Genomic DNA, 56,493 nt, shown 5'->3' with positions numbered 1-56,493 from the left:
GGCGTGCCGTCGGCCTTGAGCGGGGTGAGCGTGGTCAGGAAGTCACCGACGTCGATCGTGGTGCGGCCCGGGTTGGGCAGCGCGAAGGACGGGGCCTTGCCCTTGGCGATGACGTCGAAGGGACCCGAATCCGGGATCGGGGTCTTCGGGAAGGTCATCGGCACCTTGAGGTCCAGGGCGAGTCCGGCGTTGTCCAGCTTGGTGTCCGCGGTCGCCTTGCCCTCGATGGTGGCCGCCGAGACCAGTTTCAGTCCGGCGGTGGCATCGGCCGGCACGGTGGCCACCGCGGTCACGTCCACCTCGGGGGTGGGCTGACCGGCCACCGGCTTCTCCGGCAGACCGGTCACGGTGATCTTGACCGACATGTCCTTCACGCCGATCAACGGGAACGGGCAGCTGTACACCAGGGTCAGCTCGGCCGGGGGTGCGGCGATGCCGGTGCCCGCGCCCGCCAGCACGCCGGCCGTGGTCAGCATCGCCCCGACGGTCACCGTGGCCAGTGCCCCGGCAAGCCTGCTGCGATTGTTCATCTTCATTGACTCCTCATCGCACGGGATTGGCTCACCCCACCCAACGCCATTCCCGGAAGCAAGGTTACGCGGCAATTTCTGGAATTCGTTTTCTTGTCAGCGCCCGCTAAACCTTGATCATCACGTTTGTCATCGGATGCGCATCACAGAAAGGCCCGACGTTCGGGTGTTGACCAGGTTCATTATGCGGCAATAACGTCCGGCGGGCCCTGAGCCGATTCGAAAGGCCATTTCCCATGCCCGAACTAGCGATACCGGCGGCGGTCGACGCCGACGAGGTGCTGGCCGAGGTCACCGTGATGATCCGGACCCTGCTGGAGCACTACGGACTCGACGATGTGGCCATCGGCCGCTGGTGCCGGTTCCACGACGACCTGGACCTGGAGAGCATCGACCTGGTCAAGCTGGCCACCGCGCTGCGGGCCCGCTACGGCGAACCGGTCAACCTGGCCGCCTTCCTGGCCGGGCTGGACCTGGACGCGCTGATCGGGCTGACCGTCGGGCACCTGGTCGACTACATCGTCGCCGCGCTGCGGGCGGCCGGGACGGAGCGGCGCCGGTGACCCTGTTGACGGTCTGCGGACTCGACGTGCACGTGCAGCGCCTGCTCCCCCGCGGCGACGGCCGGGAGGCGCCCATGGTGGTGTGCGTGCACGGCATCCTCACCGACAGCCTGGCCAGCTACTACTTCACCCTCGGCCCGGCGCTGGCCGCGGCCGGGTACGAGGTGCTCATGTACGACCTGCGCGGACACGGCCGCAGTCACCGACCCGCCAGCGGCTACCAGCTGGAACGTTTCGTCGGCGATCTGCGGCACCTGCTGGACCGGTTGAACGTGCGCCGCCCGGTGCACCTGATCGGCAACTCCTTCGGCGGCACAGTCGCCTTCGGCCTGGCCGCGGCCAACCCGGAACTGGTGGCCAGCCTGGCCTTCATCGAATCCGAACCCGCACTGGCGCCCTGGCAGCCGAAGATGGCGAGCAACCTGGCGCGGGCCAAGCGGGAACTGGTACGCGAGGAATCCCTGGCCTGGATCGCCGCCGAGTACAACCCGCACACCGCGCGGCTGGCCAAGGGCGCGGCGAAGTTGTTGCACAGCACCACGATCGCCGAGGACATCCCGGCCAGCCAGGTGCTGACCGAGGACGAGGTGGCCGCGATCGAGGCGCCGGTGTTCGGCATCTACGGCGACCGGTCCGACCTGGCCGCGCAGGCCCCCTGGCTGGAGAAGCTGCTGCCGCGCTGCCGGACCGTGGTCATCCCGGACCAGGAACATTCGGTGCTGATCGAACGCACCCCGCTGACCAGGGCGTTGCTACTGGAATGGCTGGGCGAGCACGCGCTCAGCGCACCGGAAGATCGCGTTCGGCCCATTCGGCCATCGCGGTGAAGACGGTCTGCAACCGGTAGCCCGCCTCGGTCAGTTCGTACTCGACCCGGGGCGGGACCTCGGCGTACGGGGTGCGGGTGAGCAGCCCGGCCCGCTCCAGTCCCTTCAACCGCGCGGACAGGGTCTTCGGGCTGATCCCGGGCAGCGCGGCCCGCAGTTCGGTGAACCTGCGCGGCCCCATGAGCAGCTCCCGGACGACCAGGGTGGCCCACGGGCCTTCCAGCACGGTCAGGAACCGGGCGATCGGACACTCCGGCAAAGTGTGCTCCGGCTCACTCATCCAAACTCCATTAGTTCATTTGAGGAAACTGATTCCCCATCGGAACTATAGCCGCATGACCTACCTCGTGCACGGCGCCACCGGCGCCCAGGGCGGCCCCGTCGCGGCGCTGCTGACGGCCAACGGCCACGACGTCCGCCCGCTCACCCGCGCGGTCGCGGAACTCGACGACGTTTCCGCGCTCACCAGCGCCTATGCCGGGGTGGAAGCCGCGTTCATCCACTTCCCGATCACCCCGGATCCGGCCGCGCCCGGCCGCTGGGCCAAGGCACTGGCCACCGCCGTGCTGGCCGCCAAGCCGCGCCAGGTGGTCATCTCCACCAGCGGCGGCGTCGGCGACGACCGCCTCGCCGCGATCTCCGGGCTGGCCGCCGGCCTACGCGCGGGCGGAGTCCCCGCCACCCTGCTCGCGCCCCGGCTGTTCCGGGAGAACCTGCTGCTGCCGCCCATTCAGGACCGGCTGCGCGCCGAGGACACCCTGAGCTACCCGGTGCGCGCGGACCAGCCGATCGCCTGGGTCAGCCACCTGGACGTGGCCGAGGCCGCCGTGACCGCGCTGACCCGGGCGAACGCGCCGGAAGAGGTGCACCTGGGCGAGACCCTCACCGGCCCGGAGCTGGCCGCCGGGTTCGCCGCGCACCACGGCCGCCCGGTGCGCTACCAGCAGCTCACTCCCGCCGAGTTCCAGGTGCTGCTCGCCCCGCTGCTCGGTGCGGCCGCCGCCGCGGGCATCGCCGCCTCCTACCGCGACATCGCCGCCCTGCCGCACCTGAGCTTCCCGGCCGAACAGGGCGGGCAGGCGCTGCTGGGCGCCGAGCCGCGTGGCACCGCGGCCTGGCTGGCCGAGCTGGGCATCCCGGCCTGAGCCACCCCGGCCCCGGGCGCCACGAACACGAAGTGCAACAGCTCACCCGGCCCCGGCCCCTCCTCTGGCGGGTCTGCTAGGCCGACCGTGCGTAGGGTGTTGCGGGTGAGTACACATTTCGATGTCGTGGTGCTCGGCGCCGGACCCGGCGGGTACGTCGCGGCGATCCGAGCCGCGCAACTCGGCCTGCGGACCGCGGTGATCGAGGAGCGCTACTGGGGCGGGGTCTGTCTCAACGTGGGCTGCATCCCGTCGAAGGCGCTGCTGCGCAACGCCGAGCTGGCGCACATCTTCCAGCACGAGGCGCAGGAGTACGGCTTCTCCGTCGAGGGCGGGAAGGTCAGCGTCGACTACGGCGCCGCCTACCGCCGCAGCCGCCAGGTCGCCGACGGCCGGGTCAAGGGCGTGCACTTCCTGATGCGCAAGAACGGCATCACCGAGTTCACCGGCCGCGGCGCGTTCCTGGACGCCAAGCGGATCCAGGTCGCCCTGGCCGACGGCGGCACCGAGACGATCAGCTTCGAGCACTGCATCATCGCGGCGGGGGCCTCGCCGCGGCTGCTGCCCGGGACCACGCTGTCCGACCGCGTGGTCACCTACGAGGAGCAGATCCTGGCCGAGGAGCTGCCCGGCAGCGTGGTGATCGCCGGGGCAGGCGCGATCGGCGTCGAGTTCGCCTACGTGCTGGTCAACTACGGGGTCGAGGTCACCATCGTCGAGTACCTGGACCGCCTGGTCCCCCTTGAGGACGAGGAGGTGTCCAAGGAGCTGGCCAAGCACTACCGCAAACTGGGCATCACGGTGCGCACCAGCACCAGGGTGGACCGGATCGACGACTCCGGCGAGCAGGTGCGGATCGAGGTCACCGGGCCGAAGGGCGCGGAGACACTGCACGCGGACAAGGTGTTGCAGGCCATCGGTTTCGCCCCCAACACCACCGGCTACGGCCTGGAGAACACCGGGGTGGCGCTCACCGAACGCGGCGCGATCCAGATCGACGGCCGCGGCCGCACGAACGTGCCCGGCATCTACGCCATCGGCGATGTCACCGCGAAGCTGATGCTCGCGCACGCCGCCGAGGCCATGGGCGTGATCGCGGCCGAGACCATCGCGAACGTGGAGACCATGGAGCTGGACTTCACCATGATCCCGCGCGCGACCTACTGCCAGCCGCAGATCGCCAGCTTCGGCCTGACCGAGGCGCAGGCGCGGGAGGCCGGGTACGAGGTCAAGGTGGCCAAGTTCCCGTTCACCGCCAACGGCAAGGCGCCGGGACTCAACGACACCCGCGGCTTCGTCAAGCTGATCTCCGACGCCAAGTACGGCGAGTTCCTCGGCGGTCACCTGATCGGCCCGGAGGTCACCGAACTGCTGCCGGAGCTGACCCTGGCCCAGCAGTGGGACCTGACCGTGCACGAGGTGGCGCGCAACGTGCACGCGCACCCGACGCTGGGCGAGGCGGTCAAGGAGGCCATCCACGGCCTCGCCGGACACATGATCAATATGTAGCGACACTCAGCCGAACATCCCCTTGGCGGCAGGCCTCGCGGCGCGGGAAGATCTGGTTCCGCACTTCACCGCCTTGGGGGTGTCTCGGTGCCTGATCCGGGCTGGCACGGAATCCATCGTGACGACCGGACCGGCCACGGGCCGCGGGTGCTGGTCATCGACGACGAGGACCCGGTGCTGCGGGAGCTGCTGCACCAGTTGCGCCAGGACTCCCGGCTCGGGCCGGTGGACGGGGCCACCCAGAGCCTGACCGCGTTGCGCTATCTGGCCCAGGCCACCGAGGCGGGCACGCCGCCGGACGCGGTGTTCCTGGATGTGCGGATGCCCGGACTCAGCGGGCCGGACCTGGCCCGGCTGATGTCCCGGTTCGCCACTCCCCCGGTGATCGTCTTCGTCACCGGGCACGGGGACTTCGCGGTGGACGCCTTCGAGCTGAAGGCAGTGGACTACCTGCTCAAACCGGTGCGGACGGAACGGCTGGCCGAGGCGGTGCACCGGGTGCTGCTCGCGCTGGAGCAGCGCGCCGTGCCGGACTCGCCGTTGCCGCCGCCGCCCCGGCCCGCCGCGGACGAGCTGATCCCGGTGGAGCTGGGCGGGATCACCCGGACCGTGCCGCTGTCGGCGGTGCGCTGGGCCGAGGCGCAGGGCGACTACGTCCGGCTGCACACCGCCCAGGGCAGCCACCTGGTGCGGGCGGCGCTGGCCACCCTGGAGAAGCGGTGGGCGGATGCGGGGTTCGTGCGGATCCACCGGAGCAGGCTGGTCGCGGTGCAGGCGATCACCGCGTTGCGGATGGAGGGCGGGGCGATGACGGTGTGCCTGGGCGAGGTGGTGCTCGCGGTCAGCAGGCGGCATGCCGGCCAGGTGCGGGACCTGCTGGTGCGGCAGGCCGGGATCAGTTCGCGGCGACGCTGAGCGGGGTGCTTTCCCGGCGCCACAACGGGATCGGCTACCGGCGGTGGACGGGTTACCACCCACAGTGCTGGTTTACTTCCGGCCACGGCGGTTACCGGCACCCGGGACCACCGCGGGTGCGGCGACGGACTGGATCGGCGCGTTTGGACAGTCGGCGCCGAGGTATCCGCTCGGCGTGAACCTGCTCGGAATGCTCGGTGTGTACGCGCCCCAGCGCGATACGACACTGCTGCTCGACGCCATGCTCGCCGCGCCGTTTCCCACCGGCGCGCGGGTACTGGACATCGGCACCGGTTCCGGCGCGATCGCGGCGGCCGCGGCCATCGCGGGCGCGGCCGAGGTGACCGCGCTCGACGTGTCCCGGCGCGCGGTGCTCGCCGCCCGGCTGCGGACCCTGCGGCACTGGCCGCGGGTGCGGGTGCGCCGAGGTGACCTGCGCACCTGGTTGCGCGGCAGGCGGTTCGACCTCGTGCTGGCCAACCCGCCGTACGTGCCCGCCGCCGGAGACGGCCCGCCCGCGCGTGGCCCGGCCCGCGCCTGGGACGCGGGGCGGGACGGCCGCGCGCTGCTCGACCCGCTGTGCGCGCGGGCGCCGGAACTGTTGACCCGCAAGGGAACCATGCTGATCGTCCAGTCGGCCTTCGCGGGCACCGGCGACACCCTGGGCCGGTTGCGCGCGGGCGGACTCAAGGCCGCCGTCGTGGCCAGGGACCGGATTCCCTACGGCCCGGTGCTGCGCTCCCGCGCGGAATGGCTGGTGCGTCAAGGATTCGCCGAGCCCGGCGAGACCGAGGAGGAGCTGGTGGTGATCCGTGCCGACCGGACCCGCTGACCGGCCCCGCCGACTGCGGCTGGTGACCGGCGGGCCGCTGCTGGTCGACGGCCCCGTCGAGCTGGAGCTGCCTGATGGCGAGACACTGCACTGCACCCGGTTCCAGGTGGCGCTCTGCCTGTGCCGCCGGAGCAAGCGGTATCCGTTGTGCGACACCAGCCATCGCCGCCGGGCGAAGTCCACTCAGGACGACTGACCACCCAGCGCGGGCGCGAACTGGGCCAGCGACACCCGCACCGCCGCCGCCAGTTCCTCCTCGGTCGCGGTGCCGGAGGCCCGCACCGTCTCCGCCCAGGCGTGCACCGACCCCTGGGAGAAGGTCTGTCCCTCAATGGAATTCGCCGCGGCCGCCGGATCGTCGGCGACCTCCCCGGCCAGGTACAGCGCCAGGCCGAGGAACGCGCCATCCCAGCCAGGGCCGACATAGAGCGCGCCCGCGCCACTGCCGGCCATCTCCACCGGCACCGTGTGGTCCAGCTCCAGCACGGTGGTCCCTGGCGCTTCGCCCTCGGTCAGGGTGAGGGTGACCAGGCTGACCGGGCCGCCGAAGGTGACCTTCAACAGCCGCGGCGCCTGACAGGTCAGGATGTCCCCGCCCGCGTTGCCCTCCAACTGGAACGTGCCGCCCTCGCGCAGTTCGCCGGACAGGGGCAGGAACCAGCGCCGCACCCGGTCCGGATCGGTGATGGCCTCCCACACATCGGCGATCTCGGCGTCGTAGTCGCGGCGGAGGGTGACCGCGACGACCTCGTGCTCGGCGAGCGTGCGATGGCCCACCGCACGGTGGATCGCGGCGAGCTGCTGGGCGATGTCGATCATGATTCGTCCTTTGGTCCGGCGAGGCGGCGGGCACGTTTACCCCTGGCCAGTTCGGTGGCCAGGGCGTCCAGGTGCTGGTTCCAGAACCCGCGGAACTGCTCCAGCCAGCCGTCGACCTCGCGCAGCGGGGCCGGGTCGACCGCGTACAGCCTGCGGGCGCCTTCGGCGCGCACGGTGGTGAAGCCGTTGTCCCGCAACACCCGCAGGTGCTGGGAGACCCCGGGCTGGGAGATCCCGAACTCGGCGCGGATGATCGCGGTCAGTTCCCCGGAACTCTGCTCACCGGCGGCGAGCAACTCCAGGATCCGCCTGCGGACCGGGTCACCGAGTACGTCGAACGCGTGCACGCCGTCATCATCACCGTACCGGCTTATATAAGTCAAGGCTTAGACGAGTGCGCTGTGCCCGGCCCGCCAGCGGCCGAGCAGGTGCTCGCCGAGCCGCTGTTCGAGGAACTCGGTGGCCTGCACACCGAGCACGACGTCGGCGGCCAGTCCCGGTTCGCGCGCCAGCAGGTCGCCGAGCACCTCGTGCCGCAGCACCTGTTCGTGCACCGCGTCGGCCTCGATGTGCTCGGTGTAGAAGAACACGCAGGCCGGGTCGGCGCCGAGTCGTTCCAGCGCCAGCGCCATCCGGGCGGCACTGGGCGCGGTGGTGATCTCGGCGGCGGCGAAGTGCCCGACCAGCGCGCCACGCAGGGCGCGGTGCAGGCCGAACAGGGACATCATGTTGACCGTCGCGAGTGCCACGGCCGGTGTCTGGTCCAGGTAGGCGAGGTAGCCGGGATCGAGCCCCGCCCCGGCGAGCAGGTCGGCGTAGAGCTGGGAGTGCATCCGCTCGGCGCTGCCGCCGCCGAACTCGTCGAACTCCACCGCGACCAGCGCAGCCTTGGCCCGCCCGCGCAGCCGGGGCAGCACCCAGGCGTGCGGATCGGCCTCCTTGAGGTGGTAAAGCGAGCGGAGCATCAGGTACTCGCGCAGCTGCCACCACTCCGCCTCATCGCGCAGGAAGTGGGTGACCCCGCGAGCGTCGGCCGGTTCCACCAGTAGTTCGTCCACTGTGGACCCGACATCGTCGCCGCCGGGGATCCCGGCGCGCAGCGCGGCCAGGAAGGTCCGCTCCAGCACCGTGCGGAAGGCGATCAGCGCCGGATCCCACTCCCATTCCGGATCGGCCTCGGTGAAACCCTGGTAGTGCAGCTCGTAGAGGGTGTAGAGGGCGAGGTGCAGATCCTCACCGAAGGGCTCCGGCTCGCCGGGCAGGGGGAAGCTCGCCCGGCCCGGCTCCTCCCGCAGAATGCGCACGACCGCCGCGGACAGCGGACCGCGCGGGCGTGGGAGCACCGGGCCGGGGTGAACGGCAGTCATCGACACGTCCCGCGAATACCCGGTTCGGGCCTGCTCAAGCACGGGTCACCTCGGCGGCGAGCAAGTCCACCACCGCGGCCGGTCCCCCGGCGGCGGCCGCCCGCTGCCGCTGGGCGCCGATTCCCCGGTCGACCAGCGTGTTCAGCAGGTCCGTCACCGTCGCCAGGTCACCGGCGGCACTCAGCGCCGGGCGTAGCCAATCCAGGAGTTCGGCCACCAGTCCGCTCGCGGGCAACCGCTTCTCGTGCACCGGGTGCACGCCGGGCCCGGCCAGGCCGTAGCGGGCGGCCGACCACACCGCGGCCGCGCCGACCTGTTCCCGCAGCACCGGTGCAGGCCGTCCCGACTCCACTTCGGACAGTCCGGTGCGCACCAGTGCGCGGGCCAGCCCGGCCTGCAGCAGCGCCTCGGCCGCGGTGGGCACCGCGTCGGCGACCCGGAACTCCAGGGTCGGGAACCGCGGTGAGGGGCGCAGCAACCAGAAGCTCTGCGTCTCATCGACCAGCGCCCCGCAGTCGACCAGGCGGGCCACCTCGGCGTCGTACTCCTGCGCCGAACCGAAGCCGGGCGGCAGTCCGGAGCCGGGGAAGCGGGACTGGCAGACCATCCGCCAGCTCGCGTAGCCGGTGTCCCGCCCGGCCCAGAACACCGAGTTGCCCGCCAGCGCGAGCAGGGTCGGCAGCCAGGGCCGGATGTGGTTCATCACCGCGACCGCGGTCTCCCGGTCCGGCACGCCGACGTGCACGTGGCAGCCGGAGACCTGGTAGTCCTGGACGATCCCGGCGTAGCGCCGCCCGATCTCGGCGAACCGCTCCCCCTCGGCCAGCTCCGGCGCCGCGCCGTCGAGCACCGGGGTGCCGGTGGAGAGCAGCAGCAACCCCTCGGCGCGCGCGGCCGCGACCAGCCGCCGCCGGGCCGCGAGCAGCTGCGCGCCGAGTCCGGCCAGTTCGGCGCAGACGCCGGTGGCGGCCTCGACCTGGGTGGTCATCAGCTCGGCGTGCAGATTTCCGGTATCCAGGGGGCCTGCGCGGCGCAGCACCGCCGCGGCCGCGCGGATCGGCCGCCCGGTGGCCGGATCCACCAGCAGGAACTCCTCCTCGACCCCCACTGTCAGCGTCATGTCCGGCAGGTACCCCGTTGGGATGATCGCCAAGACCGGGGTTGGGCCACGGCGGTCCGGGTATGCCGGTGGGCGGGCAGCACGAGGCCGAGGAGGACGCGCGATGCGGTGGGGCTACACACTGATGACCGAACAGGCCGGACCGGCCCAGCTGGTCCGCGACGCCGCGGCCGCCGAGCAGGCCGGATTCGACTTCGAGGTGATCAGCGACCACTACTCGCCCTGGCTGGACAGTCAGGGCCACTCGCCGTATGCCTGGAGTGTGCTGGGCGCGGTCACCCAGCGCACCGAGCGGGTCGGGCTGATGACCTACGTGACCTGCCCGCTGATCCGCTACCACCCGGCCGTGGTCGCCCAGAAGGCGGCCACCGTGCAGCTGCTGTCGGACAACCGGTTCACCCTGGGACTGGGCTCTGGCGAGAACCTCAACGAGCACATCACCGCCGCGGGCTGGCCGCCGGCGAACATCCGGCACGAGATGCTCGACGAGGCGGTCCAGATCATCAGCGGGCTCTTCGACGGCGGCTACCTCAACCATTCCGGCAGCCACTACCGGGTGGACTCGGCGAAGCTGTGGGACCTGCCCGAGGTGCGCGTGCCCATCGCGGTCGCGGTCTCCGGCGCGCAGTCCGTGGCCCGCTTCGCCCTGGCCGCCGACGCGATGATCGCGGTGGAACCGGAACCGGGACTGTGCGAGTCCTGGGACGCCAGCCGCGGCAACCACTCGCCGACCCGCAAGATCGGTCAGCTGCCGGTGTGCTGGGACCAGGACCGGGACGCCGCGGTGGCCAGGGCGCATGAGCAGTTCCGCTGGTTCGGCGGTGGCTGGAAGGTCAACGCCGAACTGCCTGGCCCCGCTGGGTTCGCCGGAGCTACCCAGTTCGTGACTCCGGAGGATGTGGCCGCCTCGATCCCGTGCGGGCCGGAGGTCGAGCCGATCCTGAAGAGCGTGCGCGAGTTCGTCGACGCCGGGTTCACCGATGTCGCGCTGGTGCAGATCGGTGGCGGGCATCAGGAGGAGTTCCTGGGCTTCGCCGCCTCGACGCTGTTGCCCGCGTTGCGCGAGCTGGGCTGATCCGACTGGGGGGCTGATCAGGCAAGGCGTCGACGGCCGGCACGCCGAGGGGTGACCGGGTGGCCCCGGCCGGCGTGCCGGTCGTCTGGGACGCGGGGCCCGGGAGATCGTCCCGGGCCCCGCTGGTCACTGCCGTGTGGTCAGTTCGGGCTGTGCCGTCAGACCACGAAGGACCGCTCGAACGAGCAGGTCAGCACCCGGGTGTACAGACCGGTGCACTGACGAGGGGCCTGCCGCCACACCTGGCCCTGCGGGGCGATCAGCGTGGTGGTGTAGCCCAGGATCTGCTCGGCGCCACGGGAAACCGGGGTGTGGCTGCCCGCGCTGAGACCCTGGTACAGGTAGGCGAACCCGAACCGCGGGCCGACCTGCTCGATCTGGCGGGTCTCGTTGTAGAGGGTCGACTGGCCGGTCATGATCATCGGGGCGCCGCAGTTCGTGCGGCCCTGGAAGGCGATCCGCACGTTCGCGGTGTCCGAGGGCCACTGCGCCCGCAGTTGGATGGAACAGATGGTGGCGACCGTGCCGCTCTGGGCGCGGACCTGGAACTGGTCGGTGATCACCGTGTCCGGGATCGGGGCGGCGTTGGCGGACACGCCGGTGACCAGGGTGGTCAGGCCGACGAACGCGGCGACTACCAGTGCGCGCAACCGCATGACTTTCTACCTCCGAAAATGGCGGCGAACTTACGAACGTTCCCTATTAGGCAGGACATCCGGGCCGTGGTCCAGGATTTCCGGTTGCGATCAATCGGGGATACCGCGCGTCTGTGTGCAAACAATTAACTGGGCTGGAGGTCGAAAACCGGCCCGGTGGCCGCTTCGAGTACGCACTGATTGGCGTAAGTGTGCACGAATCGGACCGGGTGGCCCTGCCAGTGGCCGCGGGCGGTGACCGTCACCGGCCGGTAGTCCCGCGGACAGCCCGGGTTCCGCGGATCACCAGGAAGACGGTTGAAGTCACCGTTCGCCCTGGTCAGATCGGCGCAGGCGAGGATGGCGCGGGGATGGTCGCCGCCGGGCGGCTGGCAGGTCAGGGTGCGGCGGTACGCGACCGGGGACGGGTCCTCGCCCTGGGCGATGGTCAGTGCCAGGCGGCTGGCCTGGACTGGTTCCGCATTCGAGGCGCCGGCGGTCAGGCCGGTCACGCAGAACAGCGCGGCGAATGCGGCGGTCGCGAACAAGCGTTGGCGCATAGTGGTGCCTCCACACAGAAAACCGACGGGAGCGGTTCTCGCTCCCGTCGGTATACGCGTGGCGGATCGGAAAGCTCGCGGGTGAATTCGCGGAACCCACTGAAAGCAGGAACTCAGACGGTGCGCGCGTGTTCCCGGTAGCGGGCCAGCCCCCGCGCCAGATCCGCGCGCGAGAGGTGACGCGGCCGCGGCGGCACGGGCTGACCGAGCCGGTGCTCACCCGCGCGGACGTCCTCGACGAAGTGGCGGACCTCGTCCGGCCCTGGCAGCACGGACCTGCCGAGGTAGGCCAGGATGATCAGTTCCTCGCCGGTGCGGGACTCCAGGGCGGCGTGCCAGCCGAGGCGTTCCTCCCACAACAGCGCCAGATCCAGGCCGGGGAAACGATCGAGCCGCCAGTCCAGCGCCAGGTAGGCCGAGGCCGGGGGCTCGGGGTCGATCGTGCAAGATTCCAGGCCGACGCCGAGCAGCCGCGCGACCTCGGCGATGTAGCCCTGCAAGCCGCGGCCGAAGGCATGGTCCGTATCCATCACCGCACCAGTCATGGCCCCCTCTTTCGAGCTGTGTTCCGACGTTCGTGTCGGAGGGGTTGACCGGATGCCCGTACCGCAAACCCTTGCTGCCCGACAACTTCCGGGTCGTCGATCACCGTCCGGGCCGGCGAGCGGCGCGGCCGCCGGCACGAGCGGATCAGGCAGTGTCGTGATCAGTACACGTAGACGCTATTGGCCTTGATCGGGATGCTCGGGTGGCCACTGCCCGCGTCGATCGGGTACGGCCTGCCGGTACAGTTCCGGCTGGTGAACAGCGACGCGGTGCGCGCGCCGTTGTTGAAGCCGGACTTGGCCCGGCCCTCACCCCACTTGTGGTCGAACAGGTCGACACAGGTGCCGACCGCGGGGTCGAGCGCCCGGACGTTGAACGGGTTGCCCTGGTAGTTCTCCTGGTCCCACAGGCACAACGCGCCCGAATGCGGACAGGGGGAACTGGGTGCCGCGGCGGCGGTACCAGCCAGTGTTGATCCAGCCAGGGCGGTCACCGCGAACACGGTGACGGCGAGCCGGGTGGTGCGGGATACGGACTTGCGCACAACGACCTCCAGACACGGCCCCGTCCCTGGGAACCTCGGCGGCCGTTCCCTGGGACGAGGAGTGGATTTCCTCGGTGCTGAACTGTTTCCTCGGTGCTGAACTGTGGGCGAGGCAGGAGGAATCACGCCGCTGCCGCATCAGGCAATGGTTTGCAGTCCCCCAGGACCTCACCTCCGAGACTGGCACGAACCGGACCTCGCGTCCATGCCCGGAGAGTTAAGCACCGAAGTGGACGAATGGTCCCCAGACCGCGATGGACAGGCCGCGCCGGTGCCCGGCGCCGACCACCTCGGCGAGTGAGCACGCGCCGGGGACGCCGATCAGCGCGCGATGCAGGTGGCCGAGCAGTTCGGCGGCGCCGTCCGGGCCGGGCAGTGGCCAGAGCGCTCCCACCACCGGCAACGAGTCGAACTGGAGGGAATCGAAGCTGCTCAGGCGTCCCCCGGACACGACAACCAGGGATGCGGACCGGTCCGGCGCGGCGGATCGGTCAGGTGACAGGGACCGGTCAGGTGCGGGCGGCCGGTGGCCGAGCAGGACCGAGCTGCGCCAGGGCTCGTCCGAGTCCAGGATCCCGTGGCAGGTCCGGCGTTCCGCCACTGGATCACGCAGGTCGCGCGGGTTCCCAGGGACCGCGTCCCGTTCCGGCGCCGGGTGGCCGACCGGGACCGGCACCGTGGCCGGGGCGTGCAGCGGCACCCGGACCGCCAGGTCCAGCACCGTGCACGCGGGGGCGTCCTCGATCAGCGCCGTGTGCAGGGGCAGGTACAGCAGGTCGCCGACCGGGGCCAGTTCGACCCGGTCGGTGCGCAGGTCCGGCCATTCCGCCAGCACCGGCGCCCAGATCCGGCGGCCGGTCTCGGCCAGGGCGTGGGTGAGCAGGGCCATCCGGACCGCGGGGTCCAGGCCGGGGCCGGGGGCGGTGGCGGCGGTGAGGGCGTGCACGGCCTCGGTGACCGCGGCGGTGCTCAGGCCGGGCAGGTCGACGGTGCCCGCGATGGCGCCGGTGTCGCCGCCCACCGCCTGGCGCACCGCGACCCCGGCGCTGGGCCCGGCCATCAGGTACAGCAGCGTGCGCCGGGCCGGTTCGGCGATCTTGGCCCGCCCCGGCCGGAACCACGACACACCGGTCCTCCTCCACCTCGACTGTCCACTGTGGACAGATACTCGATCTGGCCAGCGTTGCGCCGCCAGCATCGGCGAGGGTGGCCGGGATCCGCGACGGCCGGACACCGCATCGGTATGTGACACGGGGTTTCCTGCCCTCATCGCCGCCCCATCGGGCAGGTGGTTCACCTGTCCGGTCCCGGCCATTAGCTTTGATTACCCCGATCCGGCTCCGGTAGCTGTTCAGGACATGTCCCGCGGAAGCGTCCTCGCCCTGCTGCTCAGCGCCGCACTCGCGGCCAGTCCGGTCACGCCCGTGCTCGCCGCCCCGGCGACCGATCTCTCCCGCGCCGTGGTGGATTCCACGCTGCGCCGCCACTCCCCCGCCACCCTGGGTGGCTGGGCCTACACCCAGGGCCTCTACCTGCACGGGCAGTACCTGGTCTACAAACGCACCGGCGACCGCCGTTACCTGGACTACCTGCGCGCCTGGACCGACCGGTTCGTCGACGCCGAGGGTGGGATGAGCATCCGGTTCGACAACCTGGACGCCATCCGCGCGGGCACCCTGCTGATCGTGTTGCACGCCGAGACCGGGGACCCGCGCTACAAACGTGCCGCGGACCGGATCCGGGGAGCCATCACCGGCTATCCCAGGACCAGCGACGGTGGCATGTGGCACAACAACGGCTTCGCAGGCCAGCTCTGGGCCGATGGGGTGTACATGGCGCAACCCTTCCTCGCCATGTACGGCAAGGCTTACGGCGACGAGAGGCCCACTCATGAGAACTGGGCCTACACCGAGGCCCTGGACAACCTGGCCGTCTACTTCCGGCACCTCAACGCGCCCAACGGCCTGCTCTTCCACGCCTACGACGAGCAGGGCGACACCTCGTGGTCGCAGAACCCGGCCAAGCGTTCCGGCGAGCACTGGGCGCGAGCCATCGGCTGGTTCGGCATGGCCGCGGTGGACCTCCTGGACATCCTGCCCGGCACCCATCCCCGCCGCGGTGAGCTGATCGGCTACGTGCGCCACCTCGCCCAGGGCTTCGCCCGCTACCAGGACCGGGACACCGGCCGCTGGTTCCAGGTGGTGGACAAGGCCGCGGATCCCCGGAACTGGACCGAGACCTCGGCCTCAGCCATGTACACCTACCTGCTGTCCAAGGGAGTCCAGCAGGGCTACCTGGATCGCCGTTACCTGGTCAACGCGCAGCGCGGTTACCGAGGGGTGCTGGCCAAGGTGGTGCTCGACTCGCGCGGGGTGGCCGATGTGCAGGACATCGTGGAGGGCACCGGTGTGGGCGATGCCGGGTACTACTACCAGCGCAAGCGGATCACCAACGATCCGCACGGCCTCGGCGCGTTCCTGATCATGAACGAACAACTCGCGCCCGGTCGATGATCGCCTTGACGTCCAGTCCGGCGGGCAGGGTGCCGAAGGCGTGGCCCCAGTCCCCGCCCAGCCTGCTCGCGCAGAACGCCTCGGCCACCGCCGGGCTGCCGTGCCGGAGCAGCTGAACTCCCTGTAGCAGCAACGCCATCCGCTCCACCACGCGCCGGGCGCGGGCCTCGATGCCGGTGAGGTCCGTCAGCTCGGCGCGCACCTTCGCGGCGAAGGCGTCCAGGCGCGGGTCCAGGCCGTGCGCGGTGTCCACCTCGGCGAAGAACGCGTGCACGGTCTCGGGCTGGCGGCCCATGGCGCGCAACGCGTCCAGCGCGGCCACGTTGCCCGAGCCCTCCCAGATGGAGAGCAGCGGGGCCTCCCGGTAGAGCCGGGGCATGCCGGACTCCTCCACGTACCCGTTGCCGCCCAGGCATTCCAGGGCCTCGGCGGCATGGGAGGGCCCGCGTTTGCACAGCCAGTACTTGGCCACCGCCAGCCCGATCCGGCGGAAGCTCGCCTCCTGCTCGTCGCCGCGCTGGGCCCGGTCGGTGGCCCCGGCCAGTCGTAGCGCCAGGCTGGTGGCGGCCTCGGACTCGACCACCAGGTCGGCCAGCACGGTCGCCATCAGCGGCTGGTCGGCCAGTGCCTTGCCGAAGGCCCAGCGGTGGGTGGCGTGGTGCACGGCCTGGACCACCGCGGCGCGCATCCCGGCCGCCGCGCCCAGGCAGCAATCGAGGCGGGTCATGTTGACCATCTCGATGATGGTGCGGACCCCTCGGCCCTCCTCGCCGACCAGCCAGCCGGCCGCCTGGTCGTACTCGATCTCGGCGGAGGCGTTGGATTTGTTGCCCAGCTTGTCCTTGAGCCGCTGCAACTGGATCCGGTTGCGCGAGCCGTCCGGCAGCACCCTGGGCAGCACGAAACAGGACAGGCCGCCGGGGGCTTGGGCCAGGGTGAGGAACAGGTCCGACATCGGCGCGCTGGTGAACCACTTGTGCCCCACCAGGTTGTACTCGCCGCCACCGGAGGGGGTGGCCCTGGTGGTGTTGGCCCGGACGTCGGAGCCGCCCTGCTTCTCCGTCATCGACATGCCCGCGATCAGCCCGCGCTTGCCGGCTGGCTCACGCAGCCCGAAGTCGTAGACCGGGGCGGACAGCAGCGGTTCATAGCGGGCGGCCAGCTCCGGGGTGGCGCGCAGCGCGGGCACCGCGGCGTAGGTCATCGAGATCGGGCAGCCGTGCCCGGCCTCGACCTGGCTCCAGGCCAGGAACTTGGCCGCACGGGCCACATGCGCGCCGGGCCGCGGATCAGCCCAGGGCGCGGCGTGCAGGCCGTGGCCGACCGCGACGGTCATCAGCTGGTGCCAGGCCGGGTGGAACTCGACCTCGTCGATGCGGTGCCCGTACCGGTCGTGCGTGCGCAGCACCGGCGGGTGTTCCTCGGCCTGGCGGCCCCATTCCTGGGCCTGCGCGCTGCCTGCCAGCTGTCCCAGCTCGTGCAGTTCGGGTTCGGCCCAGCCCGCGCCCTCCCGGTGCAGCCCGTCCAGCAGCGCCGGGTCGGCGGCGGTGTCGTGGCCGGTCAGCGGCGGGACCTGGTTGGTGACCTCATGGGTGGACGGCATCGTCGACTCCGATCGCGCGTAAGCAGAAGGAGATCAGGTTCGGGATGGTGTCGGGGTCGGCGTGGCCCGCGGCCAGGGGTCCGACCAGGACTTCGCCGACCGCGCCGACCAGCGCGGCCGCGGTGACCGCCGGGTTCTGCGGTGGCAGATCGCCGTCGCGGACCGCCCGGCCCAGGACCTCGGCCACGATGTCCCGGAAGGCGATCCGGAAGCGCAGCCGCTCCCGTTCCACCGCGGCGTCGATGGGTTCGGCCAGCAGCGCGTAGGCCAGCCGGGGTGCTTTCAGCGCCCGGCCGGCGAAGGTCTCCACCACCGCGACCACCCCGGCGCGGTGGTCGGGGGCGGCCAGCACCGCCTGCGCCACCGCCTCGACCTCGTGCCGCACCACCAGGCGGAACGCCTCGGCGAGCAGGTCGGCCTTGGTCGGGAAGTGCAGGTACACCGAACCGGCCGCGACCCCGGCCCGCTTGGCCACGGCCGCGATCGAGCACCCGGCGTACCCGGCCTCAGCGAGGAGTTCCCTGGTCACGCCGAGCACCCGGTCCCTGGTCGCGGCGCGGCGCGCGTCGACGGAGGGCGTGCGTCGGTAGGCCATGCAAGGAGTGAACCGCGATTCAGTCCTTCACGCAAGCCAGTCCGAGGGAGGTCCACACGACCACGCCGCCATCCCCGGTCGGGGTGTGCCCGGACACCGTGTCCCGCCAGGCAGGCACCGCCAGCCCGGCGCCGCCGCGCAGCAGCCCGCGCACCGAGACCACCATCCGCTGCACATCCGTCCAGAACTGCAGCGTCACGCACTCGCCGCGTTCGGCGGCGATGTGCGCGATCAGGTCCGCGGCCACCGGCGGCAGCACCTCGGTCAGCCCTGGCAGCCGCCAGCTGTGGCAGACCTGCTCGGCCGCGGCCCTGGCCAGCAGCTCACCCGAGGGCGAGGCGGGCACCGGTAGTCGCAGCCGCCGGGCGCGCGGACCGGTCTCCAGCGCGGCCATCGCCTGGGGCAGGCTGTCACAGACCAGCACCCGCTCGGGCAGTCCGGCCGCGGCGAAGACCAGCCGCACCGCGGGGCTGGCGATGACCAGCAGCACCGGCACGCCCGGCCATTCCGCGGTCTCGGCCGCGACCACGTCGAAGACCACCAGCAACGCGGGCGAGACCACCCTGATCTCGCCCAGTTCCACCACCAGCGCCCGCGGGCGCTCCACCGCCAGCCCCAGTAGCAGCTCGCGTACCTCGTAACACGCGATCCGGTCCAGCTCGCCGCGTAGCCCGACGATCCGTACCCGCGCCTCGTCCCGAACCTCGACATCCAGAAAACCGGTGCCGTCCACCGGGCGCCTCCTGTGAGTTGCCCTGCCTTGCGGTACCGGAACGGTCACACGGAGTCGCCGACCGGCACATCGGGAGTACTACTGCATTTTGTGTTATTTGCAGTTTGCATGTGTCTGGGACCAACCACAAGAAGATGATCTTCTACGGAGAGTGCCGTAATGTGCACGCAATGTCTTCGACGGCGCGGCTCGGCAAGCTGCCGGTCGAGATGACCAGCTTCGTCGATCGCACCAAGGAAGCGGCCAGGGCCCGGCAGCTGCTGCTCGACCACCGCCTGGTCACGCTGACCGGACCGGGCGGGGTGGGCAAGAGCAGGCTCGCGGTGCGGGTGGCCGCACAGAACCGGCGGGCCTACCCCGACGGCGTGTGGCACGTCGAGCTGGCCCCGCTGGACGATCCCCGGCTGCTCGCCCAGACCGTCTCCGACCGCCTCGGCGCCGAACGCTCCAGCGAACCGCCGCTGACGGCGATGCGCGAGTTCCTGCGCACCCGGCGGCTGCTGCTGGTGCTGGACAACTGCGAGCACCTCATCGAGGCCTGCGCCGAACTGGTCAGCGCGCTGCTGGCCTGCGCGCCCGGCCTGACCGTGCTGGCCACCGGCCGCCAGGGGCTGGGCATCGACGGCGAGCACCTGCTGCCGGTGCCACCGCTGACCGTGCCGCCGACCGACCGGCGGCTGACGCTGACCGAGCTGCGCGAGTTCGGCTCGGTCCGGCTGCTGCTCACCCGCGGCGGGCTCGCCATGACCGCGGCCAACCGGGAGGCCGTCACCCGGCTCTGCCGCCGCCTGGAGGGCATTCCGCTAGCCATCGAACTGGCCGCGGCGCGACTGCCCGGCAGCGGGCCCGAAGAACTCCTTGGCCGCCTGGACCAGCGGTTCGAGGTGCTCATCGCCGGCGGCAGCACCGTGCCCCGGCAGCAGACCATGCTGGCCACCGTGGAATGGAGCTTCGGCCTGTGCTCGGCGGCCGAACGCATCCTGTGGGAGCGGCTCTCGGTGTGCGCCGGCGGATTCGACCTGGCCGCCGCCGAGGACATCGCCACCGGCCCCGACCTGGCCAGGGCCGCGGTGCTGGACGCGCTGACCGGGCTGGTGGACAAGTCGGTGGTGACCAGGGACAGCGACGGCGACCGGGCCCGCTACCGGATGCTGGAGACCATCCGCCAGTACGGCCGGGACCAGTTGCTGGCGCGGGCGGAGCTGACCGGCAGGCGGCGGGCGCACCGCGATCACTACCTGGGCGTGGCACTGGCGTTCCAGGCCGGCTGGCACGGCCCCGACCAGGCCCGCTGGAGCCGCCGCTGCGACGCCGACCTGGGCAACCTGCGGGCCGCGCTGGAGTTCAGCCTGTCCGAACCGGGAGACGCGCCACAGGCACTGCGCCTGGTGGCCGCGATCGGCTGGTACTGGGCGGCCTGCGGGGCCGCCCAGGAGGGACAGCACTGGCTGAACCGGTGCCTGGCCGCCGCGCCGGAGCCGACCGAACTACGCGCCACCGCGTTATGGGTGGCCGCGCAGACCGCGGTGGTGTGCGGCGATCTGGGCGCCACCCGGCGCTGGGTCGAGGAATGCGAGGCGCTGGCCAGGAGTCTGGGCTCGGCGGGCACGCTGGCCTACGCGATCCAGTACCGGGCCACCCTGGCGATGTATCACGGCGAGACCACCCGTGCGCTGGCCCTCTACCGGGAGGCCATCGACCGGCACCGGCGGCAGGGCCACGAGCTGGCCACCTGCCTGACCCAGGTGCAGGCGGCACTGTGCCTGTGCCTGCGCGCCGACCCCGAACAGGACGATCTGACCGAGGCGGTCACGCTCTGCCGGGATACCATCGCCGCGGCCGGCGCCGTCGGCGAGATCTGGTTGTGCTCCTGGGGGCAGACCCTGATGGGCCTGGCGTTGTGGGTGGCCGGGCGCACGGCGGAAGCCGGTCCGCTGCTGCTGCGCAGCATCCGGAGCAAACGCGCCTTCACCGACCGGTTCGGGCTGAGCATGAGCCTGGAGGTGCTGATGTGGATCGCCGCCGCGGCCGGGCAGGTGACCGAGGCGGCCTGTCTGGCCGGCGCGGTGGAGGCCGTGCTGACCCCGGTGGGCACCAGCTTCTTCGCCATCGACACCATGTCCCACTACCGCGCCGAGGCCACCGCCCGGATCCGGAAGTCCTTGTCCGCCAAGGCGTTCGAGGCGGCCCGGCGGCGGGGTCAGCGGTTCGACCTGGCGCAGGCGGTGACTTACGCCGAGCAGCAGCTCACCTCGCCCGCCGTGCCGCAGGCGCTGACCAGGCGGCAGCTGGAGGTGGCCGAACTGGTCGCGCAGGGGTTGAGCAACAAGGAGATCGCCCGCGAGCTGACCATCGCGCAGCGCACCGCGGAGGCGCATCTGGAGCACATCCTGGCCCGGCTGGGACTGCGGTCGCGGGCCCAGGTGGCGGCCTGGGTGGCCCAGCGGGTCAGGCGGTGATCACCCTGGCCTTGTTCTCCCCCACCGCGACCACGTCGCCGTCACGCAACTGCGCGCCGCGCCGGGTCTCCAGGCGCCCGTTCACGGTGACCTCTTCCTCCTCGATCAGCGTCTTCGCCTCGCCGCCGTCCTCGGCCAGCCCGGCCAGTTTGAGGAACTGACCGAGCCGGATCATGTCGTCGCGGATCTCCACCGTGCGGATGCTGCCCATCTGCCCATCATTTCAGGTGCTCAGCCATTCGGCGGCAGCGCGGGCGGCTTCCAGGGTCAGCTGGTGCCCGCCGGGGTGCCGGAACGGGGTGACCGCGGCGCCGCGCGCCCGGAGCAGCGCGTCCAGGCGGTCGACCGAGTCGAGTGGGGCCATCTGGTCAGCGGTGCCGTTGGCCAGGAACACCCGGCTGCCACCGAGATCCGTGCCGGGGTCCGCCGGCAGTGGGCACATCCCGGCGAACAGGGCGGCCTCGGACAGCACCTCCGGGCGCAGCAGCGCGGTGGCGGCGGCGATGTTGGCGCCGTTGGAGAAGCCGACCGCGACCAGCCGCCGCCCGGTCAGCCCGTACTCCTGCTGGGCGGCCAGGATGAACTCGGCGAGGTCGTGGGCGCGGCGGCGGACGTCCTCGTGGTCGAAGACGCCCTCGGCCAGCCGGCGGAACCAGCGGGCCATGCCGTGTTCGGACACCGGCCCGCGTGGAGCGAGCACGGCGGCCGCCGGGTCGAGGTGCTCGGCCAGGCCGAGGAGGTCGTCCGGGCCGCCACCGGTGCCGTGCAACAGCAGCAGCACCGGTGCGGCCGGATCGCCCGCGCGGAACTGGTGTTCGAGGTTCATGCCGGTAGCCGCAGGGTCGGCAGCGCGTGCTGGATCTGCTCGCGGCTGGGCTCCAGCCACGGCGGCAGTTTCAGCGCGCGACCCAGTTCCAGCAGCGGTTCGTCGGCGGCGAAACCGGGTCCGTCGGTGGCGACTTCCAGGAGGGTGCCGCCGGGCTCGCGGAAGTAGATGGAGCGGAAGTACTGCCGGTCCAGGATCTCGGTGACCCGCACGCCACGGTCGAGGAGTTCGTCCCGCCAGGACACCTGGGTGGCGTCATCCGGGACCCGCCAGGCCACGTGGTGCACGGTGCCCACCGCGACCACCCCGCGCTCCCCCTTGGGCTGCACGAGCACGTCCACGAGTGCGCCCGGACCGCCGTCGCCTGCCTCGAACCGCAGCCGATTGCCTTCCTGGCCAAGGAAACGCAGGCCGAGATCCTCGGTGAGGGTGCCCGCGGTGGCCTGTTCGGCGGTGACCGACAGGGTCACCGAGTGCAGGCCGCGAATGGCGTGCTCGGGCGGTACCAGGCCGTGGTCCCACGGGTCGCGCGGGTCTTCCTGGGGGTGTGCGACCAGGGACAGCTCCAGGCCGTCGGGATCGCGGAAGAGCAACGCCTCCTCGCCGTCCCGGCCCTTGATGTCGCTGACCTGGGCGCCCGCCGCGGCCAGGTGCTGCCGCCACCAGCCCAGCGAGGCCTCGGGCACGGAGAAGGAGGTGGTGGTCGCCTGGCCGGTGCCGATCCGGCCCTGCGGTGCTTGTTTCCACGGGAAGAAGGTGATGAGCGAGCCCGGCCGGCCGGAACCGTCGCCGTAGTAGAGGTGGTAGGTGCCGGGGTCGTCGAAGTTGACCGTGGTCTTGACCAGGCGCAGACCCAGTGCGCGCAGGTAGAAGTCGACGTTGCGCTGGGGGTCGCCACCGATCGCCGTCACATGGTGCAACCCGCTGGTCTGGATGCTCATGGCGGCAACGCTACGCCCCATTTATCTTCCCCGCAAGATACTTCTGCGGAAACGGTTCCCTGGCTAGACTGGCGGGCATGAGCAAGCCGGAGGACATCGCCGACGACGAGATCATCACCTGGTGGGGCCTGGTGATCGAGGGCTACCTGGCCACCCAGGAGCGGCTGATGAGCGAGATCGCGGCGAAGTTCGGCCTGCAACCGGCGCCCTTCGACATCCTGCTGCGCCTGGTCCGCTCCCCCGGCCACCGGATGCAGATGACCAGGCTGGCCACCGAGGCCGCGCTCACCAGCGGCGGGTTCACCAAGGTGGCCGACCGCATGGTCAAGGCAGGCCTGATCCGCCGGGAACCGTGCGAGCACGACCGCAGGGTCACCTACGCGGCGCTCACCGAACACGGTCTGGAGGTGGCGGCGGCGGCCCGCCGCACGGGCGCGGACAACCTGCGCCGCACCGTGCTCACCCCGCTCGGGTCCGAGCAGGCCGCCGCCCTCGCCGAAGCCATGCGCACACTGCGCGAGACCAATGGCACGCGCTCGACGGTGAGCTGAGGGGGAATCTCTCCCAGGACCGGGCCGGGCCTCAACGGGGTGGGGGCGCGGCGCTGGTGCGCGGGATCACCGCGTCAGCGCCTCGATGCCGTGCCACACCGGAAATCACCCGGTCGGGGAGCTTAATACTGTCGGCCCGTGGTCCCTGAGATCGTCGAGACCGGGGCGTTATTACGAAACGAGTCAGTCCAGTCCGCGGACAATGTGCGGCTCGAAGGTGTCGTCGTCGAGCAGCCACTGCGGGATCGGGCTGCGGCCCCGGCCGCCTGACCTGGTCGCACGCTCGGCCTGGACCGGGAGCCCGACCTTGGGTGCCGGCTCGGTGCGTTCTCGGACCTGTTCCATCATCTCGGCTACCGCCTTTCGTGTGTGTCGGCTATCACGTTAGAGGAAGAGTGGCCTTTCGCGCGCGGGTATATGCAGAACACTGGTCGAAATACGGATCGCTTATCACTCCTTCCGCCGCGCAGGGTGGAGTCGGTTGATCATCTTCCGCGGGCACCCCATAGGGTGTTCGCGCAGACACGGAAGGTGGGCGGGATCGTGGGCGCGGTCGACTACTACGAGCTGCTTGGCGTCGGCCGGACCGCGACCGCGGCGGAGATCAAAACCGCCTATCGGGCGTTGGCCAAGGTCATGCATCCGGACGCCGGGGGCACCTCCGGCTCGTTCCGGTTGCTGCGCGAGGCCTACGAGACCCTCAACGACCCGGACCGGCGCGCGGACTACGACCGCGGTGAGACCGAAGACGACTGGGACGAAGAAGAGGACTGGATCGACGAGTCCGACATCGAGGTCACCGTCGACGCCCCGGAGCCGCCGCGCCGCGGCACCCGGCAGCGGGCCCGGCCGTGGCCGCGCACCGGATCCACCCGGCGCACCAGGACTTTCGGCCCGGATCCGGAGTTCACCCCCGCCATGCCGCGGCTGGATCCGGACACGATCCCGTGGTGGCCCGAGGTGGACCCGGTGGAGCGGATCCGCCTGGTCCCGCCCACCGGACCCGGCCACGGCCCCGCGTTCGGCTCGCTGACGGTGTGGCTGCTGATGTGGGTGCTGTTGCCGGTGCTGACCGGGTCGGTGTGGCTGATCGGGTTGTGGCTGGCGGTCTTCGCCGTGGTCACCGGGGTCACCCTGCACCTGTGGCGCAACCAGCTGGCGGCCAGTCGCACCGACCGGGAGTTCACCGCGGAGTTCGGCATCCGCACCGTGTTCGGCCGTCCGGGCGCGGAGGAGGGCGAGGTCGCCGAACAGCTCACCGCGCGACTGCTCGGCCGGTATCTGACCCGGCTGCCCGGGGTGCGCATCTTCCACGGGCTGGCCTGGCCGGATTCGGTGTTCGCCGACATCGACCACGCCGTGCTGTGTGGGCGGCGCCTGGTGCTGATCGAGTCGAAGCTGTGGCTGCCGGGGCACTACACCGCCGACGACACGGGTGGCCTGCGGCGCAACGGACACGCCTATCGCGGTGGCGGCACCCGGCTGCCCGAGGGGGTGGAGGCGTTCCGCGATCTGCTGCCCGAGGTGGAGGTGCGCGGGGTGCTGGTGCTGTACCCGAACCGGGCCGGGGAGATCACCACCGGCGAGGCGCCCGAGGTGCCTGCGCCGCCGATGAGCCCTGAGCAGTTCATCACCGAGATCGGGCAGTGGCTGGCCGCCGAGCCGAGCACGGTGGACCGGGATCTGTTCCGGGTGGTGCTGGGTCAGGTCGTGCGGCCGGAGGGCGTGGCCGCGCCGCCCCGGCCACGGGAAGAGCCGTGACCGGGGTGGGCGGCGGTCAGCGCACGGCTTCGGCGCGGCGGCGGGCCACCCCGGCGGTGTAACCGGCCTGCTCGGCCTCGGCGACCGAGGCGAACCAGATGTCGCCCTTGGTGCGGTTGAAATAGGGCGATTCCGGGGTGTGGTACCGCTTGGTGCGGGTGTTGCCCTTCACCGTCGCCTGGGCCGGTTCGGGGATCACCTGGGCCGGGATCTCCTGCTCCGCCAAGGACAACGGCGGTTCCGGCGCGGCCACTGGCTCGGGCGGTGCCGCCGGTACTGGTTCCGTGACGGCTGCGGCGGCGCGGCGTTCGGCGAGCGGGCGGACCAGGAGCAGCCAGCTCACCAGCCCGCCGATCAGGAAGGCGGCCAGGCACAGCAGGAAGACCTGCCAGAACAACCACATCATCGTTGCAGCTCCTAGCTGACGGTGACCCGCGCGCGGCGCAGGTGCGGGACGAAGGTCTCGGGGCCGGGTTCGACCCTGGCTACCGTGCTGACCAGTTCGCGCGGAACCCCTTGGGCCACCAGGAGATCGCGGACCAGGTCGGCCCGGCGGCCGGCCAGGCGCCGCGGGTCGACGCCGGGCGGCTGTTCCTCAGAGGCCCAGGCGGTCACCGTGATCAGTGATTTGGGCGCCACCCGCAGCAGGCGGCCGATCCGCTCGACCAGTGCGGCGCCGTGGCCTTCGCCCCAGCGCACGGTGGCGGCCTCGAAGTTGACCCCGCCACTGCCGTCGATCATCCGGCCCACCGCGGAATCCAGCGCTCGAATGTCCACAGTGGACGGATGTGGTGGCGGTCCGACGGTCAGCCCGCCCGCGTGCACCGGGCCGAACTCGCTGCCGCGCAACCGTTCGAGGAGCACGTTGCGCTGGTCGGCGTCGGCGACCACGCCGCGCACGGTGACGCCGTCGGGCCGGATGGCCACGGTGAGGTCCGCTCCCCTGGCCTCGGCGGCGGCCTGGGCGAGGGCGGCCAGCGCGGTGCTGGCGTAGGCGGGTCCGGTGCCGGGGACGGGCAGGGTCAGGTCGGTGACCCGGTGGCCGGGGCAGCGGGCGATGATCTCCTCCAGCAGCCTGCCGGTGGCCAGCACGCTGTGCCCGGTGGCCGAGACGAGCAGTTCGCCGTCGCGGACCCGCAGCAGCACCGGGGTGGGGGCGAGTTCGCGCACCACCACCGAGTCCACTCCTGGCAGGTTGGCCACCATGGTACTCACCGCGGCCAGCCGGTCCCCCGGTAACCCGGCCAGGCTCAGCTCCCGGCCGACCGCGGACACCTGGGCGTCCGGGTGCCCTGCGGTGCCGAGGGCGCCCTCGGCGGTGTGGGTGAGTTCGGCTTCGATCCGGGGTCCGGCCACCGCCACGCCGAGTCCGGCCAGCAGCGCGGGCACCGTGACCGCGGTCAGGGTCCAGCCGATCCACTGTGGACGGGGCTGGTGCGGTGGCGGGTCTGCCGCTGTCTGGTCCATGGGGACCGGGTTGTAGCGAAACGCGCCAGGATTGCGCCAGCCCGCTCCGGGCTATCCTGGTGACACGCCGGAGAGTTCACCTGGTTCAGCGATCAGTGAGCTGGGAACCGTTGTCCGGTCAAGGAGTGGGGGAGGTCGGGTGCTCGTTCTCGGGGTGGCGCTGCTCGCGCTGGGCGGACTGGCGTTCTGGCGGCTGGATTCCACCGTGCTGTGGATGGCGCCGAACACGGTGGGCATCGTGCTGACCGTCCTGGGCGGACTGGCCCTGATCGGTGGGATCATCCGCACGATCCGCCGTCGCAAGGGCCTGGGTTCGCCGAGCACGGTGCAGCGGGTGCGGGCGCTGCCGCGGATGCTGCGCGCGATGCGCCAGCGCCGTTATCCGGCGCCGCCGTGGTCCAAGCGGTTGTTCTGGATCGCCGGGATCATTTACATCATCTCCCCGATCGACCTGCTGCCCGAGGTGTTCCTGCCGATCATCGGCCTGACCGACGATGTGGGGCTTGGCGCGTTCCTGCTGGCCCAGCTGCGCGCGGAGACCGGCCGGTTCGTCGAGGCAGAGCGCGGACGGCCCGTCCCCCCGCTGGACTGAGGGAACGGGCCGCGCCCTGGGTCACCAGCCGGTGCGGCCGGATCCGAACTGGTAGAGCGGGTTGCCGTACACCGGCGGTACGGGCCGCCCGGCGTCGATGTGTGCCCGGATCTCGGCGCGCTGGGCCGGGGTGGCGCCCAGGTCGTACGGGATGTCCCAGGCTTCGTTGGCGTCTTCGAGGATGTCCTGGCCGCCGGGGCGGAGCACGTCGGAGAGCAGCCGGGGCAGCTGCCACGGCAGCTTGCCGCTGGGCTGGAAGTCACCGAAGAGCAGGCTGGCCAGGGCCGGGCCCATTTCCTCGCCGCCACGGTAGGTGAGCACGATCGCACCGGCCTGGTCGTGCCATTCGGTGATCACGTAGGGCCGGGGCAGGACCAGCGCGACCACCACCGGGATGCCCCGGCGGCGGAAGTCCTGGATCAGCGCGAGCTGGTCCGGGGGCAGGAACGGCTGTTCCTTCACCCAGTTCGTGCCGTGCGTGTAGGAGGTCTCCCCCACCGCGACGACGGCGAGTTTCGGGTTGGGCGCGGTGTCCTGGTGCACGGTGACCCCGGCCGCTTCGGCGCGGGCGCGGATCGCGGCGAGCATGGTCTGGGAGCCGTACTCCTCGTGGAAGAAGCTGGTCCAGATGCAGCAGGCCGCCTTGTCGTCGGCCCGGGGTCCGGCCACCACGATGTTGTCGCCGCGGGTGAGCCGCAGCGGCAGCACACCGTCGTTCTTGAGCAGGGTCAGGGCTTCCCGGGCGGCCTGGTTGGCGAGTTGGACGTGTCCGGGCTGGTGGAACCGGTACGGGCCGTTGACCGGATCACCGTAGGGGGCCTCGAAGATGCCGAGCCGGAACTTCAGCGACAGCACCCGCCGTACCGCGTCCTCGATGCGGGACAGGGGCACGCCTGCGATGAACTGCCCGATGGAGTAGCCGGGTGCGCCCGGGTCGGCGCCGCCCATCACGTCGGATCCGGCGTTGGCCGCGCCGACCCAGGACCCGGAGGGCAGCCAGTCGGTGGTGATCAGCCCGGGGTAGCCGAGTTCGCGCCGCAGGTAGGCCAGGATCTTGGCGCTGTCGCCCGCGCCGGGGCCGCCGGGATCGAGGAAGGAGCTGCCCGCGTAGCCGGGCATGATGTTCACCGCGCCCGCTTCCATCGCGGCCCGGAACGGGATCAGGTGGTACTTGATGGTCACCCCGTCGTAGACGATCAGCGCTTCCCCGCCCGCGCCCTCACCCGGCCAGTGCTTCACGGTGGCCAGCACCGAGTTCGGGTTCAGTTCCGGCCCGCCCTGCAGGCCGGAGACGAGTGCGCGGACCTGGGCGGCGGCCACCTGGGCGTCCTCGCCGTTGCCCTCCTGGATCCGCGGGTAGAGCACCTTGGTGCCGACCTCGGCGATCGGTCCGAGGGTGCCCCTGGCGCCGACCTCGAGTTGTTCGCGGCGTTGCATATCGCCGAGCCGGTGGGTCAGGAGGTGGTTTCCGGCGGCGGCGAGTCCGCTCTGGGTGGGGTAGGTGGTTTTGTAGCCGCTGACGGTGTCCCCGGCGGTGACGAACGGGATGCCGAGGCGGGTGCCGCTGGCCGCCAGGAGGGTGTTGTGCAGGTCCTGGGCGTCGGCGGGCCCGAAGTGCCAGCCGGAGTGGGGGAAGCGCTGGGCGTTGTAGAACAGCTGGTACGCCTTCTCCTCGGTGGTCATCCGGCCGAGCAGGTCGTCCACCCTGGCCTGCACCGGCAGCCGCCAGTTCTCATACGGTTGGATCGCGCCGTCCCGGTTGAGGTCCCGGCTGCCGCCGATCAGGCCGATGCCGTCGGCGACGGTTTCCAGGATGGGCCGGTAGAGGCTGAAGGTGTGGCCGGCCGAGACCTGGGTGCCGCCGCCGGTCACCGCGAGGACGTGCCAGCGGTAGGTCCAGCGGTCGGGGATGTCCCAGGCCGGGGTGTAGTTCGGCGTGGTGGTCTCGGCGACCTTGGTGTGCAGGTCCAGGAGGTTGCCGGGGGCGGTGTAGTCGTAGTCGGCGCGGCTGACGTTGAGCCACAGCTCATAGCGGGTCGCGCCGGGCACCGCGGCCCAGCGGAACTCCGGGCGGCGGGTGTCGGTGATCATGGCCTGGTCGCCGGGGGTGTGCAGGGCGAACCGGGCCGGTCCGCCGGGCGGGCGGGTCGGTGGGGACAGCAGCGGCGGGGTGCTGGCGGTGTTGTCCACGGTGCCGAGCACCTGGAGTTCCCACAGCGAATAGCCGTACCCGGTGGCCCTGGTGACGCCGGTCCAGCGCAGGTACCGGCCACTGCCAGCGGCGCTGATCCGTTCCACGCCACCGGCGCCCTCGGTTGTGCTGTGCAGGGGCCGCCAGGCGCTACCGTCGTCGGAGAGTTCCAGGCGGTGTGCCTTGGCGTAGGCGCCCTCCCAGTGCAGCACCACGCCGGTGAGCTGGGCGCGGCCGCCGAAGTCGATCCGCAGCCACTCGTGGTCATTGCCGAACTGACTGGACCACCGGGTGCCCAGGCGCCCGTCCAGTGCGGCGGCCGGGGCGTTGCCGCCCTCGTGCGAGGAGGCGCTCACCTGGGCGTAGGCGGCGATGTTGGCGCTGGGCGCGTTGCCGTAGACCTGGAACTCCCACAGCGAGTAGCCGTACCCGGTGGCGCGGCCGAGGCCGACCCAGCGCACGTACCGGGCCACCCCTGCCACGGCCAGGTGCTGCACGCCGGGGGTGCCCGCGCCGGTGTGCGGGCTGGTCCAAGTCGAGCCGTCGGTGGAGAACTCGATCCGGAACCGGGTGGCGTAGGCGGCTTCCCAGTGCAGCGTGATCCGGTCCACGGTCACCGGGGCGCCCAGGTCGACCTGGAGCCACTGCGCGTCGGTGGCCTGGCTGGACCAGCGGGTGCCCAGATCGCCGTCGGTGGCCGCGGCGGCCACCATGACCGCGTTCTCCACCGAGGAGGCAGTGGTCGGTTTCCCTTGGGAGACAAGGACTCCCTCGGCTCGGGCGGCCTGGCCGCCGGCGAGCAGCCCGCCGCTGATCAGGGCGAGCAACAGGGTGAGCACCAGCGCGGGATGACGGAGTAACCCGGGATGGGGTGCGGGGGGCATGGCGACTCCAGGCGTTCGACGACGATGTCGGCACACTGCTGAGAGCGCTCTCTCCGCGATTCTGGGCCGTACTGAATCGAGTCGTCAACCGGTTCCGCCAAGGTTGCCGCGTTTGGCCGAAGTGCCTACGGCCGGGCGTCGAACTCCGCGCGGTTGCGCTCGATCCGGGTCGCGGTGCCCACGGCCCAGTCCGAGAGCGCGGACAGCGGCACCAGGAGGCCGCGGCCCAGTTCGGTCAGCTCGTACTCCACCCCCGGCGGCACGGTCGGGAACACGGTGCGGGCGACGAGTCCGTCCCGTTCCAGGGCCCGCAGGGTGCGGGTGAGCATGCGGCGACTGAGGCCTTCCATGGCGCGGTGCAACTCGTTGTACCGGTGCGGGCGCTGGTTCAGCAGGACCAGCACCAGCACGGTCCAGCGGTCGCCAATGCGCTGGAACACCTCGGAGACCGGACAACTCGCCTGCTCGTCCAGGGGCACCGGAGCGGGCAGTCGCGCGGTGAGCATCGAGGGCGTGACGGACATGGCTCCAGGTTATTCACCGAACAAAAAGTAGACTGACCAGTTTCTGTTTTCTGTGCGCCGATTAGCCCGAAGGGACGCACCCCGGCCGCGACCGCGGTGCGTAGAGTCGATCGTCGGGTCATCGATTGCACATGCGGTTTCGTGTCCTGACGTCATCCGTGGGGTCGCCAGGACCCGGAACCGATAAGTCCGGTGACCACTTCACCGCTCCAGGGTCCGGACCGGTCCGGACCAGGCGCCGCTCCCGGCTGCCCCCTTGGGCAGCGGAATGCGACCAAAGGAGCACCCACTGCCCCGAACGACAACGTTCGTAGGGACTTGAGGGGGCCGAAAGGCGTTTCTCTCACCTGAACCGACCATCCAGTCAGTACCGTTCTCGGTGTGCAGGCACCTTCCCGCCGGCCATGGTGGCCACCGCGCCGGGCTAGACCCGTGGACGCGGCGGCCGCGCTTGCCCTGCTCGCCATCGGATTGCTCCCCCCGCTACTCGGTTCACTGTGGTGGCCCGCGGACGCCTATCCGCCCGCCGGGGTGCTGCTGCAGGCCGTGGCCAGCGTGCTGGTCTTCGCCCGCGCCACCGCTCCCGCCGCGGTCGCCTTCGGCCTCACCGGCGCCGCGGTCGCCGAACTGGCCCTCCCCGGCCTGCTGCTCCCACCCGACCTCCTGGCGGTCCCCTGGCTGGCCGCCGCGCTCACCGTCGCCGCCGTCACCATCCCCCGCCCACTCCAGGCGTACTGGTGGCCCCTGGTCGGCGCCGCCGCCGTGCTGGCCACCCGCCCGTGGCGCCCGGAACTCGCCGAGATCACCACCGGCATCCTGCTCACCCTGGTCCCGGTCCTGTTGGGCAGGCACCTGCTGGCCCGTCGCGCCCTGGCCCGCGCCGAGTCCGAACGCGCCGAGCGCGCCGCCACCGAGTCCCGCCTGCTGGCCGAACAGGCCCGCGCCGACCAGCGGGTCCGCCTGGCAGGCGAGATGCACGACGTGCTGACCCACCGGGTGAGCCTGATGGTCCTGCAAGCGGGCGCCCTGCGGATGACCGCCCCCGACGAGGCCACCCGCCAGGCCGCCGAAGACCTCCGCGCCGCGGGCTGCCACGCCCTGGACGAACTCCGCGACCTGGTCGGCATCCTGCGCACCCTCCCAGCCAAGAGCGCCAACGGCGAAGCCGCGGTCGAGGCCCCCGCCACCGCCCTGCCCGATCTGTCCGCCCTGGTCGCCGAAACCGTGTCGGTGGGCATCGGCGTCGACCTGGTCCAGGACGGCTCCCCCGTGCACACCTCCCCCGTGGTGGGCCGCACCGCCTTCCGCATCGTGCAAGAGGCCCTGGCCAACGTCCGCAAACACGCCCCGGGCACCCAGGTCCGGGTCCAGGTCCGCTACGGCGCCGACCGGGTCTGGCTCAGCATCCGCAACAGCCCCCCGCCCCGCCCGCCAACCCCCATCCACCTGGCCAAATCCCCCGGCCCCGCCACCGGCGGCGGCCTACTCGGCCTGCGCCAGCGAGTAGCCCTGGTCAGCGGCACCATCAACGCGGGCCCCCGCCCCGACGGCGGCTTCTCGGTAGACGCCATCCTCCCCGCCTACATGCCCAGCGGCTCCCACGCCGACCTAGCCCGCCACGTCCGCTAACCCCCACCCCACCCGGCGTGTTGGCCGTTGTCGTACGGCGAGTTGGCCCAACTGGTACGCCCGGTTGGCCGAAGTGGGCGTACCAGTTGGCCCAAGTGGTGCGACTTCGGCCAACGTGGCGTCCATATCGGCCAACTCGGCGTACGAGAACGGCCAACACTCGGGTGGGTTGGCTGTCGGGCGGGGTGGGACCGCCCGCCCGACAGCGCACGATCAGCGGATCTCGCTGCGCAGGATCCGGTCCGAGCCGGGGCCCTGGCCGCCGTTGCCGTCGGCGTTGGTGGTGCCGATCCAGAGGGCGTTGGCGCCCGGCACCTTCACCACCGAACGCAACCGGCCGAAGGTGGTGAAGTGCGCCGTGGTGGCCCCGGCGCTGGTGCCGTTCAGCTCGACCCGCCACAGCCGCTGCCCACGCAGCGCCGCGACATAGGCGGTGTCGTTCACGATCGCCAGCGAGCTGGGTGAGGCCTCGGCGGTGGTCCAGGTCCGCTTCGGGTTCTCCATCCCGGCGACCCCGCAGTTGCCCTCGCACTGCGGCCAGCCGTAGTTGCGACCGGGCAGGATCAGGTTCAGCTCATCCGTGGAGACGTTGCCCAGCTCCGCCGACCACAGCCTGCCTGCCGAGTCCCAGGCCAGCCCCTGGGCGTTGCGATGCCCGTAGCTGTAGATCAGCGAGTTGAACGGGTTGCCCGGCGCGGGCGCACCGGTGCGGGTGAAGCGCAGGATCTTGCCCGCCGGGCTGTTCAGGTTCTGCGCCAGGCTGGTGTTCTGCGCGTCGCCACTGGTGGCGTACAGGAACCCGTCCGGGCCGAACTTGAGCTGGCCGCCGTTGTGGAAGCGGCTGGACGGCAGGTTGTTGACGATGATCTGGCGGTTGCTCAACGTGGTGCCGTTGAAGCTCATCCGCACGATCCGGTTGGCCTGGGCGCCACCGTCGTTGGAGGTGTGGAAGAAGAACACGTCCTGATCGCTGGTGCCGTTCCAGCCGGGCGAGACCGCCACGCCCATCAGGCCGCCCTCACCGCCGGTGGTGGTGCTGTTGGGCACCGTGCCGACCTGGGTCTTGCTGCCGTTGAGCCCAGCCCGGAACACCCGGAAGGTGTCCCGCTCGGTCACCAGCGCGGACTGGCCGTCGGGCAGGAAGGAGACCGCCCACGGGATGGACCAGCCGGTGCTGACGTTGGCCGGGGGCTGCGGGTTGCCGCGACCGGGCGCGGGCGCGGTGTCCACATCCAGGGCGTCCAGGTTGGGGCCGCCGGTGGCGGTGGCCCCGGCGGCCCGGATGGTGTTGGCCCCGGCGTTGAGCGCGGCGTTGACGGTCACGCTCTGGTAGTTCGTCCAGCCGTTGCTGGGGAAGGCCAGATCGTTGGACACCAGGTTGCCGTTGACCGTGATGTCCAGCGGCCGGTTGGCGCCGCTGCCGTTGGCGTAGCGGAAGGCGAGCACCGCGTTGCCGGTGGCGGACGGGGCGTTCACCGTCCACTCGACGTAACTGCCCGCCACGTTGTCGTTGTTGACGAAACCCGCGCCGCTGAACCCGGCGTGGTTGGACTCCACCAGTCCCTGGGAGATGGTGGCGTTCTCGGCCTCGTACCGGACCGGCGCCGCGCCCGCGGACAGGGCGGGCAGGACCAGGCCACTCGCCAGCACCACCACCGGCAGCGCCACTCTGGTAAGCGCTTTCAAGCCAGTTCTCATAACCGTTCCTCTCAAGGTGTGCAGTGAGGGAAAGCGGTTTCCCGTGGCGGCGGGAGTGTGCGGGAGAACCGTGCTACATGGTGCGGCAGCCGGACCGGCCGCCGCACCCGCCATTCGTCAGTTTCCGGACCGGACCTGACGGATGGTGTCCCGGTACCAGAGCGCGCTGCGCTTGGGCGTGCGCTGCTGGGTCTGGTAGTCGACGCGGACGATGCCGAAACGCTTGTCGTAGCCGTAGGACCACTCGAAGTTGTCCATCAGCGACCAGGCGAAGTAGCCCCGGATGTCCGCGCCCTGCTCGCGCGCGGCCGCGACCGCGCCGATGTGCGTGCGGAAGTAGTCGGTGCGGCCCTCGTCCTCGACGAAGTCCTCCGCGTCCGGCACGTCCACGAAGGCCGAACCGTTCTCGGTGATCACCATCGGCACGCCGGGATAGTCCTTGCTCAGCCGCACCAGCAGTTCGGTGAACCGTTCGGGCACGATCTCCCAGCCCATCGCGGTGACCGGTTTGCCCTGTGGGATCTGGCGTTCCACCGGATTGCCGTCGGCGTCGCGGGTGTTGCCGTGCTCGTCCCGGCCGGAGAAGACGTGGCCGGAGTAGAAGTTCACGCCGAGCACGTCGATCGGCTGGGCGATGATCTCCAGGTCACCGTCCCGCACCGGCAGTTCGATCTTGCGCTCGGCCAGGTCGGCCACGATGTCGGCGGGGTATTGCCCGCGCAGCAACGGGTCCAGGTAGATCCGCGCGCCGAGGCCGTCGGCGCGGCGGGCGGCTTCCCGGTCCTCGATGGAGTCGGTGGCCGGGGTGGCGGTGCCCATGTTGAGGGTGATGCCGAACTCGTGTTCGGGCGTGCCCGCGGCCCGCATCCGTTGGGTGGCAAGGCCGTGGCCGAGCAGCAGGTGGTGCACGGCGTGGATGGCGTCGGGGAAGTTCTGCCGTCCCGGCGCCTGGCGGCCTTCCCAGTAGCCGAGCATGGCCGAGCACCACGGCTCATTGAGCGTGGTCCACTCACGCACCCGGTCCTGCAGTTTGTCGAAGACCAGCATGGCGTAGTCGGCGAAGCGGTAGGCGGTCTCGCGCACCGGCCAGCCGCCCGCGTCCTCCAGCTCCTGGGGCAGATCCCAGTGGTACAGCGTCACCCAGGGCGCGATGTCCTTGGCCAGCAGCTCGTCGACCAGGCGATCGTAGAAGCCGAGCCCCTTTGTATTGACCGGCCCGGTGCCGCCGGGCTGGACCCGGGGCCAGGACACCGAGAAGCGGTAGGTGTCCACGCCGAGGGAGCGGATCAGCTCGACGTCCTCGGGCATCCGGTGGTAGTGGTCGCAGGCGACGTCGCCGTGGTCGCCCTCGTGCACCATGCCGGGGGTGCGGCAGTAGGTGTCCCAGATCGAGGCGGTGCGCCCGTCCTCGAACGCGGCCCCCTCGATCTGGTAGGCCGAGGTGGCCACGCCCCACCGGAAGGACGGCGGCAGGGTCCGGATCTGCTGCTCCGCCAGGCTTCCGGCCGGGGCCGCGGTGGTGATGTCCACGCTGTCTCCTTCTCGCTCAGGTCGGAACTCGGTCGCCCACGTGCAAATGGCACGCCACGGTGCGTTCGGCGGTGCCGGCTGGCGGGCCGAGCACGGGAACCCGTTGCGCGCACGGCTCGAACGCCTGTGGACAGCGGGGGTGGAACGAGCATCCGCTGGGCAGCGCCCGGGGGTCCGGTGGCGAACCCGGGATCCCGGTCAGCTCCCGGCGCGGTCCGCGCAGGGCGGGGAAGGAGTGCAGCAGGCCGTCGCTGTACGGGTGCAGCGAGTCCCGGTAGAGCTGCGTCGAGGGGGCCTGCTCGACGATGCGTCCGCCGTACATGACCGCGATCCGGTCGGCGAACTCCACCAGCAACGACAGGTCGTGCGTGATGAACAGGACGGAGAAGTCGAGCCGTTCGCGGAGGTCGACGAGCTGGCGCAGGATCTGCCGCTGGGTGACCACGTCCAGCGCGGTGGTCGGCTCGTCCATGATCACGATCTGCGGTTGCAGCGCCAGCGCCATGCCGATCATGACACGCTGGCGCATGCCGCCGGAGAGCTGGTGCGGGTAGGCGTCGAGGCGGTCGGCCGCGATACCCACGAGATCCAGCAGTTCTTTCGCGCGGGCCCGGCGGGCGTTCCTGCTGCTGCCCGGGTCGTGCGCCTTGATCACGTCGGTGAGCTGGGTGGAGACCTTGTGCACGGGGTTGAGCGAGTTCATCGCGCCCTGGAAGACCAGCGAGGTCTCCGCCCACCGGAACCTGCGCAGTTCCGGGACGGACAGCCGCAGGATGTCCACGGGTTCGCCGTCCGGGTCGTGGTAGATCACCTGGCCGGAGCGCACCACGCCGGGCGGGGGCAGCAGCCGGGTGAGTCCGTAGGCCAGGGTGGACTTGCCGCTGCCGCTCTCCCCGGCCAGGCCGAGCACCTCGCCGCGGTGCAGGGTCAGGCTGACCTCGCGGACCGCGCGCACGGCGTTGTCGCCGACGCCGTAGTCGACGTTGAGGTCCTTGATCTCCAGTACCGGCTTGCTCATCGCGCACCGTCCTTTGTGGACTCGCCGAGCACCGGGGTGAAGCCAACCCGCATCCGGACCACCTTGCCGTCGGGGCCGCGGGCGCGGCGGCCGCCGGAGCTGCGCAGGCGGGGGCTGACGAACTCGTCGATGCCGAAGTTCAGCAGTGACAACGCGGTGCCCAGCAAGGCGATGGCCAGTCCGGCCGGCACGAACCACCACCAGGCGCCCTGGGCCAGGGCCTGCTGGCTCTGTGCCCAGAACAGGATGGTGCCCCAGTTCCACTCGGAGATGCCGGAGACGCCGATGAAGGCCAGGGTGATCTCCGACATCACCGCGAAGATCACCGTGCCGACGAAGTTGGAGGCGATCACCGCGGACAGGTTGGGCATGATCTCGAACAGGATGATCCGCCAGGTCGGCTCGCCGGTGGCCCGGGCCGCTTCGACGTAATCCCTGCGCCGCAAGGACAAGGTCTGCGCGCGCAGCACCCTGGCGCCCCAGGCCCAGGAGGTGAAGCCGATGACCATGGCCACGGTGATGTCGCCGGTGCCGGGCAGGGTCGCGGTCACGATGATCACCAGGGGCAGCGCGGGCAGCACCAGGAACACATTCGACACCATGGACAGGCTTTCGCCGACCGCGCCGGAGAGGTAGCCGGAGGTGACGCCGACGAGCACGGCGAGCACCGCGGCCACTCCCCCGGCGAGGAAGCCGACCAGGATGACGCTGCGCGCGCCGACCAGGATCTGGCTGAAGATGTCCTGGCCGATGTGGGTGGTGCCGAACCAGTGCGCGGCCGAGGGCGGTTCCAGCAACGCGGAGCTGCGCTGGGACGGATCGTAGGGTGCGATCCACGGCCCGATGATCGCCAGCAGCACGAAGAAGCCGATGAGGATCAGGCCGATGAGGGTTTTGCTGTTGCTGGCGAAGCGGAATCGGCGTTTCTTGTCCGCGACAAGGGGTTGGCCCGGTGGCTGCGCGGCCGCGGCGAGCAGGTCGGTGGTGGGCATGGCCATGGCTCAGCCCTCCTTGCGGGTGCGCGGGTCGAGGGCGAGGTAGGCCAGGTCCGCCAGGAGGTTGGCGACCAGCACGGACAGCGTGATCACCAGGAAGATGCCCTGCAGCAGCGGGTAGTCCTTGGCGCCGACGGCCTGGAAGAGCTGGAAGCCCACGCCGGGGTAGGAGAAGACGATCTCGACCAGCAGGGTGCCGCCGACGATGAAGCCCAGGGACAGCGCGAGGCCGGAGACGTTGGGCAGCACCGCGTTGCGCGCGGCGTAGCTGAGTGCGACCCGGCTTTCGGAGAGGCCCTTGGCGTGCGCGACGGTGACGTAGTCCTCGGCGGCCACGGTGACCATCATGTTGCGCATGCTGAGGATCCAGCCGCTCATCGAGGAGATGATGATCGTCACCGCGGGCAGGATGCTGTGGTAGAGCGCGCTGCCGAGGAACTCCAGGTCCCAGCCCGGCACCAGCCCCGCCTCGAATCCGCCGGAGGCCGGGAACCACCCGTTGATGCCCGCGAAGAGGGTGATCGCGATCAGGCCGAGCCAGAAGTAGGGCACCGAGGACAGGAAGGTGGTCACCGGCAGCACCAGGTCCACCCACGATCCGCGCCGCCACCCGGCGAGCACGCCGAGGCCGGTGCCGATCAGGAAGCTGGCGATGGTGGTGACGCCGACCAGGATCACCGTCCACGGCAGGCTTTGCGCGAGCACGTCGGAGACCGGGGTGGGGAAGAAGGTGAAGGACAGGCCGAGGTCGCCGCTGAGCAGCTGGCCGACGTAGTCCAGGTACTGCTCGAAGATGCCCTGGTCGCCGTCTAGTCCAAAGAGGACATACAGCGACTGGATGTTCTCCGCGCTCATCGCGCCCTGCTGGCGGGAGATCAGCGAGGTGACCGGGTCGCCGGGGATGAGCCGGGGGATGAAGAAGTTGATGGTCACCGCGGCCCAGGCGGTGAACAGGTAGAACGCCAGGCGCTGGAGCACGAATCTCACGAGACCGGCTCCCCCGCGGGTTCCCCGGCCGGCTCACGGGCGGGATCGTCCACCGCGTAGAGCCAGCAGGCGGCCCAGTGGCCTGCGCCGTCGCCGATATCGAAGCGGGGCGGGACCTCGGTGCGGCAGCGGGCCATCGCCTGCGGGCAGCGCGGGTGGAACCGGCAGCCCGCAGGCGGGTCGATCAGGCTGGGTGGCTCACTGCGCGCGGTGTCCTTGCCCAGTGCGGCCAGCGAATCCACCTTCTCCGGCACGTCGTTCTCGTGCGCGCCGCGGTCCGGGTCGGGGGCGGAGTCGATGAGCAGCCGGGTGTAGGGGTGCGCGGGCCGCTGGGTGAGCGTTTCGCTGTCCCCGCCCTCCACGATCCGGCCCGCGTACATCACCAGGGTCTCGTCGGCGAAGTAGCGGGCCGAGGCGATGTCGTGGGTGATGTAGAGGATGGCCAGCTGCAGGCGTTCCTTGAGGTCCCGCAACAGGTTCAGCACGCCGAGCCGGATGGAGACGTCCAGCATGGACACCGGTTCGTCGGCCAGCAGCGCGTCCGGGTCGGCGCCAAGGGCGCGGGCGATGGCCACCCGCTGGCGCTGGCCGCCGGAGAGTTCGTGCGGGAACTTGTCCAGGTAGCGTTCCGGCGGGGTCAGCGAGACCCGGGTGAGCAGTTCCCGCAACGCGGTCTCCAGCTCGGCCCGGTTCGCACCGCCGTTGCCGTGGATCTTCAGGGCCCGGCCGAGGTGGTAGCGCACGGTGTGCACCGGGTTCAGCGAGGCGAACGGGTCCTGGAAGATCAGCTGCACTTTTTTGCTGTAGGCGCGGAACTTCCGGCCGCCGCGCACGGTGACCGGCTCGCCGTGCAGCCGGATCTCGCCGCTGGTGCGCGGGTAGAGCTGGGCCAGCAGCCTGGCCACGGTGGACTTGCCCGATCCGGACTCGCCCACCAGCGCGGTGACCCGGCCCCGGCGCAGTCGCACCGTGACCTCATCCACCGCGTGCACGGTTCGCGCCGTGCGGGTGAGCACCTCCCTGGCCGCTCTGCGGACCGGGAAGTGCTTGGTCAGGGCCTCGGCTTCCAGCACCACCGCCGTAGTGCCGGAAGCCGAGGCAATCGTGCTCTCACTCATCCCCGTGAGTCCTCCTGTCCTTCCCAGGCGCCGCTCAGGAGGCGGGTTTGAGGTGGAGCACGACATCCAGTGAGGTGCGCAGGCTCGGCTGAGCCGGCGCGTAGGGGTTGCTGTCCTCGGGCCAGCCGACCCAGTTCTTGGTGCTGTACATGCCACCCAGGTTGGCCGCGCCGGTGACCGCGACCGGCTGCTGCTCGATCATGATGCGCTGCACGGTGTTCAGCGCGCTGGCGCGGGCGGCGTCATCGGCGGCGTTGGCGTACTGGCGCAGCGCGGCGGTGGCCTCGGCGTTGCGGAAGCGGCCGTAGTTGCCGATGGTCTGCCCGGTGCCCAGAGGCTTGTACAGCTCGCTGTCCATCATGTAGCGGTAGGCCTGGTACGGGGTGGGGCCGTCCTCGGTCCAGTGCATGACGGCGTCGAAGTTGCCCGCCTCCACCGCCTCGGTCCAGGCGTCCTGGTTGGTCTTGTCCACGGTGGCGGTGACGCCGAGCCCGGACAGGTTGTCCTTGATGATCTCCAGCGTGGTCACGTAGTCCGACCAGCCCGAGGGCACCGACATGGTCAGCTTGACCGGCTTGCCAGCCGGGTCGAGCAGGGTGTTGCCGTCATAGCGGAACCCGGCGTCGGTGACCAGCTTCTTGGCCTCGGTCACGTTGGGGGTCAGCGTCTTGCTCTTGTACTCCGGCGCGATGAAGGAGTCCCCGTTGGGCGTGGGGATGCCGGTGACGTTGTCCACCTTGGGGTAGAAGTAGCCGGCCTCGGCCTGGGTGAAGATGTCCTCGCGGTTGATCACCAGGTTGATCGCCTTGCGCAGCGCCGCGTTGTCGAAGGGCGCCTTCTCGGTGTTGAACCACAGGCCGTGGATGCCCAGGGAGGCGGGGAACCACAGCTTGTGGTGCTGCGGGTTCTTGCTGGTGTAGACGGCCTTGTAGTTCGGGATGAACACGAAGGCCCACTCCGAGGCCCCCGAGGCCAGCGCGGTGGTCTGCGCGTTGTTGTCGTTGTAGGAGGTGTACCGGAGTTCCTTGACCTTGGGCAGTTCCTGCCAGTAGCTGTCCCGCACGGTGAGCGTGACGGTCTGCTGGGTGAAGGACTTCAACGAGTACGGGCCGGTGCCGACCGGGTTCTTGTTCAGCTCCTGGGAGGGATCCTTGACCTGCTCCCAGATGTGCTTGGGCACCACCGCGGCCTCCAGGATCATCACCTGGTTGGTGTACTGGGACCGGGGGAAGGTCACCGTCACCGTGTTGCCGCTGGGGGTGATGTCGCCGAAGGGGATGGCGTGCAGGTTGAACGCCGGGTACTTCTTGAGCAGCCCGAGACTGAAGGCCACGTCCTCGGCGGTCATCGGCTTGCCGTCGGAGAACTTGACGTTGTCCCGGACGGTCAGGGTGAGCTTGGTGAAGTTGTCCGCCCACTCCCATTTGCTGGCCAGCCACGGCTTGCTCGGGTCGGTGGGGCGGACCTTGTTCCGCATGCCGAGCGGCTCGTAGATCATCCACCGGTAGCCGAGCGAGCCTGCCGCGGAGGTCTCCAGGAACGGGTTGTGGTTCTCCGGCTGCGGCCCGTTGGGCGCGCCGATGTTGAGCACCGCGCCCGGGTTGCCCCCGGCGCCGCTGTTCCCGGTGCCGCAGGCGGCCAGGCCCAGGGCAAGGATTCCCGTGAGGGTCAAGGCCGCGATGCGCTTGACTCGCATGGGACCTCCTTCGACGTCGGTGGCGGTAAGCCTTGCCCGCCAGTGGTAGAGCGCTCTCGCAGGTCGGCTTGTGCGAGGAGTCAACCGGCCGCACCCGGCCACGTCAATAACGAGAACATAACGTATCCCGTCTAAATTTAAGCCATGAAGTAAGCAGGACGGCGTGCCTGGGCGCGGGAGTTCCCCGTTTGGCCCACACTGGGCGCAGCGGTTGTTCACATACTTGGTTCATGCCGTGACAAATGGTCACGGCCCAGGTGCGAGAGGGGGGATGAAGTCATCATGACGGCACGACGTTCCACGGTGCGGGATCTGCGCCGCAGCAACCGGTCGATGCTGCTGTCCAAGCTGTTCTTCGACGGTCCGCTCAGCCGTCAGGAGCTGAGCCAGCAGACCGGTCTGAGTGCGGCCACGGTCAGCAACGTCACCGCGGAGCTGACCGAGGAGCGGCTCATCGTCGAGGCGGGACTGGTCGAGTCCGACGGCGGCAGGCCACGGGTGTTGCTCCGGGTGGACCCGGAATACGCCCATGTGGTGGGCATCGACGTCGGCGAGACCGGGGTGAAGGTCGAACTGTTCGACCTGGCGATGACCAGGCTGGCGGCGGTGGACCACGCACTGCCGTCCTCCCGGCCACGTCCGGCGGCGGTGGTCACCCAGGTGGTCTCCGGCCTGCGCGAGGTGATGGCCAGGGCCGGGGTGAGCGCGGCGACCATGCTCGGCGTGGGCATCGGGGTGCCCGGCACGGTGGAGCAGGGCAGCACCGTGCGGGTGCACGCCCAGACCATTGGCTGGGACGGTGTGGAGCTGGTGAACCTGTTGCGCGCCAAGGGGGTCGAGCTGCCGCTGTTCATCGACAACGGCGCCAAGACCCAGGGCCAGGCCGAGCTGTGGTTCGGCGCGGGCAAGGGCGCCCGGCACGCGGTGATCGCGCTGCTGGGTTCCGGCGTCGGCGCGGCGGTGATCACCGACGGCGCCACCTACCGCGGTTCCACCTCCAGCGCGGGCGAGTGGGGCCACACCACCATCGTCTACAACGGCCTGGAATGCCGTTGCGGGGCAAGGGGTTGCCTGGAGGCCTACGTCGGCGCCGAGGCGATCCTGGAGCGCTACCGCAAGGCAAGGGGCGGCCGCGCGGTGCCCGGCGCGGACGAGCAGAGCAGCCTGGCCGCCCTGCTCACCGCGGCCGAACGCTCCCGCACCGCGGCCAAGGTCCTGGCGGAGACTGCGGGCTACCTGGGCGCGGGCATCGCGAACCTGGTCAACCTGTTCAACCCCGAGCGCATCGTGCTCGGCGGCTGGGCGGGCCTGTCCCTGGGCGCGGCGCTACTGCCGTTGATCGAGCAGGCCACCGCCGCGCATGCGCTGCGGCATCCCTACGGCCAGACCACGATCGAGGTCGGCAAGCTGGGCCCGGACGCGGTGGCCGTCGGCGCCGCCACCCTGCCGGTGGCCGCGATGCTGGATCAGGGCAGCGACCCACGGGAGGCGGCGGGCGACGACGCGGCCTGAAGTTCCCGCACCCCGGTCGCGAAGGCGTCCTCGGCGCTGGTCTCGACGTCCGGGACCACGCCAACCCCTTCCCAGTTGGTCCCGGTGACCGGATTGACCGCCCGCGCCACCGGCACGGTCACCTCCAGGTGCGGATGCACCCGGAACCCCTCCCGAGGGTGCGCGCCGCCACGCGTACGCTCCCCCACCACCCGCGCCCGCCCCAGGTGCTGGAGGTCGTAGGCCAGTTCCTCCCCGCCGGAGAAGGTGCTTGGCCCGGTCAGCACCACCACGGGTTTCACCCCGCCGAACCGCGGCCCCGGCACATGCGGCAACGTCCAGGACTGGGTGATCCGGTCCCCCGCCCGCTCGTGCATCGAGTTGAGGTGCGTCCGCTCGTCGAGCAGGTAGCTGCACACCAGCGCGACCGCCTCCGGCGACCCACCCCGGACCCCACGCAGATCCAGCAACAACCCCCGGGTCCCCGCCACCAGGTTCATCGCCGCCACCAGCCCATCCGCGCAGACCCCCGGATCCACCAGCAACGGCCCCAGTTCCAGGTGCGCCACCACCCCCGGCAACAACCGCACCCCCAGGACCCCGCCCATGGTGCGCTCGGCTTCCCGCCGCATCATCGGCTCCCACAGGTCCCCCTCCTCGGCGGGCACCACCTCCGCGTGATGCAACAACCGCAGATGCAGGTCCCGGTTGCCCGCCTGCAGGTCCGCGGTGACCGCGGCCGCCAGCCCCGCGGCCCCGTCCACGCCGTCATAGCGCCCCGCCGCCAGGTTGCCGGTCAACCGCCCACTCGCCGCCCGCCCCACCTCGGCGAACACGTAGTGCCGGTCGACGAGCCGGGCGGTCTCGCCCACGATCCGATGAATCTCACTGGTCTGCACGAGCCGGGAGTGAACCAGCCCGCTCGACAAAGCGTCAAGAACATTAGACACTTTCCCCCGTGCCCCGCCTCCCCCAGGACGAGGTGCTGGCGGTAACCACCCCAGCCCAGTTCAAAGCCATGGCCCACCCGCTGCGTCAGCGCCTGCTGTTCGCGCTCGGACAGACCCCGGCGACGATCAGCCAGCTGGCCGCGTCACTGTCGGTGGCGAAGGGCAGCGTGGCGCATCACTTGAAGGTGCTGCGGGAGGCCGGGATGGTGCGGATCGGGGAGACCCGGCAGGTCCGGGGCGGGACCGAGCAGTACTACCAGCGCTCGGCGCGGCGGTTCGAGGTGCCGGACGGGCTGGCGGGGCCGACGACGGCGTTGCTGCACGCGGTGGCGGAGGAGGTGGTGAGGTCACCGGATCCGATGCTGACGGTGCGGCACCTGCGGTTGACGGCGGAGCAGGCGGCGGAGTTCCGGGAGCGGTTGCAGGGGCTGGTGGATTCGCTGAGTGATGCGGGGGACGGGGAGACGGGATACGGGGTGCTGGTCACGATGTACGAGAGCAGCTGACCCCGGTCATCCCAGCCTCAAGAGAAAGCACTTGACTCGGCAATCTACACCCGAAGCGTCACATTTGGACCCAAGTGCATAACCCAGAAAAGCGCGGGACGCTCGACACAACGCGAGTGTGCGATTCCACCATGCCACACACTCGCGCCGTGTCATCATCTCAGCCGATGGCCCCTATGGAAGCACCCTCCATCATTGTCCTGACCACCCGCTTCAGCTGATCAACACTGGACGCCTCCGGAAGCGCCAGAAAGCTCTCTTTTCCGACATCGAAAAGCGAAACCAGACTCTCGTCCCCTTCCGCCCCCAGAAAAAACCACAAGTAACATCGATAGGACTCAGGCTCATACAATGGCGCCCCATTTCGCATGAGAGGGCACATTATCGCCGTAGTACCGAGCTGCACTTGCTTCCTGAGCGCAGCCTCCGAACTCCATCTAGCCCTCCAGCGATTGGCCTGAGCATCGAATTGCAGGCGAACAAGATCCTCCAGCGAAGCGAGTCGAATACTGAAATCAGGATCGGCCCATGAAATCATAGACCGCTGACGAAAATCACCAGGTTGTCCTGTCATATTCTCCTACCAGCCGCCATCATGCTTCGAAGAGTCAAATACCTCGATACGAATGGATTCATTAGGGTCAATCCGGCCATCGGCAACTCGCTTCTGGAGCTCGTTCACACGATGATGACCTCCCAGAAGCTTGCCGTCACGAGTAACTAGCACCCGGTCGCCGTCGAGCGGGTTGTTGAACGACTCGATCAGTTCCTTGTTTGACAGCTTACTCATGTCAGCCGCAGCTTCCGGATCAAGGCCATGGCTCTTCTGGAGATTCCCCAGATCTCCCGCCTTGTTGCAGAATTCGTTGGCGTTGTGGGACAAGATCGCAGTGGTCCCCGCAAGCACAAAGTACGTATGGATGCCCGCGATCGTCAGGTTGTGCACTCGCTGGATCTGCACCCGGTGCACCACTCTGACCACTGGCAATCGATCCCCTTGTGCCGTAAGAACATCGTCACCAGGCAGGAGCATGTCCGCGTCACGCCAGAGGCGCTCGTCCGCCACCCAGAACGGGTGCTTGTCCGTCGCGACCACCGTGCCGACCGCATCGCCACTCGGGCCATCAGTGTCGACCGTGATCTCGACCAGATTCTTCAACCCCGCACTGGTGAGCGTCGCCACGACCTCCCGTGCCTCGGTACGCCCGGTCTCCGGATCGGTCGCCAGCACCGTGTCCCCGAGCACCAACTCCTCAATCGCCCGAGTAGTCCCGTCCGCCAGCAACACCAGCGTCCCCGGCACAAAGCTGTGGCACGGCGGCTTGGTGCGTTTCCCCGCGCTGGCAGCGGCATCCGCCGCGGTGTCCAGCGTCTTGACCGCCGGGCCGAGTCCCCTCGTACCCAGAATCACCTCGGCCACGGTGCCCACCGTGAGACCCGCGAGCCTGCCGTACTCGCCGTTCTCCCAGGCCATCTTGAACGGCTCGATCATTGTGTCGATGACCTTGCCCGGATCCTCGATCATCGCCACGACGCCCTCGGCCATCTGCGAACACGTGGTACCGCCGATCGCCGCGACCGATCCCGAGCCGGCGCCCATGCTACAGTCCGCCGCAGCGGTAGCTACGGCGTAAACCCCCTGGATCGCGTTCACCGCGACTTCGCCAACTCCCTCCACGAAGTCGAGGGTGTGGTCCCAGAAGGTCTCCGGCTTCGGCTTGTAGACCATCATTCGGATCTTCTTGGGCGATGGCGACGGCGACGGAGCGGCGTCGCCGGGTCGGTAACGCGCGTTGCGCTGGGACCGGGCGATACGGGTGTTCTCCCCAGCGACTCGCTGATCGCGGCTTACCCCCGGCGGGGTGACCACGTTGTGGTTGACCCCGTTCTCATAGCAGTTCGGCCGGCAATCCATCGCCAGGCCACTGGGGTCGGAGAAGGTCACCGGGTTGCCGTTGGCGTAGGAGTAGCCGTGCATTTGTTGCGGATCCGCTAGGTCCATCAGCGGGTCCACCGAGATGAACCGGCCCAGGGACGCGTCGTACTCCCGTGCCCCGATGTGGGTCAGGCCGGTGGCGTCCCTGGTCCCGCCGACGAATCCCTTGTCGTCGGGCCAGGAACCAGGTTCGGCGCCCCGTGGGATGCCGAACGGGTCCTGGTAACGCTTGTCCACCGCCAGGGTCGTGGCGTTCACCGACACCCCGGAGGTGCCCTGGTGGTCGTTGAACATCAACGACAGGCCCGAGACCGAACCGCGGACCGCGACGGTGGCACCGCCGTGGGAGTAGTAGCGCTTGGCGGTCACCTCGCCGTTGTCCGGCAGGCTCAGCTCTGTTCCCGGCAGGTACAGGGTGGTCCGGCCGGGTTCGCGCTTCAGCAGCCTGCCGCCGTCCGGTCCGTACTCATAGGTCGAGGACTTGCCGTCGGCCTCGGTGACCTTGGCCAGCCGTCCTTCCGCGGTCCAGTCCATGGTCTGGAGGGAGCCGGAGACCTTCCTGGTCACCGTGTTGCCGGTGGCGTCGTAGGTGAACTCGTCCTTCGCGGTGCCGTTCGGGCCTTCCCTGGTTACGCCGCGCACGGTGTGTGGCTGCGGCTTCGTCCGGTCTGGGTGCTGGAAACGGCGGGTCACCGGGCCCTGTGCGGTGTGCTGGATCTCGCTGGTGCGGTTGCCGACCACGTCGTAACTGAAGTCCGACCAGTACGGCGCGGCGCCACCGAGTTCGCCGACCTGTCGCGGATCGGTGCGGCAGTCGCCGGTGCCCGGGGTGAATGCCTTGGTCATCCTGCGCAGGTGGTCATAGCGGAAGCACTGTGTGTCCCACTTGCCGCCCTCGGGCACGTCGGCGATGCGGGTGATGTTGCCGACCGGATCGTAGGTGTAGTTCCGGTCCGCCATCCGCGAGCCCGGCTTGGCGTTGCGGTCGAGCACTGAGCGTTCCAGCCGGTGGGTGCTCGGGTCGTAGAAGTTGGTCAGGAACGCGACGTTGGTGCCTTCGCCCAGGGTCACTCCCCGGGTTTCCCCGAAGGCCGTGTAGAGGTGTTCCTGGGCGTAGGTGTTGATGCCGCTGGTCTCGGTCGGCATCCCGATGTCGTTGTAGCTGTGGGTGATGCGCTCCAGCGGCAGGCCGCCGGCCTCGGGCAGGATCGTGGCCCCGACCTGTCCGGTGACCGGCTTGTACTCGGTCCGGAAGGTGTAGTCACCGGCGAGTTTGCCCTCCTGCGCGGGGATGTTGACCACCGTGCTCAGCGGTCTGCCGGTGTCGTCGTACTTGCCGACCCTGGTGGTGTACGCCTGGCCGCCGATGTAGCGGGCCGAACTGGTGGGCAGTCCCTTCTTGAGGGTGTCGTAGGTCCATTCGGCCTGCAGGACCGGACCGGACGCGGTCTCCTCGTGCAGCGCCCGCTTGCGGTTGACGTCGTCGTAGCGGTACGAGAGCGTCTTCTGCCGGGCATCGGTGGTGGAGGCCAGCCGGTCGTACTGGTCGTAGCGGTAGATCGTCCGGCCGCGGTCGGGGTCGTGGTCCTCGGTCTTGCGGCCGAGCTGGTCGAACTTGTGCTCCCAGACGTTGCCCGCGGCGTCGGTGACCTTGGTCAGCTCACCGAAGGTGGTGTAGCCATAGGTCATGGCGTCGTAGCCGCCGGTGGGCTGCCCACCGTGGTATTGACGGCGTTCGACGATCTGGCCGCGGGCGTCGGAGATCACCGTCGTCGCCACGCCGCCCGCCGGCGGAGTGACGTGGGTGCGATCGCCTTCGTAGCGGGTGGTGGTCTGCCACAGCGGTTCATCGTGCTTGCGCTGGACCGACGCGGTGACCCGACCCAGCCCGTCGTACTCGGTCGTGGTCTGGTTGGGGATCAGGTTGTCCTTGACCCCGTGCAGGGCCTTCGAGACCGGATGCTCGTTGTGGTAGGCGCCGTTGGTCCTGACCACGAGCCCACGCGAGTCGTGCCAGGTGTCGGTGATGATCCGACCGGTCGCGGTAGCCTGGTGCTGGGCTTGGCGCTCCCGGAGCAGACCGTCGTAGAGCTTGTAGGACTCGGAGTAGGAGCCGTTCTCGCGAATGGCCTTGGTGGTCACCACCGTCGGCGCGTCGGTTCGCAACTCGTAGCTGAACTCGGTGCTTGGCTTGTCCGGGTTGGCCATCTTCGACCGGATCGGGGTCCAGACCTTCACCACCCGGCCGAGCGGATCGTGCTTAAGATCGGACCGCTCACCGTTGGCCCCGATCTCCGCGACCGGCGTTCCCCAGGCAGGCTCCAGGATTCGCTTTTTCTGGTGGCCCAGCGGGTTGGTGACCGTGATCTCCTTGACCGGCTTGTCCTCGGCCGGGCTGTAGCTGGTCCTGCTGCGCACCCCCTTGACGTCAACGGCTTCGGTAGACCGGCCATAGGTGTCGTAGGAGGTCGTGGTGAGCTGCTGGTACTTCGTTCCGTCCCAGCGTTCGGTCGCGGTGACCAGGCCGCTGGTCACCGCGACGCCGAAGTCCTTGTTGTCGTAGCGGGACCGCACGTCGCTGACCAGATCGCCGGCTTTGCCGGTGCCCGCGGCGCAAGGCAGTGCCACGGTGTGCACCCGAGAGGCCAGGCCGAGCACCCAGTTACCCTCGTTGCGGGCGTAGCTGGTGCGGGTGCACCGTTCATCGCCGGTGACGGCGAGGTCACCGCTCTCCTCGACCATCTCGGCGATGCCGAACTTGTCGAAGGACGTCGTGGTGCCCGTTCGTCGCCAGGTGCCGTCGCCCAGCAGGGTGCGGTGGCGCACCGCGCCGATGTTGACGATGAAGGACTGATCGTCGCCGTGGGTGGCGGTCGGCCCCTTCAGTTCGGGCACGTTGATCGACCCGGCCACGGCCTTGCCGTCGTTGTACTGGATTGCCTCCAGCACCTGTCCCTGCACCAGATCGTGGTCCACGGTAGGGCGTTTCTCCGAGTCCAGCACCGAGACCTTGCGCTTGCCGCCACCGGGCTGGACATCGCCGTCCATGCCGCGCAGATAGAAGGTGTCCGTGATCGACTGGGTCGTGCCCGGATCGCCGCTGATCGTGCGGATCTCGCCGTGCCCGCGCCAGGAGGACCAGGTGCGGTGCTCCGGCTTGGCGAACTCGTTGTCGTCGTAGTGCCAGGCGGCGTCGTTGTCCTTGTACCGGTACGTGGTCGTCACCGGCCTGGATCCACCGGTGCGGTCGTCGTCGACGACGACCTCCACCACGTACTTGTGGAACCAGTCCAGTATCGGGTCGACCGCACCCGGTGGCGCCCACCAGATCGGGTAGCACCGCAGGGTGTTCGACTCGGGCTTGGCCGGCATCCGGTCGGCCCGGCGGCAGTCCGCGTTGGTGTACTTGACCTCGGTGTGTCCACCGGCTTCACCAGTGATCGAGGTCAGGCGATACCGGGTGAGCGGTGGAATGCCTTCGGTGGCGTCTACCCGGTTGGCCTTGGACGTGCCGCCGAACTTCACCTCCGGCTTGGTCGCCGTGCCCTCGACGTGCCCGGTGTGGGTGACACCGGCCAGCCACAGTGCCGGGGCCAGCCCGTCACCCGCGGCGGGGAAGGTGTGCCGCAAGGTCCAGGAGTCGACCTGCCGGTAGTCCTGCGGGCCGGTGGCGTTGTCCTTGCGCAGTTCGGTGACGATCTTCGCCAGTCGTGTGCGGCTGAAGAACGATGGTGCGTAGTTCCCCGTGCATTCCTTGCCAGGATCGCAGATCTGCTCGAACGGCACGTCCGGCCAGGACTTGGCGGTGTCCTTGTTGAGCTGGCCGGGATCGCAGGTGACGGCGCCCTCGGGCACACAGCGCTCGGCGGACTCGAACCGGATCCGCATGGGTGCGTCCTGGTAGACGCCGCCCGCGCGCAACCCGTACTCGATCCGGTTGATGTTGCCGGCCCGCACGTACTTGGTGGGTGCGTCCAGCGACATGTTGCGCGAGTAGTGGTTGATCTCGGTGTCGTAGTAGTAGGTGGTGACGTTGCCGAGCCGGTCCACCACGTAGTCGAGGTTCCAGCGCCAGGCCTGCTGGCAGAAGGACTCCGGGTAGGAGTTCCGGACGTGGCAGGGCTCCTTGTCGTGGTTGCCGTAGACCGGGGTGGTCCAGGTCGAGTTGGTCTCGTCCTTGCCCTGGGTCCAGCCAGGCAACCGGTTGAGTCCGAGGAAGAACTGGGTGCCGTCGGTCGTGGTGACCTTCCAGTGCTCACCGTCGTTGTCGCCGTTGGTCGTGCCCTTGAGCAGTTCGACGTAGGAACCGTCGTCCTTCTTGGGGCGCCAGCGGTTGTTCGCCTCGTCCTTGACCAGTTCGGACGAGGTGCCGCCAAGCACCAGGGTCGCGTTGTCCTCCACCCAGCAGGAGTCCCCGGTCTCCCGGTTACCCTGATTGCCGCCCTTGTCCTCGAAACAGCTCTTGTACCGCCGTTCGATGAATCCACCGGGACTGAGGTCCCAGCCGTCACCGGCCCAGGAACTCTGGTTGTTCGTGGCGCTGGTGCGCCCGTCCAGCGATCCCGAGGAGTAGCCGAGGGTCACCTGCGGTGAGGCGCCGCCGATGGCCGGCGGCACCCGGATCGGCAGCGAGTAGCCGAAGTCACCGCTGGAGCTGCCGGCGGACCAGCTGCCGGAGGGTGCGAGCGAGGTGGCTTCGTAGGTGCCGGCCGAGCCCTTCGGCGCGGCGGTGGCCGCCAGCACGGATCCGCCCGCGGCGGCACCGGTCGATCGACCCTCCACCGTGGACTGGTCGAGCGGAACCTGGGCGGTGACCTTGCGATCACCCGCGTGGTTGTCGGTGCGCACCGGAGTCGCCACCCGGCACTCCCGCTTCTCCGGCGTGCTCAGCACACAGCCTGGCAACTGCACCAGGCGGAGCCGGGTGCCGTAGTCACCACCAAAGGCGTCGGCGAAGCCGCCGTAGTCGACCTGCACCGACACTGTCGAGCCCGCGGCACCCCCGGCGTCGGTGACCTTGAGCAGGACGCCGTTGAGACCGGCCTTCTCCGTTGCCTTCTGGTCGAAGGTCTCGACCTTGACCTTGCTCTCGACCGCGCTCCTGGCCTGCTGGTTCCGCTGCACCAGGCCGATCGCCACCGGCAGTGAGCCTGCCTTGCGGTGTTCGATGCCCGAGGACTGTGGTTCGGCGGCCCGCCCTTGCGGTGGGGTGGCCGAGGGCAGCACGACCTCGGCGGCGCCGTTGGCCGGCCAGGTCGGTTTGGGCAGCGACTTGACGAGTTTCTTGTCCGACTCGCTGTGCGGCAACGGCCGCACCGAAACCGGGCCGCCGGGGATGGACACGTCCTTCTGGAGTTCCGGCCGGACGCCTTGCCCCGGCGCCGCGGCGGGCGCCGCGACTGCCGAGACCGTGGTGGAGAACAACACGAGGCCGAGCGCGACACAGGTCGCGCGGCGGAACAAGGTTCGTCGCCCCATCAGGAACGCACCGCCAGCTGCCGCAGTTCGTTGCGCGTCGGGATACCGGAGAAGATCTTCACATCGTCCACGGAGCCCTTCCAGTAGTTGGTCCGCTGCCGCTCCCACTGGGCCCGGCCGATCAGCAGTTCGGCACCGGCGCCGTGCCAGCCGGTGACGTTCTCCGCCGAGCCGACCGGATCGCCGTTGAGGTAGACGTGCGCCTTGCCGGTCGCCAGGTCGTAGACACCGGCCACATGCACCCAGGTGTTGGTCCGTGCCTGTCCGGGGGCGCTCAGGGCGTGCCAGCCGCAGGCCCGGTCACCGGCACAGGAGACCAGGAAGCCCCATTGCTTCTCCTCATGCCGGTACTCCAGGACGAATGGCGAGAAGTTCGGATCCCCCAGGCTCACCGCCGCCTGTGCGTGCTCGGTCAACTCGTCCAGGCGCACCCAGGCCATCACGGTGTACGAGCGGTCGGTGCGGATCGCCGGCCGCGGCGCGGTGATGTGTCCTCCGTTGGGGCCGAATTCCCCGTTGAAGCGCACCTCGGTGTAGTCGTCGCTGACCCAGTTGGAGCCGCCGTGCAGCGTGCCCGTGCCACCGGTGACCCGGTCCCGGGTTGTCGTGCCGCTGGCCTCGTTCATCGCGTAGTGGGAGCGCAGCACCGCCTGGTTGGCCAGGGTGGCGGCCTCGGCGGGGATCAGCAGCCGGTCGTAGACCTTGACGTCGTCGATCCGTCCTGGGAAGTGGTCCACCGTGTTGCCGCCGAACTTGGCCGCGCCGACGACCAGGTCGCCGGTGGCGTTCCAGCCCTGCACGACGGCCTCGCCCTGCTTGACTCCGTTGACGTAGAGGACCAGCTTGCCGTTGGCGGCGTCGTAGGCGCCGACGAGGTGGGTCCACGCGTCCAGTTGCGGCGGGTTCGCCGACTCCACCCGTGGTCCGCCCGGCCTGCTGTCATCGGTCATGGCGAAGGCCCAACGGTCCGGGCCGTCGGCATACTGCAGGTAGAAGCTGCTGGCGGGCCGATCCGCGGCGTGGCTCTCCTGGCTGACCACGGTGCCCCACCGGTCGTCCTTGTCGAGTTTCACCCAGGCCGAGACCGAGAAGCTCTTCGCGGTGTCCACGAAGGCGGGCCTGCGGAGGTGCTCGCCGCTGCCGTTGAGGCTCGCCGACTTGCCGAGGTAGCCCTCGGCTGTCATGGAGAGGGCGCCCGCGGCCGACAGTGGGCGGTTCTTGCCGGACGCGTCGGCGAGGTCGCCGTCCAGCCGCCAGTGCGCGGCCAGACCGGCGATGGCCGGCTCATGCCTGGCCACGGTGAACTCGTAGCGGATGATGGGCGAGACGTTGCCTGCCCGGTCGACCGAGACGACCGACAACCACTGTGGCCGTTCCAGGGTCGGGGTGAACCGGATCGCGGCGTCGCCGCCGATCCGGTCGGCGTTGACCCGGGTGCTCGGCTGGTGGCCGCCCTGTTGTTCGGTGAAGTCGTAGAGGTAGTGCTCGACGTCGTTGGTGCCGTTGGCTTTCAGGTGGAAGATCCCGGTCTGGCCCGCACCACCTGACGGCTGGCCCGCCGGGTAGTCACCGGAGGACACCGCGGGCGGGCCCGGCTTGACGTTGTCGATGGTGAACTCGCACATCTCCGACCAGGAACTGGCCTCGTAGTCGCCCGACCACAGATGCCAGGTGTAGACCTCGCCGTCAGTGATCACCCCCGGCGGCACCCGCACCTCGGCGAAGGATCCGGACGGCACATTGCCGATCTTGGTCTCGTTGCCGTCCCAGGTGTGCTGCTCCGGAGTGCCCTTCAGGACCCGGAAACCAGCGTCGAGCATGCCACCGTCCTGATCGGACAGTCGTGCCCGCAGCCTGGGCGTCTTGGTGAACACGACCGGTCGGTTCTCACCCCGCACACACGGTATGAGCCCGGTCTCCATACCGAGTTCCGCAGGCGGGTTGGGCGGGGTGTTGTAGTTGACGATCAGTCGCGGGTTCAGGTCAAACCGCCGCCAGTGGTCCTCGTTGCCCTCATCGGCGGCCTGCAGCAGGAAGGTGAGGTTCGACCACCGTTCCTGCACACCGGTCCGCACCAGATCGGTCACCTTGATCTCGGCGCCGCTGGCTCCGGGGCAGTACTGGCGGTTGTTGACGTTGGTGAAGTCACCGAGGTGGCCGGTCCGCCGCGGCTGCGCGCTCCAGGTCGTGCCGGGATCAATGCCACTGGTCACGTGGATCTGGGTGGGCCTGTGCGCCGCACAGCCACCGGAGTGGATCACGTCGGCGTTGAACCACGCGTCATGAATGATCTTGCCGTGCATGTCGCTCAGCTTCAGCTCGACGTAGGAGCGCGACTTGACCCACTTGCGGGCCTCATAGTCGTAGGCGTAGCCGGCCTTGAGATCACTCAGCTTGCCGTCGGTGCGGTCGAAGTTGCGCTCGGTCGGCCACTGGTCCTGCACCACGACGTGGTGGTTGCGCTGCCCGGTCCACCAGTACTCGGGATCGACGTAGACCGGGAACTTCGTCTCGGCAGCGGTGAGGAACCCCGCATCGGGAACCACGGCCAGCTTGGTCCCGGACAGTTCGACGCCCATCGCCGCCTCACGCCCGCCCTCCCCCGGGCCGGTCAACCGGTCGGCGTGGGTCCCGGCACCGGTGGAGTCCCACATGCGGGACGCCTCGCCGGAGAACACCAGCTTTCCGTCACTGTCGACCGCCTTCAGGTCGGTACCGGTCTGCACCGGCGTGTTGCCGCGGCCGGTCGGATTGGCCAGTCCGAGGGTGACGTTCCTGGTGTGGGAGTTGAAGACGACCCTGCGCACCTTGGGGTTCTTCGCCGCCTCGGCGTTCTTGACCACCAGCAATTGGCTGAACCCGGTCAGCGTGGCCCGTACGACGAGATCAGCGCCGGGCAGGACCTCCCGGTAGGTGGCGGTCCGCCCGTCCAGCACCGGGGCGGGCAGGACGCCTTCCCAGCCGAGCCCGACCTCGCGGCCGTCGCGACCCAGCGTCGCGAGCGCCTGGGTGCCACCGCCGGATAGCCGCAGGTCCACCGGCGAGGCGGCCGGTTCGACCAGACCGTCCGCACGTGTGCGCAGGGTCAGGTCGATCGGCACCCAGGTGTCACCACGCTTGGCCCGCACCGGCTTGATGTGCTCGGTGAGGGTGAAACTGCCGTTCGGGTTGGCCATGACCTCGGTTGTCTCGGTCGTCTTGGCGGTGACCTTGACCGGCTGGTTCTGCACTCTGGCGGCGTTGCTCGCCGCGGTCTCGGTGGCAGCATCCCGGACCGGCGCCGCGGGTGCGGCGACGGCTGGGATGACCACCGTGGATAGTGCTACCGCGGCTGCCGTCGTGGTGACGGCAGCGCGAATCGCGCGCTGCACAAGGCAGCGCTGAGCGCCCGACCTCAAACGAACTCCCCCTCAAACATGACCACGTGGCCTCGATCGACCAGAACGTGGCTGCGCCCCCCAGACGCGCGGCCAGAAACCGCGGGCCGAACTATATGCAGCTTGTTCGCACAGTTGCGATAGTCCGAACAGGGCAACTACACGAAGCCACGACGATTGCCACAGCGTGTAACGGACACCTTCGTAGCTACAGCGCGACGTCGCCGCCTGCCAGCCTGACCGGGACCCGTACCCGACGAAGGGGCCAGAACGTGTTACGAGCCGTAGCTCTGGGAATCGCGCTGAGCGCGGCCCTGGCAACCCCCGCCACCGCAACCCCCGCCACCGCCACCCCCACTCCCACGCACTGCCCCCCACTCATCCAGGGCACCGGCCCCAGCATCCACCCCGAGGGTGTCGCCTACGACGCCGCGCGCGCCAGGTTCCTCATCGGCTCCATCACGCACGGCACCGTCTCCACCGTCGGACCGGACAACCGCGCCGTCACCCTGGTCGACGACCAGCGCCTCATCACCACCATGGGACTGGCCGTGGACAACCTGCGTGGCCGGGTCCTGGTCACCAACGCCGACCTCGGCCGCGGCGACCGCACCACCCCGGAAACCAGGAACCAGCTCGCCGCACTCGGGATCTACGACCTGCGGACCGGCAAGGCGCTGCACTACCTCGATCTCGACAAGCTCATCCCCGACACCCAGAACTTCGCCAACGACCTCGCGCTCGGGCCCGACGGCACCGCCTACGTGACCGACTCGCTCGCGGGCGCCGTCTACCGGGTCACCCCCGACGGGCGGGCCGAGGTCCTGGTCCGCGATCCGCAACTCGCCGGCGCGGTGGGGGCGGGCTGGGGGCTCAACGGGATCGTGTGGACGCCGCACGGGCTTGTCGGCGCGTTGTCGGCCAAGGGTGCGCTGGTGCGGATTCCGTTCCGGGACCCGGCGAAGTTCCACCTGGTCACCTTGGACGCCTCGATCGGCAAGCCGGACGGACTGCTGGTGCGGCCGGGGAACCGGTTGCTGGCGGTGGACAACACCGCGGCGAACCGGATCGTGGAGCTGCGTTCGACCGATGGCTGGCAGACGGCGAGCGTGACCGGGTCCACGCCGTGGGCGGACAAGGCGCCGACCACCATGGTCAACACGCACTGCGGGCCGTACGCGCTGGCCGGGCGCCTGGATGTGCTGCTCGGGGGTGGGCGCAGTGACGAGTTCGTGTTGCGCCGGCTGGGCTAGATAACTTTGCCGATCAGGTAACGGCGGTGAGCAGGCGGGTGGCGGGGTGACCGCGGGTCACCGCACGGGCTGATTCCGGTACACGGCAGCGTTATCGGCGGTGCGGACGGGCGACAACCCCTTCTGCGCCGGCCTGGCGGGCCGGAAACATCGGGGCGGCCGACCGCCTGGATGTGGAGGGACCGTGAACCAGTCACCGACCCC

At 70.1% G+C, this 56,493-nt stretch carries 50 protein-coding genes (2 of these 50 running past the window's edge); 18 read left to right on the top strand and 32 right to left on the bottom strand.

Annotated elements, in window-relative coordinates; genetic code table 11:
* Positions 1-536, bottom strand: the start of a protein-coding gene (locus ACTOWY_RS18215; protein ID WP_441310828.1) for a DUF6801 domain-containing protein. 730 nt of this gene lie to the left of the window's left edge; the window shows 536 of its 1,266 coding nt (coding positions 1-536); the start codon lies at positions 534-536; its stop codon lies off the left edge, out of view.
* A gap of 230 nt (positions 537-766) precedes the next feature.
* Between ACTOWY_RS18215 and ACTOWY_RS18210 the strand changes: the two genes are divergently transcribed.
* Both ACTOWY_RS18210 and ACTOWY_RS18205 read left to right on the top strand, forming a co-directional pair.
* A complete protein-coding gene (locus ACTOWY_RS18210; protein ID WP_441310827.1) occupies positions 767-1,093 on the top strand; it encodes an acyl carrier protein in 327 nt (108 codons plus the stop codon).
* Positions 1,090-1,920, top strand: a complete 831-nt coding sequence (locus tag ACTOWY_RS18205) for an alpha/beta fold hydrolase (RefSeq protein ID WP_441310826.1) — start codon at positions 1,090-1,092, stop codon at positions 1,918-1,920. Before ACTOWY_RS18210 ends, ACTOWY_RS18205 begins: the two co-directional genes overlap by 4 nt.
* Here ACTOWY_RS18205 and ACTOWY_RS18200 read toward each other — a convergent pair.
* Positions 1,874-2,200 (bottom strand): winged helix-turn-helix transcriptional regulator, encoded by a 327-nt coding sequence (locus ACTOWY_RS18200; protein WP_441310825.1) that lies wholly within the window; start codon positions 2,198-2,200, stop codon positions 1,874-1,876. The two genes, ACTOWY_RS18205 and ACTOWY_RS18200, sit on opposite strands and share 47 nt — an antisense overlap.
* A 55-nt stretch (positions 2,201-2,255) precedes the next feature.
* Between ACTOWY_RS18200 and ACTOWY_RS18195 the strand changes: the two genes are divergently transcribed.
* From ACTOWY_RS18195 to ACTOWY_RS18175, 5 genes are all read left to right on the top strand, one after another.
* On the top strand, positions 2,256-3,065 hold the full coding sequence (locus ACTOWY_RS18195) for an NmrA family NAD(P)-binding protein (RefSeq protein WP_441310824.1): 810 nt from the start codon (positions 2,256-2,258) through the stop codon (positions 3,063-3,065).
* Between the two features lie 105 nt (positions 3,066-3,170).
* Positions 3,171-4,574 (top strand): dihydrolipoyl dehydrogenase, encoded by a 1,404-nt coding sequence (gene lpdA / locus ACTOWY_RS18190; RefSeq protein ID WP_441310823.1) that lies wholly within the window; start codon positions 3,171-3,173, stop codon positions 4,572-4,574.
* 87 nt (positions 4,575-4,661) lie between these two features.
* Positions 4,662-5,489, top strand: a complete 828-nt coding sequence (locus ACTOWY_RS18185) for a LytR/AlgR family response regulator transcription factor (RefSeq protein WP_441310822.1) — start codon at positions 4,662-4,664, stop codon at positions 5,487-5,489.
* A 175-nt stretch (positions 5,490-5,664) separates the two neighbouring features.
* Positions 5,665-6,321, top strand: coding sequence for a HemK2/MTQ2 family protein methyltransferase (locus ACTOWY_RS18180; RefSeq protein ID WP_441310821.1), 657 nt, complete (start codon positions 5,665-5,667; stop codon positions 6,319-6,321).
* Positions 6,302-6,517 carry a CDGSH iron-sulfur domain-containing protein gene (locus ACTOWY_RS18175; protein ID WP_441310820.1) on the top strand — a complete coding sequence of 72 codons (216 nt, stop codon included), beginning with the start codon at positions 6,302-6,304 and terminating at the stop codon, positions 6,515-6,517. The genes ACTOWY_RS18180 and ACTOWY_RS18175 overlap by 20 nt, the downstream gene beginning before the upstream one ends.
* Here the strand turns inward: ACTOWY_RS18175 and ACTOWY_RS18170 are convergent.
* From ACTOWY_RS18170 to ACTOWY_RS18155, 4 genes are read right to left on the bottom strand one after another with little or no spacing between them, the layout of a single operon-like run.
* Positions 6,505-7,140, bottom strand: a complete 636-nt coding sequence (locus tag ACTOWY_RS18170; protein WP_441310819.1) for an SRPBCC family protein — start codon at positions 7,138-7,140, stop codon at positions 6,505-6,507. The two genes, ACTOWY_RS18175 and ACTOWY_RS18170, sit on opposite strands and share 13 nt — an antisense overlap.
* Entirely contained in the window at positions 7,137-7,487 is a 351-nt protein-coding gene (locus ACTOWY_RS18165) for an ArsR/SmtB family transcription factor (RefSeq protein WP_441310818.1), read from the bottom strand. The genes ACTOWY_RS18170 and ACTOWY_RS18165 overlap by 4 nt, the downstream gene beginning before the upstream one ends.
* Positions 7,488-7,526: 39 nt before the next feature.
* Positions 7,527-8,507 (bottom strand): iron-containing redox enzyme family protein, encoded by a 981-nt coding sequence (locus ACTOWY_RS18160; RefSeq protein WP_441310817.1) that lies wholly within the window; start codon positions 8,505-8,507, stop codon positions 7,527-7,529.
* Positions 8,508-8,541: 34 nt separating this feature from the next.
* Positions 8,542-9,627 carry a carboxylate-amine ligase gene (locus tag ACTOWY_RS18155; protein WP_441310816.1) on the bottom strand — a complete coding sequence of 362 codons (1,086 nt, stop codon included), beginning with the start codon at positions 9,625-9,627 and terminating at the stop codon, positions 8,542-8,544.
* Positions 9,628-9,730: 103 nt separating this feature from the next.
* On the opposite strand from ACTOWY_RS18155, the gene ACTOWY_RS18150 reads away from it, so the two are divergent.
* On the top strand, positions 9,731-10,702 hold the full coding sequence (locus ACTOWY_RS18150) for a TIGR03557 family F420-dependent LLM class oxidoreductase (protein ID WP_441310815.1): 972 nt from the start codon (positions 9,731-9,733) through the stop codon (positions 10,700-10,702).
* A gap of 158 nt (positions 10,703-10,860) precedes the next feature.
* On the opposite strand, the gene ACTOWY_RS18145 is transcribed toward ACTOWY_RS18150, so the two are convergent.
* From ACTOWY_RS18145 to ACTOWY_RS18125, 5 genes are all read right to left on the bottom strand, one after another.
* Positions 10,861-11,358: a hypothetical protein gene (locus tag ACTOWY_RS18145; RefSeq protein WP_441310814.1), complete on the bottom strand. Its 498-nt coding sequence runs from the start codon at positions 11,356-11,358 to the stop codon at positions 10,861-10,863.
* Between the two features lie 125 nt (positions 11,359-11,483).
* Complete coding sequence (locus tag ACTOWY_RS18140; protein ID WP_441310813.1) at positions 11,484-11,897, bottom strand: SSI family serine proteinase inhibitor; 414 nt, start codon at positions 11,895-11,897, stop codon at positions 11,484-11,486.
* 113 nt (positions 11,898-12,010) lie between these two features.
* Complete coding sequence (locus ACTOWY_RS18135) at positions 12,011-12,427, bottom strand: DUF6292 family protein (RefSeq protein ID WP_441310812.1); 417 nt, start codon at positions 12,425-12,427, stop codon at positions 12,011-12,013.
* A 176-nt stretch (positions 12,428-12,603) separates the two neighbouring features.
* A complete protein-coding gene (locus ACTOWY_RS18130) occupies positions 12,604-12,987 on the bottom strand; it encodes a peptidase inhibitor family I36 protein (RefSeq protein WP_441310811.1) in 384 nt (127 codons plus the stop codon).
* A 217-nt stretch (positions 12,988-13,204) separates the two neighbouring features.
* The gene (locus ACTOWY_RS18125) at positions 13,205-14,113 is read right to left on the bottom strand and encodes a hypothetical protein (protein WP_441310810.1); all 909 of its coding nucleotides are present in this window, start codon (positions 14,111-14,113) and stop codon (positions 13,205-13,207) included.
* Between the two features lie 232 nt (positions 14,114-14,345).
* Here ACTOWY_RS18125 and ACTOWY_RS18120 point away from each other — a divergent pair, with 232 nt between their 5' ends.
* Positions 14,346-15,500 (top strand): glycoside hydrolase family 88/105 protein, encoded by a 1,155-nt coding sequence (locus ACTOWY_RS18120; protein ID WP_441310809.1) that lies wholly within the window; start codon positions 14,346-14,348, stop codon positions 15,498-15,500.
* Here the strand turns inward: ACTOWY_RS18120 and ACTOWY_RS18115 are convergent.
* From ACTOWY_RS18115 to ACTOWY_RS18105, 3 genes are read right to left on the bottom strand one after another with little or no spacing between them, the layout of a single operon-like run.
* The gene (locus ACTOWY_RS18115) at positions 15,469-17,103 is read right to left on the bottom strand and encodes an acyl-CoA dehydrogenase family protein (RefSeq protein WP_441310808.1); all 1,635 of its coding nucleotides are present in this window, start codon (positions 17,101-17,103) and stop codon (positions 15,469-15,471) included. The two genes, ACTOWY_RS18120 and ACTOWY_RS18115, sit on opposite strands and share 32 nt — an antisense overlap.
* On the bottom strand, positions 17,087-17,698 hold the full coding sequence (locus tag ACTOWY_RS18110; protein ID WP_441310807.1) for a TetR/AcrR family transcriptional regulator: 612 nt from the start codon (positions 17,696-17,698) through the stop codon (positions 17,087-17,089). The genes ACTOWY_RS18115 and ACTOWY_RS18110 overlap by 17 nt, the downstream gene beginning before the upstream one ends.
* Positions 17,699-17,717: 19 nt before the next feature.
* On the bottom strand, positions 17,718-18,431 hold the full coding sequence (locus ACTOWY_RS18105; protein WP_441310806.1) for an STAS domain-containing protein: 714 nt from the start codon (positions 18,429-18,431) through the stop codon (positions 17,718-17,720).
* A gap of 170 nt (positions 18,432-18,601) precedes the next feature.
* Here ACTOWY_RS18105 and ACTOWY_RS18100 point away from each other — a divergent pair, with 170 nt between their 5' ends.
* Positions 18,602-20,890, top strand: coding sequence for an ATP-binding protein (locus tag ACTOWY_RS18100; protein WP_441310805.1), 2,289 nt, complete (start codon positions 18,602-18,604; stop codon positions 20,888-20,890).
* Here ACTOWY_RS18100 and ACTOWY_RS18095 read toward each other — a convergent pair.
* The 3 genes from ACTOWY_RS18095 to ACTOWY_RS18085 are packed head-to-tail and all read right to left on the bottom strand — an operon-like array spanning position 20,880 to position 22,657.
* Positions 20,880-21,101, bottom strand: coding sequence for an RNA-binding S4 domain-containing protein (locus ACTOWY_RS18095; protein WP_441310804.1), 222 nt, complete (start codon positions 21,099-21,101; stop codon positions 20,880-20,882). The two genes, ACTOWY_RS18100 and ACTOWY_RS18095, sit on opposite strands and share 11 nt — an antisense overlap.
* 12 nt (positions 21,102-21,113) lie before the next feature.
* Complete coding sequence (locus ACTOWY_RS18090) at positions 21,114-21,716, bottom strand: alpha/beta hydrolase (protein WP_441310803.1); 603 nt, start codon at positions 21,714-21,716, stop codon at positions 21,114-21,116.
* On the bottom strand, positions 21,713-22,657 hold the full coding sequence (locus ACTOWY_RS18085) for a ring-cleaving dioxygenase (RefSeq protein WP_441310802.1): 945 nt from the start codon (positions 22,655-22,657) through the stop codon (positions 21,713-21,715). Before ACTOWY_RS18085 ends, ACTOWY_RS18090 begins: the two co-directional genes overlap by 4 nt.
* 77 nt (positions 22,658-22,734) lie before the next feature.
* Between ACTOWY_RS18085 and ACTOWY_RS18080 the strand changes: the two genes are divergently transcribed.
* The gene (locus ACTOWY_RS18080) at positions 22,735-23,208 is read left to right on the top strand and encodes a MarR family winged helix-turn-helix transcriptional regulator (RefSeq protein WP_441310801.1); all 474 of its coding nucleotides are present in this window, start codon (positions 22,735-22,737) and stop codon (positions 23,206-23,208) included.
* 183 nt (positions 23,209-23,391) lie between these two features.
* On the opposite strand, the gene ACTOWY_RS18075 is transcribed toward ACTOWY_RS18080, so the two are convergent.
* Positions 23,392-23,556 (bottom strand): hypothetical protein, encoded by a 165-nt coding sequence (locus tag ACTOWY_RS18075; protein ID WP_441310800.1) that lies wholly within the window; start codon positions 23,554-23,556, stop codon positions 23,392-23,394.
* 183 nt (positions 23,557-23,739) lie between these two features.
* On the opposite strand from ACTOWY_RS18075, the gene ACTOWY_RS18070 reads away from it, so the two are divergent.
* The gene (locus tag ACTOWY_RS18070; protein ID WP_441310799.1) at positions 23,740-24,969 is read left to right on the top strand and encodes a J domain-containing protein; all 1,230 of its coding nucleotides are present in this window, start codon (positions 23,740-23,742) and stop codon (positions 24,967-24,969) included.
* A 16-nt stretch (positions 24,970-24,985) separates the two neighbouring features.
* On the opposite strand, the gene ACTOWY_RS18065 is transcribed toward ACTOWY_RS18070, so the two are convergent.
* Complete coding sequence (locus tag ACTOWY_RS18065; protein ID WP_441310798.1) at positions 24,986-25,375, bottom strand: sunset domain-containing protein; 390 nt, start codon at positions 25,373-25,375, stop codon at positions 24,986-24,988.
* A gap of 11 nt (positions 25,376-25,386) precedes the next feature.
* Positions 25,387-26,436, bottom strand: coding sequence for a hypothetical protein (locus tag ACTOWY_RS18060; protein ID WP_441310797.1), 1,050 nt, complete (start codon positions 26,434-26,436; stop codon positions 25,387-25,389).
* A 139-nt stretch (positions 26,437-26,575) separates the two neighbouring features.
* Between ACTOWY_RS18060 and ACTOWY_RS18055 the strand changes: the two genes are divergently transcribed.
* Positions 26,576-27,028, top strand: coding sequence for a YkvA family protein (locus ACTOWY_RS18055; RefSeq protein ID WP_441310796.1), 453 nt, complete (start codon positions 26,576-26,578; stop codon positions 27,026-27,028).
* Between the two features lie 21 nt (positions 27,029-27,049).
* On the opposite strand, the gene ACTOWY_RS18050 is transcribed toward ACTOWY_RS18055, so the two are convergent.
* Complete coding sequence (locus ACTOWY_RS18050; RefSeq protein WP_441310795.1) at positions 27,050-30,103, bottom strand: discoidin domain-containing protein; 3,054 nt, start codon at positions 30,101-30,103, stop codon at positions 27,050-27,052.
* Between the two features lie 125 nt (positions 30,104-30,228).
* Positions 30,229-30,627 carry a winged helix-turn-helix transcriptional regulator gene (locus tag ACTOWY_RS18045; protein ID WP_441310794.1) on the bottom strand — a complete coding sequence of 133 codons (399 nt, stop codon included), beginning with the start codon at positions 30,625-30,627 and terminating at the stop codon, positions 30,229-30,231.
* Between the two features lie 432 nt (positions 30,628-31,059).
* Here ACTOWY_RS18045 and ACTOWY_RS18040 point away from each other — a divergent pair, with 432 nt between their 5' ends.
* Complete coding sequence (locus ACTOWY_RS18040) at positions 31,060-32,256, top strand: sensor histidine kinase (protein WP_441310793.1); 1,197 nt, start codon at positions 31,060-31,062, stop codon at positions 32,254-32,256.
* Positions 32,257-32,469: 213 nt separating this feature from the next.
* Here ACTOWY_RS18040 and ACTOWY_RS18035 read toward each other — a convergent pair whose 3' ends face one another.
* The 7 genes from ACTOWY_RS18035 to ACTOWY_RS18005 all read right to left on the bottom strand — a co-directional run bounded on the left by ACTOWY_RS18035 (position 32,470) and on the right by ACTOWY_RS18005 (position 41,298).
* Positions 32,470-33,954 carry a PQQ-dependent sugar dehydrogenase gene (locus tag ACTOWY_RS18035; protein ID WP_441310792.1) on the bottom strand — a complete coding sequence of 495 codons (1,485 nt, stop codon included), beginning with the start codon at positions 33,952-33,954 and terminating at the stop codon, positions 32,470-32,472.
* 117 nt (positions 33,955-34,071) lie between these two features.
* Positions 34,072-35,484 carry a GH1 family beta-glucosidase gene (locus ACTOWY_RS18030; protein ID WP_441310791.1) on the bottom strand — a complete coding sequence of 471 codons (1,413 nt, stop codon included), beginning with the start codon at positions 35,482-35,484 and terminating at the stop codon, positions 34,072-34,074.
* Between the two features lie 16 nt (positions 35,485-35,500).
* A complete protein-coding gene (locus ACTOWY_RS18025) occupies positions 35,501-36,502 on the bottom strand; it encodes an ABC transporter ATP-binding protein (protein WP_441310790.1) in 1,002 nt (333 codons plus the stop codon).
* Complete coding sequence (locus ACTOWY_RS18020; protein WP_441310789.1) at positions 36,499-37,500, bottom strand: ABC transporter permease; 1,002 nt, start codon at positions 37,498-37,500, stop codon at positions 36,499-36,501. Before ACTOWY_RS18020 ends, ACTOWY_RS18025 begins: the two co-directional genes overlap by 4 nt.
* Before the next feature lie 3 nt (positions 37,501-37,503).
* On the bottom strand, positions 37,504-38,484 hold the full coding sequence (locus tag ACTOWY_RS18015; RefSeq protein ID WP_441310788.1) for an ABC transporter permease: 981 nt from the start codon (positions 38,482-38,484) through the stop codon (positions 37,504-37,506).
* Positions 38,481-39,602, bottom strand: a complete 1,122-nt coding sequence (locus ACTOWY_RS18010; RefSeq protein WP_441310787.1) for an ABC transporter ATP-binding protein — start codon at positions 39,600-39,602, stop codon at positions 38,481-38,483. The genes ACTOWY_RS18015 and ACTOWY_RS18010 overlap by 4 nt, the downstream gene beginning before the upstream one ends.
* Before the next feature lie 34 nt (positions 39,603-39,636).
* On the bottom strand, positions 39,637-41,298 hold the full coding sequence (locus tag ACTOWY_RS18005) for an ABC transporter substrate-binding protein (RefSeq protein ID WP_441310786.1): 1,662 nt from the start codon (positions 41,296-41,298) through the stop codon (positions 39,637-39,639).
* A gap of 282 nt (positions 41,299-41,580) precedes the next feature.
* Between ACTOWY_RS18005 and ACTOWY_RS18000 the strand changes: the two genes are divergently transcribed.
* Positions 41,581-42,810, top strand: coding sequence for an ROK family transcriptional regulator (locus tag ACTOWY_RS18000; protein WP_441310785.1), 1,230 nt, complete (start codon positions 41,581-41,583; stop codon positions 42,808-42,810).
* Here the strand turns inward: ACTOWY_RS18000 and ACTOWY_RS17995 are convergent.
* Positions 42,765-43,688 carry a S41 family peptidase gene (locus ACTOWY_RS17995; protein WP_441310784.1) on the bottom strand — a complete coding sequence of 308 codons (924 nt, stop codon included), beginning with the start codon at positions 43,686-43,688 and terminating at the stop codon, positions 42,765-42,767. The genes ACTOWY_RS18000 and ACTOWY_RS17995 overlap by 46 nt on opposite strands.
* A 59-nt stretch (positions 43,689-43,747) precedes the next feature.
* Between ACTOWY_RS17995 and ACTOWY_RS17990 the strand changes: the two genes are divergently transcribed.
* The gene (locus ACTOWY_RS17990; RefSeq protein ID WP_441310783.1) at positions 43,748-44,245 is read left to right on the top strand and encodes an ArsR/SmtB family transcription factor; all 498 of its coding nucleotides are present in this window, start codon (positions 43,748-43,750) and stop codon (positions 44,243-44,245) included.
* 580 nt (positions 44,246-44,825) lie between these two features.
* Here the strand turns inward: ACTOWY_RS17990 and ACTOWY_RS17985 are convergent.
* Both ACTOWY_RS17985 and ACTOWY_RS17980 read right to left on the bottom strand, forming a co-directional pair.
* Positions 44,826-51,659 (bottom strand): RHS repeat-associated core domain-containing protein, encoded by a 6,834-nt coding sequence (locus ACTOWY_RS17985; protein ID WP_441310782.1) that lies wholly within the window; start codon positions 51,657-51,659, stop codon positions 44,826-44,828.
* Entirely contained in the window at positions 51,659-54,970 is a 3,312-nt protein-coding gene (locus ACTOWY_RS17980) for a LamG-like jellyroll fold domain-containing protein (RefSeq protein WP_441310781.1), read from the bottom strand. The genes ACTOWY_RS17985 and ACTOWY_RS17980 overlap by 1 nt, the downstream gene beginning before the upstream one ends.
* A 338-nt stretch (positions 54,971-55,308) precedes the next feature.
* Here ACTOWY_RS17980 and ACTOWY_RS17975 point away from each other — a divergent pair, with 338 nt between their 5' ends.
* Positions 55,309-56,289: a hypothetical protein gene (locus ACTOWY_RS17975; protein ID WP_441310780.1), complete on the top strand. Its 981-nt coding sequence runs from the start codon at positions 55,309-55,311 to the stop codon at positions 56,287-56,289.
* Positions 56,290-56,473: 184 nt separating this feature from the next.
* A protein-coding gene (locus ACTOWY_RS17970; RefSeq protein ID WP_441310779.1) for a hypothetical protein crosses the window boundary here: on the top strand, positions 56,474-56,493 show its start. The gene runs 811 nt beyond the window's last position; 20 of the gene's 831 nt are visible here — the first part of the coding sequence; it begins with the start codon at positions 56,474-56,476; the stop codon falls past the right edge of the window.

Origin of the sequence: Crossiella sp. CA198 (genome assembly GCF_052078295.1) — a bacterium.
In the GTDB taxonomy this organism is placed as follows: Bacteria; Actinomycetota; Actinomycetes; order Mycobacteriales; family Pseudonocardiaceae; genus Crossiella.
Note: the sequence above shows the minus strand (reverse complement) of the source record. Positions and strands in the feature narration are given on the sequence as shown.

What these genes read in the sequence shown, in the direction of transcription:
- ACTOWY_RS18210 (WP_441310827.1), top strand. Translation starts at nt 767, where the DNA reads ATGCCCGAACTAGCGATACCGGCGGCGGTCGACGCCGACGAGGTGCTG.
- ACTOWY_RS18200 (WP_441310825.1), bottom strand. Translation starts at nt 2,200, where the DNA reads ATGAGTGAGCCGGAGCACACTTTGCCGGAGTGTCCGATCGCCCGGTTC.
- ACTOWY_RS18195 (WP_441310824.1), top strand. Translation starts at nt 2,256, where the DNA reads ATGACCTACCTCGTGCACGGCGCCACCGGCGCCCAGGGCGGCCCCGTC.
- ACTOWY_RS18170 (WP_441310819.1), bottom strand. Translation starts at nt 7,140, where the DNA reads ATGATCGACATCGCCCAGCAGCTCGCCGCGATCCACCGTGCGGTGGGC.
- ACTOWY_RS18160 (WP_441310817.1), bottom strand. Translation starts at nt 8,507, where the DNA reads ATGACTGCCGTTCACCCCGGCCCGGTGCTCCCACGCCCGCGCGGTCCG.
- ACTOWY_RS18155 (WP_441310816.1), bottom strand. Translation starts at nt 9,627, where the DNA reads ATGACGCTGACAGTGGGGGTCGAGGAGGAGTTCCTGCTGGTGGATCCG.
- ACTOWY_RS18150 (WP_441310815.1), top strand. Translation starts at nt 9,731, where the DNA reads ATGCGGTGGGGCTACACACTGATGACCGAACAGGCCGGACCGGCCCAG.
- ACTOWY_RS18145 (WP_441310814.1), bottom strand. Translation starts at nt 11,358, where the DNA reads ATGCGGTTGCGCGCACTGGTAGTCGCCGCGTTCGTCGGCCTGACCACC.
- ACTOWY_RS18140 (WP_441310813.1), bottom strand. Translation starts at nt 11,897, where the DNA reads ATGCGCCAACGCTTGTTCGCGACCGCCGCATTCGCCGCGCTGTTCTGC.
- ACTOWY_RS18135 (WP_441310812.1), bottom strand. Translation starts at nt 12,427, where the DNA reads ATGGATACGGACCATGCCTTCGGCCGCGGCTTGCAGGGCTACATCGCC.
- ACTOWY_RS18120 (WP_441310809.1), top strand. Translation starts at nt 14,346, where the DNA reads ATGTCCCGCGGAAGCGTCCTCGCCCTGCTGCTCAGCGCCGCACTCGCG.
- ACTOWY_RS18115 (WP_441310808.1), bottom strand. Translation starts at nt 17,103, where the DNA reads ATGCCGTCCACCCATGAGGTCACCAACCAGGTCCCGCCGCTGACCGGC.
- ACTOWY_RS18110 (WP_441310807.1), bottom strand. Translation starts at nt 17,698, where the DNA reads ATGGCCTACCGACGCACGCCCTCCGTCGACGCGCGCCGCGCCGCGACC.
- ACTOWY_RS18100 (WP_441310805.1), top strand. Translation starts at nt 18,602, where the DNA reads ATGTCTTCGACGGCGCGGCTCGGCAAGCTGCCGGTCGAGATGACCAGC.
- ACTOWY_RS18095 (WP_441310804.1), bottom strand. Translation starts at nt 21,101, where the DNA reads ATGGGCAGCATCCGCACGGTGGAGATCCGCGACGACATGATCCGGCTC.
- ACTOWY_RS18090 (WP_441310803.1), bottom strand. Translation starts at nt 21,716, where the DNA reads ATGAACCTCGAACACCAGTTCCGCGCGGGCGATCCGGCCGCACCGGTG.
- ACTOWY_RS18085 (WP_441310802.1), bottom strand. Translation starts at nt 22,657, where the DNA reads ATGAGCATCCAGACCAGCGGGTTGCACCATGTGACGGCGATCGGTGGC.
- ACTOWY_RS18080 (WP_441310801.1), top strand. Translation starts at nt 22,735, where the DNA reads ATGAGCAAGCCGGAGGACATCGCCGACGACGAGATCATCACCTGGTGG.
- ACTOWY_RS18075 (WP_441310800.1), bottom strand. Translation starts at nt 23,556, where the DNA reads ATGATGGAACAGGTCCGAGAACGCACCGAGCCGGCACCCAAGGTCGGG.
- ACTOWY_RS18065 (WP_441310798.1), bottom strand. Translation starts at nt 25,375, where the DNA reads ATGATGTGGTTGTTCTGGCAGGTCTTCCTGCTGTGCCTGGCCGCCTTC.
- ACTOWY_RS18060 (WP_441310797.1), bottom strand. Translation starts at nt 26,436, where the DNA reads ATGGACCAGACAGCGGCAGACCCGCCACCGCACCAGCCCCGTCCACAG.
- ACTOWY_RS18050 (WP_441310795.1), bottom strand. Translation starts at nt 30,103, where the DNA reads ATGCCCCCCGCACCCCATCCCGGGTTACTCCGTCATCCCGCGCTGGTG.
- ACTOWY_RS18045 (WP_441310794.1), bottom strand. Translation starts at nt 30,627, where the DNA reads ATGTCCGTCACGCCCTCGATGCTCACCGCGCGACTGCCCGCTCCGGTG.
- ACTOWY_RS18035 (WP_441310792.1), bottom strand. Translation starts at nt 33,954, where the DNA reads ATGAGAACTGGCTTGAAAGCGCTTACCAGAGTGGCGCTGCCGGTGGTG.
- ACTOWY_RS18025 (WP_441310790.1), bottom strand. Translation starts at nt 36,502, where the DNA reads ATGAGCAAGCCGGTACTGGAGATCAAGGACCTCAACGTCGACTACGGC.
- ACTOWY_RS18020 (WP_441310789.1), bottom strand. Translation starts at nt 37,500, where the DNA reads ATGGCCATGCCCACCACCGACCTGCTCGCCGCGGCCGCGCAGCCACCG.
- ACTOWY_RS18010 (WP_441310787.1), bottom strand. Translation starts at nt 39,602, where the DNA reads ATGAGTGAGAGCACGATTGCCTCGGCTTCCGGCACTACGGCGGTGGTG.
- ACTOWY_RS18005 (WP_441310786.1), bottom strand. Translation starts at nt 41,298, where the DNA reads ATGCGAGTCAAGCGCATCGCGGCCTTGACCCTCACGGGAATCCTTGCC.
- ACTOWY_RS18000 (WP_441310785.1), top strand. Translation starts at nt 41,581, where the DNA reads ATGACGGCACGACGTTCCACGGTGCGGGATCTGCGCCGCAGCAACCGG.
- ACTOWY_RS17985 (WP_441310782.1), bottom strand. Translation starts at nt 51,659, where the DNA reads ATGGGGCGACGAACCTTGTTCCGCCGCGCGACCTGTGTCGCGCTCGGC.